Below are 57,671 nucleotides of genomic sequence, written 5' to 3'. Positions count from 1 at the left end.
TCTCCAGCGGATCGTCCGCATCGAATGGGGCCATTGCGACCCCGCCGGTATCGTTCACGCCCCCCGCTATTTCGACATCTTCGGCCAAAGCACCATGCTGCTGTTCGAGCAGGCGGGCCTGCCCAAGAAGCGCGAGATGCTGGCCACCATGCCCTTTGCCGGCTTCCCGATGGTGGATGTGTCGGCGCGCTTCTTCGTGCCGACCGCCTATGGCGACGATGTGCTGGTGGAGGCGGACGCGCCGATGTTCGGCAATAGCAGCTTCACCGTTGCGCACCGTCTGTCGCTCGATGGACGGCTATGCGTCGAATGCACCGAAAAGCGCGTATGGACCACGCCCGACGCGACCCGGCCCGGCGGTTTGCGGGCGGAGCGGGTGCCGGACGCCGTCCGCGCCCTGTTTGCGACTGGCTGATCAGGCGCGCGGCGCGAGGCCGCTGATCAATATATTGACCATCGAGTCGGCGATCTGCTCTGCGCTCAGCGGCCCGTCCGGCTCATGCCAGCGCCCCGGCCAGTTAAGCGCGCCCGCCAAGGCAAAAGCGGTCATACGCACGTCAAGCGGCGCGATCGATCCATCAGCAATGCCATCCTCTATCAGCGCGCGGATCGACAGGTCGATCGCCCGCTTGCGCGCGCGGAACAGGGCGGCCCCTTCGGCGGACAGAAATTCGTCGCCGGTGCGCACGACGCAGCGCCCGAAATCGTCCATCATCACCAGAGAATAACGACGCAACACGCTGCGCAGTCGAGCCAGGCCATTGCCGGGCTGTGCGCGCGCGGTATCGGCAGCAGCGCTGAGTAACTCCAGCCCGCGCGTCACGCACTCGATCAGCACCTGCTCCTTATTGCCCAGATAATGATAGATGGTCGGCTTGCTGATCCCCAGGCTTGCGGCGACATCGTCCAGCGAAGTCGCGTGAAAACCGCGCGCGTTGAACATCCGCACCGCCGCCCGCAGCACGGCTTCGCGCTTCTCCTCACGATCACGTTCTCGCTCCTCGCGCGATCGGAAGGGGGATGGGGCGGCGTTCGGTTGGGGGGCCATAATATCCTTGGGTCTGATCGACTGTCTGTTCCGCATCCTCCCCTACAAGGGGAGGGGGACCGTCGGCGTAGCCGATGGTGGAGGGGTGTCACCCTCACGATAGCATGACACCCCTCCGTCAGGGCTTCGCCCTGCCACCTCCCCAACCGGGGGAGGATGTGGAGTTGCAGACAGTCTTGACAAGAAACCCGCTAATAATCAATATACCCGTGAGTATAGAGGAGACGATCGGGTTTTATGTTGACCGAAATCCAGACGGCCATCCGCGATACAGTGCGCAGCTTCGCGCAGGACACGATCCGCCCGCACAGCACGCGCTTCGAGTCGGAGGGTGGCTATCCGCCTGCTCTGTTTGAGGAGATGGCGGGTCTGGGCCTGTGGGGCATGACCGCGCCGGAAAGCTATGGCGGGGCGGAGACGGACGCCGTGTCCTATGCGCTGGCGCTCATTGAGCTGGCGGCGGCGGACGGAGCACTCTCCACCATCGTGTCGATCCAGAACAGCATCCTCGTGTCCGGCCTGTTGAAGGACGGTAGCGAGGCGCAGAAGGCGCGCTTCCTGCCCGACCTGATCGGCGGGCGGACCATCGGCGCCTTTGCCCTGACTGAGGCGGACGCCGGATCGGATGCCTCGGCCGTCCGCACGCGCGCTACCAAGGTCGATGGCGGCTGGCGCATCACCGGTGCCAAGCAGTTCATCACGTCGGGCAAGATTGCGGGCGTCGTCATGGTGGTCGCAGTGACGGACCCGGACGCAGGCAAGAAAGGCCTGTCGGTGTTCATCGTGCCGACCGACCGGCCCGGCTACAGCGTCGACAAGGTCGAGCATAAAATGGGGCAGGGCGCATCCGACACCTGCGCGCTGCGCTTCGACGATATGTTTGTCGAGGATGAGTTGCTGATCGGCCAGCCGGGGCAGGGCTATCGCATCGCCCTCGCCAATCTGGAAACCGGCCGCATTGGCATCGCCGCGCAATGCGTCGGCATGGCGCAGGCTGCGCTCGACATTGCGGTCGCCTATGCCAAGGATCGCAAGAGCTTTGGCAAAGCCATCATGGAGCATCAGGCGGTGGGCTTCCGCCTCGCCGACCTCGCCACCCGGCTGGAAGCAGCGCGGCAATTGGTGCTGAACGCGGCGCGGGTCAAGGATGCGGGCCAGCCCTGCCTGACCGAAGCGTCGATGGCCAAGCTATTCGCATCGGAAGCCGCCGAACAGATCGTATCGGGCGCGCTCCAGACGCTGGGTGGCTATGGCTATCTGGAAGAATATGGCGTCGCCAAAATCTATCGCGATGTGCGGGTGTGCCAGATTTACGAAGGCACGTCCGACATCCAGCGCATGGTCATTGCGCGCAGTCTCTGAAAGGAATCCTTATGCAGAACGATCCGGTAGTCATCGCCAGCTATGCCCGCACGCCGATGGGCGGGTTTCAGGGTGCCTTGTCCGCGCTCAAGGCCACGGAGCTGGGCGCTGCGGCGGTCAAGGCGGCGGTCGAGCGGGCAGGCGTTTCGGTCGATGCGGTCGATCGCATCTATATGGGCTGCGTCCTGCCTGCAGGTCTGGGTCAGGCACCTGCCCGTCAGGCGGCGCTGGGCGCTGGCCTTGGCCTCAACACCGAAGCGACCACCGTCAACAAAATGTGTGGCTCCGGTATGCAGGCGGCGATCATGGCGCATGAGGCGCTGGCGTCCGGGGCTGTCGATGTCGTGATTGCAGGTGGCATGGAAAGCATGACCAATGCCCCCTACGCCCTGCCCAAGCATCGCAGCGGCGCGCGGATCGGCCATGACCGGATCATCGACACGATGATGATGGACGGGCTGGAAGATGCCTATGAACCCGGCAAGGCGATGGGCGTGTTCGCCGAGGAAGCGGTGCGCGATTATCAGTTCACCCGCGCCGATCAGGATGATTATGCCATCCGCTCGCTCGAACGCGCCAATGCCGCGATTGGCAGCGGGGCGTTTGTTCGCGAAATTACGCCGGTGACGGTCAAGGGCCGGGGCGGCGACACGATCGTCGACACCGACGAACAGCCGGGTAAGGCACGGCCGGACAAGATCCCTGGTCTCAAGCCCGCCTTCGTCAAGGATGGCACGATTACCGCCGCCAATGCCTCGTCCATTTCCGACGGCGCAGCTGCGCTGGTGATGACGCGGCAGAGCGTCGCTGACAAGCAGGGGATGAAGGTCGTTGCCCGCGTGGTCGCGACTGCGGGACATGCCCATGAGCCGTCGAAATTCACTACGGCCCCGGTCCCGGCGATGCGCAAGCTGCTGGAAAAGGCAGGCTGGTCGGTGGACGATGTCGATCTATTCGAGGTCAATGAAGCCTTTGCCGTCGTTGCGATGATTGCGGCGAAGGAACTGGGCATCCCGGCGGAAAAGCTGAACGTCAATGGCGGCGCGACCGCGCTGGGCCACCCGATCGGCGCATCGGGCGCGCGCATCGTCGCGACGCTGATCGGCGCGCTGGAAACGCGCGGGCTGAAGCGCGGCGTCGCCAGCCTGTGCATCGGCGGTGGCGAAGCGACAGCGATGGCGATCGAACTGGTCTGATCGAATAGGGGCAAGTATTTATGGATATCAAGGGTTTGGCTGCCATTGTTACGGGCGGCGCTTCGGGTCTGGGCAAGGCGACGGCAACAATGTTGGCGGCGCAGGGTGCCAAGGTTGCGATCTTCGACCTGAATGAGGACGCGGGCAAGGCTGTCGCCGCCGAACTGGGCGGCCTCTATGTCGGGGTCAATGTCGCCGACGATGCCAGCGTGGCCGCGGGACTGGACGCGGCCGAGGCGGCGCATGGCGTTGCACGCATCCTGGTCAACTGCGCGGGGATCGCGCCGGCGATCAAGACGGTGGGCAAGGAGAATGTGGCCCATCCGCTCGACACGTTTGCCAAGACCGTGACCGTCAACCTGATTGGCACGTTCAACGTCATTTCCAAATTTTCCGCCCGGCTGGCTGCGGCGGAGGTAATCGACGGGGAGCGTGGCGTCATCGTCAACACTGCATCGGTCGCAGCCTATGACGGGCAGATCGGGCAGGCGGCCTATAGCGCGTCGAAAGGCGGCGTCGTTGGCATGACCCTGCCGATCGCGCGCGACCTGGCGCAGCATAAGATTCGCGTCATGACGATCGCGCCGGGCATTTTCCTTACCCCCATGCTGGAAGCCTTTCCGCAAAATGTGCAGGACGCGCTGGGCGCGCAGGTGCCGCATCCTAGCCGCCTCGGCAAGCCTGCCGAATATGCGCAACTCGTGGAATCCATCATCCGCAACCCGATGCTGAATGGCGATGTCATCCGTCTGGACGGCGCGATCCGCATGGCGCCACGCTGATATGAGCGACGCCCCCGTCCTGTTCACGGTTGCTGACGGCATCGCCCGCGTCACGCTCAATCGGCCTGATGCAGGCAATGCGGTAGACTTGGCCATGGCGCGCGCCTTGGTCGATGTCGCGATCCGCTGTCAGACCGACAGCGCGATTCGCTGCGTCGTGCTGACCGGGGCGGGGCGGCTGTTCTGCGCTGGTGGCGATGTCAGCCTGTTCCAGTCGGCGGGCGACCATGTCGATGCGCTGCTGAGCGAATTGGCGGGCACGCTGCACATGGCGCTGGCGCGTTTTGCGCGCATGGCAAAGCCGTTGCTGGTGCTGGTCAACGGCCCGGCGGCGGGGGCGGGGCTTAGCCTGGCGATCAGCGGCGACGTGGTGCTGTGCGCGCGGTCGGCCCATTTCACGGCTGCTTATGGCGGACTGGGCCTGACCCCCGACGGGGGCATGAGCTGGCTGTTACCGCGTCTCGTTGGCCTCCGCAAAGCGCAGGAGATCATCCTGACCAATCGCCGGATCAAGGCACCAGAGGCCGAAGCGATCGGCATGGTGACGAGGCTGGTGGAGGATGGTCAGCTGGCATCGGAGGGCGATGCTGTGGCCGCGACGCTGGCCAATGCGGCGACCGGGGCGATCGGCGCGGCCCGCGCCTTGCTGCGCCAGAGTTTCGAGAGCGGGTTTGAAACCCAGCTCGACAATGAAGTGCAGGCGATTTCCAACGCCGGGGCGAGTGCTGAATGTCGCGAGGGGCTGGCCGCCTATTTCGGCAAAAGACCAGCCAATTTCAGGCATTAAGATTTCAGGGGAGTTTGATAGCATGGCAGAAGCCTATATTGTTGAAGCCGTCCGCACCGCCGGGGGCCGCGCGCGCAAGGGCGGGCTGATCGACGTGCATCCCGCTGATCTGGGCGCGACCGTCCTCAATGCACTGGTCGATCGCACCGGGGTCGATCCCGCCGCGATCGAGGATGTGATCGTGGGCTGCGTCAGCCAGGCGGGCGAACAAAGCTTTGCCTTTGGTCGCAATCTGGTGCTGGCGTCGAAACTGCCCGACAGTGTGCCTGCGGTGACGATCGACCGCCAGTGCGGGTCGTCGCAACAGGCGCTGCATTTCGCGGCGCAGGCGATCATGTCCGGCACGCAGGATCTGGTGATCGCGGCGGGTGCGGAAAGCATGACGCGGGTGCCGATGGGATCCAACTATCAGCTGCATGCCGCCGCAGGCCTGGGCGTCGGGCCATGGCCCAAGAGCATCCAGAATCGCTATGGCGTCGCTGAATTCAGCCAGTTCCACGGGGCGCAGGCGATCGCCAATAAATATGGTTTCACCCGCGAAGATATGGACGCCTTTGCGCTCGCCAGCCATGCCAAAGCGGCAGCGGCAATCGACAGCGGCGCATTCAAGAACGAGATCGTCGGTGTGGAAACGCCCGAAGGCCTGTTCGACACCGACGATGGCGTCCGGCGTGGCGGGACGATGGAAGCGATGGCCAGCGTCAAGACGCTGGAAGAAGGCGGCACCATCACTGCGGCCAATGCCAGCCAGATGACCGACGGCGCATCGGGTGTGCTGGTGGCCAGCGAAGCCGCGATCAAGCGCTTCAACCTGAAACCCATTGCCCGCATCGTCAATCTGACGGTGACGGCGGGCGACCCGGTCATCATGCTGGAAGAGCCGATCCCGGCGACCCGGCGCGCGTTCGAGCGGTCGGGCCTCAGCCTCAACGACATCGACCTGTTCGAGGTGAACGAGGCTTTCGCTGCGATCCCGATGGCGTGGCTGAAAGCAATCGGCGCGGACCCGGCCAAGCTCAACGTCAATGGCGGCGCGATTGCGCTGGGCCATCCGCTGGGCGCCAGCGGCACCAAGCTGATGTCTACGCTGATTCACGCGCTTAAGGCGCGCGGCAAGCGCTACGGCTTGCAGACGATGTGCGAAGGCGGCGGCGTCGCCAATGTGACGATCGTGGAAGCGCTGTAATGGGGATCAGGACGCGCTTTACCGATCTGTGCGGGATCGAACATCCGATCGTGCAGGGCGGGATGATGTGGGTTGGCCGGGCGGAATTGGCCGCCGCTGTCTCCAACGCAGGTGGCCTTGGCATATTGACCGCGCTGACCCAGCCGACGCCCGACGACCTGCGCCGGGAAATCGAGCGGTGCCGCACGATGACTGACAAGCCGTTCGGGGTGAATCTCACCATCCTGCCATCGGTCAATCCGCCACCCTATGCCGAGTATCGCAAGGCGATCATCGACAGCGGCGTGAAGATCGTCGAGACCGCCGGGCACAAGCCACAGGAGCATGTCGACGATTTCAAGGCGCATGGCGTCATCGTCGTCCATAAATGCACGGCGGTGCGCCACGCTTTGTCCGCACAGCGTATGGGCGTGGATGCGATCTCGATCGACGGGTTCGAGTGCGCCGGGCATCCGGGCGAGGATGATATTCCCGGCCTCATCCTGATCCCTGCTGCCGCCGACAAGCTGACCATCCCGATGATCGCCAGCGGTGGTTTCGGCGACGGGCGCGGTCTTGCCGCCGCTTTGGCACTGGGGGCGGACGGCATCAACATGGGCACCCGCTTCTGCGCGACCGTCGAAGCGCCGATCCATGACAATGTGAAGCAGTTTCTGGTCGATAATGACGAGCGGGGGACGAACCTCATCTTCCGCAAATTCCACAATACAGGGCGCGTCGCCAAGAATAGCGTGTCGGATCAGGTGGTCGAAATTTCGCTGCGCGAGGGCGCGGTGTTTCAGGATATCCAGCCGCTGGTGTCGGGCGCAAAGGGTCGGGTCGCGCTGGAGACGGGTGATCTGGACGCAGGCCTGGTCTGGGCCGGGCAGGTGCAGGGGTTGATCCACGACATCCCGACCTGCGAGGCGCTGATCAAGCGGATCGTCGGCGATGCCGAAGCGATCATACGCGGTCGGTTGAGCGACATGCTGAGCGGGGAATTGGTCGCGGCCTGAGCCTCATTGCTCGATCAACAGGGCAGCATATGGCTGCAGGTCGCCCGGCGCTGCCCCATTGACGGCGCTCAGGATGCGGCCCGACCCGTCAACGCCTGCGGGCCACGCTATCGCCGCGCGCGACAGGTTGAAAATACAGAGCAAAGACTGGTCGCCGCTGGTCCGCCGGAACGCAAGGCAGGCGGCATCGGCAACGATAATGTCCAGCGCGCCATGACGCAGCGCCGGGTTTGCCTTCCGTAGCGCCAGCATCGCGCGGCTGAAGTGGAGCAGCGATTCGGGATCACGCTCCTGCGCGTCCACGGCCAGCGCGAGATGATCCTCGCCATGGGGCAGCCAGGGTTCGACGCCGGAAAATCCTGCCTGCTTGGCGTCGGCGGACCAGGGCAGCGGCGTGCGGGCGCCGTCACGCGATAGGGTCAGCGGCCAGTTGGCGATAGCTTCGGGGTCCTGCAACCGCTCGAACGGAATATCGACCTGGGTGATCCCCAATTCCTCCCCCTGATAGAGGATGGCGTTGCCGCGCAGCGCCATCAGCAGCGCCATCTTCATCCGGGCAAAGGCGGGGCGATCTTCGGGCGCGCACCAACGCGACAGGGCGCGGGGGGCGTCATGATTCTCGAACGCCCAGCTTGGCCAGCCCATGCCCGGTTCGTCGGGCCAGCGATCGACCGTTTCCGCGACCAGCGCGGGGGTCAAGGCAGGCGCGTAGAGGAAGGTGAAGCCATAGGCGCTGTTGAGGCGCTTGTCCCCGGCAGTATAGGCTTTCATCTCCTCCTCGGCGAGCGCCCCGCCGACTTCGGCAACGGTGAAGATCGCGCCATATGCGTCGCACAGCGCCCGGATACGCTCGACAAAGGGGACGACGCCGGGGTGCGACTGGCTGTAGCGCTTGATCTGATAGTCGAACGGGCGAGTGCGGGGACTGCCATCGTCGGGGGCAGGGGGATTGTCGCGGAAATCGGGGTCGTGCATCGCATGGTTCAAGGCGTCGAGGCGAAACCCGTCCACGCCGCGATCGAGCCAGAACCGCATGACGTCCAGCAGAGCATCCTGCACTTGCGGGTTGTGGACGTTGAGTTGCGGCTGGCTGGTCAGGAACTGGTGCATATAATATTGGCCGCGCCGCGCGTCCCAGGTCCAGGCCGGGCCACCAAATACCGATTGCCAGTTGTTGGGCGGCGTACCGTCCGCCTTCGGATCGGCCCAGACATACCAGTCCGCCTTCTCGCCGCTGCGGCTCGCCCGGCTTTGTGCGAACCAGTCATGCTGGTCGGAACTATGGGCATAAACCTGGTCGATCGTGACCTTGAGGCCCAAAGCATGGGCGCGGGCGACCAGTGCATCGAAATCGGCGAGTGTGCCAAAGATCGGATCGACATCGCAATAATCGGCAATGTCGTAACCGAAGTCCCGCATGGGCGAAGTGAAGAAGGGCGAAATCCAGATCGCATCCGCCCCCAACCGGGCGATATGATCCAGCCTTTGCGTGATGCCGTTCAGATCGCCAATGCCGTCATCGTTGCTGTCCTGAAAGCTGCGCGGATAGATTTGATAGATGACCGCGCCCTTCCACCAGAGCTGGTCAGCTTTGTCGGCGGCATGGGGCATCGCTGGTTCGCTCCTATCGGACAGGCGGCGACATTGTGCAGCCGCAACCGGGACAATCTACACATCGCAAGCGGCAGGTGAAGTCCTCGATCGCGCGATTCGGCATCGTGCCGATTCGCCTGCTGATCACAAATTCACCCGACCGGGCGCGTCGTCGCTTGCGGATGCAGTCCCACCTTCCGTTACGGAAAGCAGTGCTATCGAGACAGGTGCATATTTTGCAATCGCGAACAAGGATTTCGCACTTGCAGCAAAGTCCAATTCGCGGGAAGCAGGAGGTGCCTTTCAGGCATCCTCTCCTAAACTTTCAAGGGCTGGTCTTCGGATCGGCCCTTTTTTTGTCCACTTCGACGATAGCCTCGCAAAAGCTCTGGCAGTTCGACGTGATATAAAGACCATTGTCGACAACATGGTGGGCGCAGGTGATTGTCACGCTGTCATCTGTTCGTCATAAGGCGCCATGACATTGCCATCCGGCCCATCCTCGCCACCGATTGATCGCATCCAGCAAAATGTGCTGGCTGCCTCAGAACGCCGCCTTTTGAACTGGCTCTGCGCCCGGATGCCGCGCTGGGTCACACCCGACCTGCTGACAGCGCTTGGTATGGTCGGGGCCTTCGCCATCTTTGCCGGCTATGCCGCCAGTAGCCTGCATGTCGGCTGGCTGTGGCTGGCGATCGGTGGCTATGTGCTGCAATGGTTCGGCGATTCCATGGACGGCAGCCTGGCGCGGTTCCGGCGGATCGAGCGGCCATCCTATGGCTATTTTATCGACCATAGTTGCGATGGCCTGGCAACGTTGTTGATCCTGGCCGGAATGGGGGCCAGCCCCTATATTCGCATGGATGTCGCGCTGGTGGCGCTGGCCGGTTATCTTCTGCTGTCGATCCATGCCTATCTGGCGGCGCGGGTGATGGGGGAGTTCAAACTTTCATACCTGTCCGCCGGTCCAACCGAGTTGCGGCTGATGCTGATCGGCCTGACGCTGGCTATGATGGCGCTGGGCTATGCGCCCGGCCTGTTCGGCGCGATTTCCGGGTTTGACCTGTTTGTCGGCGTCGTCTCGGTGATCCTGATCCTGCTGTTTGTCATCCAGACGCTCACGACCGCGAAGCGTCTGGCGATCAGCGACGCTAAGGATGCAGGCCGCTAACCGGCTTTACTGGCCGGCCCTCAATATCTCGACAGGGCTTAGCGACGCGGAAGCGATTGTGCGGTTGCGTCATGCGTCGCGGTCGATCGCTGGGTCGCACCCAGGATCAACTCGTTCAGACGCATTTCATCCTGAACGCCCGATGCAAAAGCAAGGCAAAGCCAGTCCAGACACCGTGCCAGCAGCAGCATGGTTCCTCTCCATTATTCTATATAACGCCGATCATAGCATGAATGCGCGGCGGGAGAAGAGAGATATTGAAACGCTATTGGCTCAGGCGACGACCGGATCGGCCTCCGCCACCAGCCGGGCCAGACGCGTTGCACTGACATCGTCCAATGGCGCGAACAGCAACAGCCTTTGCCCCGGCGCTTCCTCGATCGCATAGCTGGTATGGCGGAACATGATTTCGCCCACGCCCGGCATATCGGCGATGTTGGTATCCTCAAAATGCGCCATGATTTCCGACTCCTGCCAATATTGGCGGAAAAATTCGGATTGCTCCATCATGTCGGCAATAATACCTTCAAACACGTCCGGCTGGCTGGTGCGGCTATAGTCCCATTTGAAGCGGGCGATCAGGCGGCGACACATGTCCTGAAACTTGTCCGGGTCGGCGCGATAGCGGGGATTGAGCATCAGGATGCGGAACAGGTTGCGCTGTTCATGCGGCATCTGGCTGTAATCGCGAAAGGCGCGGGCGACCAGCCGGTTCCAGCCGATGACCGTCCAATCCTCTATGATGACCAGCGCCGGAATGGACAGCGCATCCATCAGATGCTGGGTGCCGGCATGGATCGTCTCGTCCGGCCGCATGGCCAGCGGCGGCGGGCGGTGCTGGGCCAGGGCGAACAGAAATTCGCGTTCGTTGGGGCTAAGGCGCAGGGTGCGGCTCAACCGTTCCAGCATCGGAGCGGACAATTGCACCTCACGCCCTTGCTCGAACCATGTGTACCAGGTCACGCTCATCCCCGCGAGCGTTGCCACCTCCTCGCGCCGCAGGCCGCGTGTCCTGCGACGCTCGCCTGCGGGCAGGCCGACATCGGACGGCGCCAGCTTGGCGCGGGCGGCTTTCAGGAAACGCGACAATTCTTCCCGCTGTGCCATGCCTTATCCAGTTACTCTCTATAATGGAACATCCACCGGCCTTCTTGCGGGCCGCTTGTTCTGCAAGACCCCTGCTGACGGGTCGGCAACATAGTCGACACAAGACAGGAGAGTGCGGTTGGCTGGCAAGCTATTTCTGACCTGCGCGGTGACGGGAAGTTCGCCGATGCCCGATCATCCCAATTTCCCGTTCCGGCCCGATCATGTCGCGGCCGAAGCCCTGGCAGCCGCTGAAGCGGGTGCCTCGATCATCCACCTGCATGTCCGCGACCGGGAAACGGGCGACCCCTCGCAGGCGCTCGACGATTATCGCGAGGTGGTGGGCCTCATTCGCGCCAAGAATGACGAGCTGATCCTGAACGTCACCACCGGGCCGGGTTGCACCTGGATGCAGAGCGACGATGATCCCGCGGTCTGCGGGCCGGGCACGCTGATGTTCACAGCGCAGCGGCGGCTGGAGCATATTCTCGACCTCAAGCCTGACATGTGCACGCTCGACATTTGTACGATGCAGTTGTGGGGTGGGGTGGCGATCAATCTTGATCCGATGATCACCACCATGGGTCATATGATTCAGGAGGCGGGCGTCCTGCCGGAGATTGAATGTTTCGAGGCAGGCGATTTCGTCTTTGCCGATGATCTGATGGCCAAGGGTGCGATCCCCAAAAACGCGCCCTTCACCTTCGTGCTGGGAACCAAATATGGCCTGCCGGCGACGACCGAAGCGATGCTCTACGCCAGGAACCAGATACCGCGCGGCACGCCCTTCACCGGCTTTGGCGTCAGCCGCCACAGCTTCCCGATGGCGGCGCAGTCGGTGCTGCTGGGCGGCAATGTCCGGGTGGGTTTTGAGGACACCATCTATTTGCGGCGCGGGCGCATGGCCGTCGACAATGCCGATTTGGTCCGCTGGGGCGTCGAGATGATCGAGCGGATGGGCGGCGACATCGCCAGCGCCGGGGAAGCGCGCGCGATGCTGGGCCTGAAACAGTAAGGGAGAGAGATATGACGCAGGCAATCACAGCGCCCATGGCCGATGTGCGGGGGCGGACGGCCTTCATTACCGGCGGCGCGAACGGCATCGGCCTTGGCATCGCGCGGGCGCTGGTGCGGGCCGGGGCCAATGTGGTGATCGCCGACATCCGGCAGGACGCGCTGGCAGCAGCAAAGGCTGATCTGGCCGCCGATGCCCAGGTGGAGACGGTGCAACTGGACGTCACGGACCGCGTCGCTTTCGCCCGTGCGGCGGATGCAGCGGAGGCACGGTTCGGGAAAATCCATATGCTGATCGGCAATGCCGGGGTCGGCGTCATGGGTCCGGTGCTGGACGCGCGGTTCGATGACTGGGACTGGGGCATGGGGGTCAATCTGGGCGGAGTCATCAACGGCCTCGTCACCATCCTTCCCCGGATCAAGGCCCATGGGGAGGGCGGGCAGATCGTCACCACATCGTCCCAGTCGGCGCTGATCCCGATCAGCTACTCGGCCATCTATACCGCGGCCAAGGCGGCGGTGCTGGGGATTTCCGAAGCGATAAGGGGGGAACTGGCGGCGGAAAATATCGGCGTCTCAGCCTTCATGCCGGGACCGGTGCAGAGCAATATCGCCCATAGCGGCGAATTGCGGCCCGCCGAATATCGCGAAGATAGCGGCTATCGCGCGCGCGAGGAGGCGTTGGAAAAGCGCCCTGTCTCGCCGCTGTGGATGAGCGCCGACGAAGTGGGTGAGCGGGTGCTGGCGGGGATATGCGCCAACGACCTTTATATATTGACCCACCCCGAATTTGCCGCCGGGATGCGGACTCGTTTCGACGCGATTCTGGCGTCGATGCCGCACGAAACGGTCAATCAGGAGCGGGCCAAGGAGATTGGCTTCCTGCTGTCCAACCCGGTGTTCGACGCCCAGCTGGCGCAGCGCAGCGTCAGGGAAACAGTCGACAGCTGACTTTGTAAATCCCTCTGGCCGGGCGAAAAGGGGTTAGCCCGGCCAGCTTTTTTGGGAACGTCAAAATCCTACAGGCTTGCGCTTAACTTCGCATATTTCCCGGCAAATGCGACATTTTATATCCAGTTTGCGACACTATATGTCTTTTCCTGGCCGCGATTCCGACAGGCTTTTTAGCATGGTCGGCGGATGTAGGACAGCGCCCGCCAAGCAGGCGATGAGCCATTAATAATTCCACTGAACCTGCGTGCGGATGAGGTTGCCTTCTGCGCGGCCGGTGCGGCGTTCGTCGGCTTCGGCGCGCTTCATCCGGGCATAGGCGAAGGTGAATTCCAGCGCCTTCCATGGCTGCCATTCGACGCCCAGTTCAAATTCGTCGGTTTCCAGACGCGGGGCGTTGGTCCCCGCCTTCCAGCCGCCGCGATAATGCTGCCAGCGGCCGTAGGGCATCATCGATCCGAGATTTTCGGTCGGCAGGCGCATCATCGCCTGGACATAGCCGCCCTGCAGATTCTTGGTCTGGATCGACTGGGTGGCGACATCAAATTCCGGTCCCTTGCCCCAGTTCCATTCGGCCTGGATGCCGAACGGCTTGGGGTAGAGCATGGCGTGCAGGCCGACGCGATTATCCTTATAGGCGACCGGGCTGACGCCGCCGCTGCGCAGTTCGGGCTGGACGTCGTTCATCATCGCCGATCCGCCAAATTCGACCACCTGATCGCCAATCTCGAACGGCCATGTCGCCAGCGCCACCTTCATCAGGCCGCGATTCTGCTCGGTCTTGTTGATGCCCTGACCATTGAACACGCCGACGCCGAAGGCACCGTAATTGCCGAACAATTTTTGTCCGTCGCGGGTCAGTTCATCCCAGATTTTCTGGACCGAGGGCGGGGTGTAATAGGCAACGATGCCAAGGTCCCGCTCGCTCGGCACCGCGCTGTTGATCGCGTCGCTGCGGTCGAGCGTCAGCCGGTTGGACGAGGACTGCATATTTTCCCAGCCATAAGGGACTTTGGATTGACCAAAGCGGACGCGAACGCTCTTGGCCTTGTCCAGGAACACGTCGGCATAGGCGTCGCGCAACTGGACGAAGCCTTCGCGCCGCTCGCTGCCCGCCTGATTATTCACGGCTGTCGCAAAATCGGGCTGGAGATAGAGGGAGACGCGATCGGAAATATCGCCCTGCACGATCAGGCGAACGCGGCGGAGCGAGAAGCTGCCCCGGTCCGAAATGCTGCTGTCATGGACGGAGCGCAGGCGCGATACGCCCGTTGGCGCCGTGTCGTCGCCCGACAGGAAAGCATTGTAGCGCATCTGGGTATAGCCGCGCAGGGTCAGCCGGTCATACCAGGCCTTGGACTTGGCCGATGCAGTGGTGGGGGCTGGCGCGGGAGCCGATGCCAGCACGGTGGGCGCTGCGGCCGATGTCGTGGCAGGCGTCGTCGACTGTGGCGGCACCTGCGCGACGACGGGCGCGGTCTGGCTCTTGCTGGCAGCGAGCGCCGAGACGAGCGACTGGACCTGTGCTTTCAGCTCGTCAATCTGCGCTTGCAGCTGCTCTACCGTCTGCGCCTGCGCGGCCTGCGGCATCAGCGCCAGCAGGCTGACGGCCAGTCCCGCCTGAATATGTTTCGATCGGATCATATGCTCGCCCCTCATTGTCGGGGCGCGTTTATGGCGATTCGATGACAGCTATATGACAGCAATAGACTTGATTCTGTAACAATCCAGCCATCGGGGATTTGCAGTTCAGCCCAGCCCCAGCAGCCTGACCGCATTATCCTTCATGATCAGCGGCAGCACCTCTTCCCGAAAACCCGCTTCACGCGCGGCGTCGATCCATTTTTCCGGGCGAATGAGCGGCCAGTCCGACCCGAACAGCATCTTATGTTTGAGTTGCGTATTTGCGTATTGGATCACCTGCTTAGGAAAATATTTGGGCGACCAGCCCGAAAGGTCCATGAATATATTGTCCTTGTGCAGCGCCATCGACAGGCTTTCGTCGGTCCATGGCCAGCTGGGATGGGCCAGGATGATTTTCATGTCGGGGAAATCGACCGCAACATCATCCACCAATATGGGCTGGCCATATTTCAGGCGCACGCCGCCGCCGCCCTTCATCCCCGTTCCCATGCCCGAATGGCCGGTGTGGAAGATGGCGGGTAATTTATATTCCGCGATGACTTCATAGATGGGATAGGCGACCCGGTCAGCCGGGTGGCAATCCTGCATGATGCCATGGAATTTGAAGCCCCTGACCCCATGATTTTCGACCAGATCGCGCGCCTCCCGCGCGCCGAACTTGCCCTTGCGCGGGTCGATAGAGGCGAAGGGGATGACGATGTCGTCATGTTCCGCCGCAATGTCTGCCACTTCATAATTGCTGATCCGCTTGGCCCCGATGCCGCTCTCACAATCGACGGTGAACAGGCAGAAAGCGATATTCTGCGCGCGATAATAAGCGATGGTTTCAGGGATGGTCGGGCGCTTGCGATCCGCCTTGAAATAGGCCGACGCCGCGTCGAAAAATTTGGCCATCACCGGGTCTTCCGGGTCATGGCAGGACACTTCGGCATGAACATGCACGTCGATGGCCAGGATTTTGGACGGATCAATCGGCATGGGCGTTTTCCAATACTTTATCTTCGTTGGCGCGGTGGATGACATAGGCGCGAATGTCGTCAATTTCTGCCGCGGTAAAGATCGACGCGAAGCTGACCATGCCATTATCCTTGAGCGCGCCGTCATGGACGACCTGCTTCCACATGTCGGCGTCGTTCAGCGTGCCGCTATGGCGCAGGTCGGGGACAAGGCTCCCGCCCACCGCCGCGTCGCCATGGCAGGTGCTGCAATAGCGGCCAAAGCGCGCGCCGCCTGCCGCGATCGTGGCTGCGCTGGCGGTAGAGGGCGGGGGATCGAGCGGCATTGTCGCCAGTGGCGGGGCGGGGGGCAGGGCCGCCTTGCCATCCAGCCGGAACACCAGCAGGCGGGAGATATTGCGGCTCGGCCCGCTCTTGTCAGACAGGATGCCGGGTGCCAGCGCCCAGACCCCGCCCCAGCCGGCCATCACCGCAACATATTGCTGCCCATCCAGTTCATAGCTGATGGGAGCCGCGACGATGCCGGTCTGCGCCGGGAAGGACCAGAGCTTGCGCCCGTCCTTCGTCGCATAGGCGTTGAAGTCCCCGGAGGCCGTCCCCTGAAACACCAGATCGCCGCCGGTCGCGAGCAGCCCGCCATTCCATGGTCCTGTATAGGACACGCGCCAGCGTTCCTTCTGCGCAATCGGGTCCCAGGCGATGAGTGCGCCGGTGGTCGCCTTCATCGCCGCGTCGCGCACCGCCTTGTCGGCTGGCATGGCGGCGGCAGCGATATCGACGCCGACGTTGAAGCCCAGCCTGTTCGCCTTCCACCCCTTTTCGGGAATATAAGGGAAGGCGGCGAGATTGGCCGGGATGAACACCAGCGAGGTTTTGGGATCGAACGCCATTGGGTGCCAGCTATGCGCGCCGGTCGCGCCGGGGGAGCCGATGAAGGGCTTGCCGGTCTTGTAATAGCGCGCCTCAGGGTTTTCGATCGGCCGCCCGGTCGTCATGTCGATGCCGCTGGCCCAATTGACCGGCACGAAATTTTTGGCCGACAACAGCTTTCCGTTGGTCCGGTCGAGCATGTAGAAAAAGCCGTTCTTGGGTGCCTGCATCAGCACCTTGCGCCTGGCACCGCCCATGTCGAGATCGGCCAGCATGATATGCTGGGTGGCGGTAAAGTCCCAGCTGTCGCCGGGCGTCGTCTGATAATGCCAGGCATAGGCACCGGTTTTCGCATGGACCGCGACGATGGACGACAGATAGAGATTGTCGCCCTTGCCCTCCGACCGATAGGCCTGATTCCAGGGCGATCCGTTGCCGACGCCGATATAGAGCAGGTCCAGTTCTGGGTCATAGGCCATCGCATCCCACACCGTGCCGCCGCCGCCCTGCTTCCACCATTCGCCATGCCAGGTGGCGGCGGCCTTCTTCAGATAGTCCGGTTCTTGCTCGGTGCCGGGTTGCGCCGGGACAGTGTAGAAACGCCAGCGCTCCTTGCCCGTGTCCGCATCATAGGCGGCGACATAGCCGCGCGCGCCGAACTCCGCGCCGCCATTGCCGATGATGACCATGCCGTTCACGACCCGTGGCGCGCCGGTGATGGTGTAATTCTTGCTCTGGTCGAGGGTGACGACGCTCCACGTCGCCTTGCCCGTCTTGCGGTCGATGGCGATCAGCCGCCCGTCGAGCGTGCCGACGAAGACCTTGTCGCCCCATGCCGCCACGCCGCGATTGACTGCGTCGCAGCAGGCCTTGACCAATGTTTCGCGCGGCACTGCCGGGTCGAACGACCAGAGCAGCTTGCCGGTGCGTGCGTCATAGGCCTTCACCATGCTCCACGCGGTCGAGACATAGAGGATGCCGTCGATGAACAAAGGCGTCGCCTCCTGCCCGCGATTGGTGTCGAGATCCGCGAACCAGTCGAGGCCGAGCCTGCCGATCGTATCCTGATTGATCGCAGTCAGCGGGCTGAAACGCTGCTCGTCATAGGTGCGCCCTGTCGAGAGCCATTGCGCCGGTGCGGCGGCAATGATCCGCGCTGCATCGACGCCACCGACGCCCGTTGCGCCATTGCCCTGGCTACAGGCGGCCAGCGCCAAACTGCCCATCGTCATTGCCCAGAGTGCAACCCGCATCCTCATCCCGTCCTTTGTTCTCGCGGATGTTGTCATCCGTCGCTTAGTTGACCATCCGTTCGCCCGACCAATGGGCCGCGCGCAGGGCTTTCTTGTCCATCTTGCCCGCCGCCGTTCGGGGGATGGCGGGGACGAAGGCGATGCTTTTGGGCGCTTTCACCCCGCCCAGCCGGGCCTTGGCATGGGCGATGATGGCAGCTTCATCGATTTCGTCGGCCACGACAATGGCATGGACCGCCTCGCCCCATTTGGCGTCGGGAATGCCGATGACGGCACATTCGCGTACCGCCGCCAGTTCGGTGATCGCGGCCTCCACCTCGGCGGTGAACACATTGAATCCGCCAGACACGACCATGTCCTTCTTGCGATCGACGATGTAGAGAAAGCCATCGGCGTCACGACGGGCAATGTCGCCGGTGTGGTGCCAGCCGAAGGTGCGGATGTCCGCCGTTTCCTGCGGCAGCGCATGATATTCGCGCGATACCAGCGCGCCGCGCACCACCAGTTCGCCTGCCTCGCCATCGGGCAGCAAATGGCCATCATCGTCCATGATGCCGACCATGACCGATCGGGTCGGCAGGCCGCAGCTGGCGAGCCGTTCGGGGCGGTCGCCTGCCGCCGCCGCCGCCACGACTTCGGGCGAAAGCCAGGTGACGATCATCGGCGCTTCGACCTGCCCATAGGCCTGGCAGAGGCACGGGCCGAACAGTTCCACTGCGCGGCGCAGTTTTTCCGGGGAAACAGGGGAGCCGACGAGCAGGAAGATTTCGAGCGATGAGGTGTCCGCCGCCGCCAGTTGCGGCGCATCAAGCAGGCCGTAAAGCGCTGTGGGCGGCATATAGACATGGGTGACACGGTGCGTGGCGATTGCATCCAGCACGGCGGCAGCGTCGAAGCCGGGCAGAATGATCTGGGTCGCGCCCAGCGACAGCGTCGCCAGCGCGACTGGCCCGGCGGCATGGGTGATCGGCGCGACCACCAGCGACACGGGCGCGTCGGTGCGGCCATCGACCGCCTGCGCCACCGTCTCGATCATCGTACCCCAACCGCTATTGGTGACGACCACCCCCTTGGACGGGCCGGTGGTGCCGCCGGTGGGGAAGAGGCCCACGACATCGTCGGGCCGACCGAACGGGTCGGACAGGTCGGGCAGGGCTTCACCATCGGCCCCGGCGATGAACTGGTCAAGCGAGGGGTCGCCATCCTGCGCCCGATCGAGGCAGATGAACCGCGTCAGGGCGGGAACGCGCGCTTTGAGTTGCATCACGTCGGCCGACTGGCTGCTATGATAGAAGAGCCAGCTACAGCCGACATAGTCGAGATAGGCGGCGTTCGCGTCGATCGCGTTGCGGGTGTTGACCGGCACCCACTGGCCATTGGCGCGCCATATGGCGAGCAGGGCAACCATCATCGCGGCGCTGTTGGGACCGTAGAGCGCGACCGGTTCCTGATTGCGAAAACCCGCGGCATAGAGCGCAACGGCGATCCGCCGGGTCAGCTTGCTGACCTCCGCAAAGCTCAACCTTTCGCCGCTGGCCGCGTCGATCAGGCAGATATGGTCGAGGGCGATGCCATGGCCCCGGTCGAAATAGTCGATCGCACGCATTATCTCAGCCCCAGCGGTTAATCTCCGGGCCGGGCGCCCAGATCGCTTCGGGATGCGCTACGGTGGCAAGGCCGAGCGCCCGCGCCACCGCCGGGCGGGCGCGCAAACGGGCTTCCCAGGCGTCGGTCAACGGCGAGGCGGCAAAGGCACTCGGCACGATGCCCCGCATCCCCGCCAGCCAGGCGTAGCTTTCCAGATCGGCGATCGAAAAATTCCCCATCAGCCAGTCCCGCCCGTCCGCCAGTTGCGTTTCGATCTTCTCGACCGCCTGCCCGATCTTCGCGCGGCTGTCGGTCAATTGCGCGTCGTCTGCGCGACCCGCCACTGCGTCACGCCAGCGTCCCTCCAGGTCCGCGCTCACTATTCCGGCGGGGACGGCAGCGGGAGGTGCGGAGGCCACGCCCAGGCAGGCAACGGCAGGGGCAACACGCTCGATCACATAACGGCACCAGGCCATCATCTGCCAGCGGGCATAGGGATCGGCAGGGCGCAGTGCCGGGCCGCTGCCCACTTCATCGAGATAGCAGGCCAGAAACACGCTGTCGGTCATGGCGACGCCATCGACCACCAGCACCGGTCCTTCGCCCTCGATCGACTGGTCGACTTCAAGCGGGTGGGGCAGGGCGGTCGAATGACGTTCGCCCGCGACCAGATCAATCGCGCGCAAGTCCAGATCGACATCCTTCTCGAATGCCGCGGCCAGCACGGTGAAGGACGGGCCATTGGGCTGGCCATGGTAAAGAATGGTCGTCATGCCGGTTCGCCTTCGAGCAGGGAGATGCGGCGGGCGAGGTCGGTGCGGCCCAGCGCCCAGCAGGCGCGGGTCGCGGGGCGCGCATAAATGGCGCGCAGCCAGCGCATGATGTTGGGGGTCAGGCTGTCATTGCACAGCTGCGGCTGCGACAGCGGCATGGCATAGGCGAGGTTGAAGCCGTTTATGTCGGCAAGTCCATAGCTGTCCGCCGCCAGCCATTCACGCTGGCCCAGTGCCTGCTCCAGATAGGTAATGCCAAGCGCCACGCGACGCTGGGATTCCGCCATCTCCTCCGCCGAAAAAGCGCCGTTGATCGCCTTGCGCCAGGCAACGCGCCGTTCGGGCATCGGGATGCGGTCGATCGCCGCTTCCAGTTCAACGGGGTCTTTCTGCCGCACCGAAGGGCCGACGAACACGCTCCATCCTATCATCGAGAAGCTGGGGGCGAGCCACTGATCAAGGAACTTCATCCACCAGCGCGTGCGCCATTGGTCCACCGGGTCGGCGGGCATCAGGCGCGGGCCGTCGAACGCCTCATCGACATATTCCATGATCGCGGTGGATTCGGTCAGCACATACTGCCCATGGGTCATGGCGGGAATGGTGCCGAGCGGGTTGACCGCGAGATAATCGGGCTTGTGCTGGTCGAAATTCAACAGGTCGAGATAATGGCTGTCGAACGCCACGCCCTTCTCAAACAGCGCCAGCATCGGCTTGCCCGAATTGGCGTTGGGTTCCCAATGATAGAGGGTAACGTCGGTCATGCCGATACTGTCTCCGTGGTCCAGAGGACCGGGCGGCGCGAGGCCGCCCGGCCAGGCGGGGATTAGAATTTCTTTTTGACCGAGATCGCCCATTCGCGCGGGTTGCCAGGGCGCCCCTTGCGCACGCCCGCCCCTGCGCCACGCAGGTCGAACACCGACAGGAAATAATATTTGTCGAACAGGTTGGTGACTTCGAGCGATATATCGAGGTCGTTGTCGGCATTCGCCCAGGTCAGTCGCGCATTGGCGAGCGTATAGGCGGGCACGAAGTTCAGGATACGCTCGGTTCCTACCACCGATGGCCCGGCATATTTCCTGTCCTCATAGGTGACGTCGAAACGAGGGGTCAGGCTGCCTGCGCTGTCGAGATCGATCTTATACTGCGCGCCAAGGCTGAACTTCCAGGGGGGCGAGACTGGCGGATCGTCGGCCGACACGCCGCCCGGATTGGTGGGATAGGCCGCCGCCGGGCTGAGGCTGCCCGCCTTATATTTGAAGTCCAGATAGCTGACCGATGCGTCGATCGCCAGGCCATCGACCGGATAGGCGGTCAGTTCCGCCTCGAACCCCTTGACCTGCGCGTCGCCTGCATTGAAGCGGGCGGCGCAGGGCGCATCGGGACAGGTCAGCACCGGGATCTGGATGTCGGTATAATCGTTGATGAAGGCAGCGGCGTTGAAGCGCAGGCGGCGATTGAGCAGGTCGCTCTTTAAGCCAATCTCATAGGCCTGGAGCTTTTCCGGTTTGAACGGGATCACCTGATTGGAATTGAACGGGCGCGGGTTGCTGCCGCCACCCTTGAAGCCGGTCGAAACGGACGCATAGACCAGCAGCGAGTCTGACAGGCGATAATCCACCGCGATGCGGTAATCGAGCCGCTTGGCGCGATATTTGGCGGTCAGACCCGACAGGGCGGTGACGGTTTCAGTGGTGTTGCCGTTGAAATTATAATCGAGCGTGTCCGGCCCGGCATAGCCGATCCCATAAATGGTGCCGACCGGATCGAGAAAGCGGTTAACGGTGCCGTCGAAGTTCAACCGATAATAGGTCTGATCCTTCGATTCATCAGTATAGCGCAGGCCACCGCTCAGTGTCATGCGCTCCATCGGTTTCCATGACAGATGCGCGAACACCGCCTTGGCGTCGGCCCTGGTCGGATCGGGCTGGCGGAATTGCAGCGGGAATACCGGGACGTAGCGAATGTCCTGCAGCGAGTCATAGGTCGACTTCTGCTTGAAATAATAGCCGCCGATCGTCGCGTTGATCGTATCACCCAGCGACGCATTGAGCCGGACTTCCTGGCTGAAGCTCCAATTTTCCAGATAGTTGCGTCCAAATCCGAGATTGGCTGGCGACAAATCTTCGTCGGAATCGAACAATGTTTCAAAGGCGCGATAGCCGGTGATCGAGGATAGCGCGACATTGTCGTTGAGCTTGTAGTTGATCTGGCCCGATACGCCCCAGCCCTTGTACAGGCTGCGGTCGTTGCCGGCGGTCGATGCCAGCGGCGTACCGGCTGCACCCAGCGGATCGACGGGGATCGGCGGCACCCACACGCCCGCGGGCTGGCCTGTGCCGCTATAGTTGCAATAGCGCCCGCAGATGAAGCGATTGTCATAGGGTACGCCTGGTGCGGGATTGGTATTGGGGGAATTGACCGTGCTGGTCTCCAATATCACTTCGCCCGCCATCGTATGTTCGTCGCGCGTATAGTCGCCGATCACGGTAACATCCAGCTTGTCGCTCGGCTCCCAAAAGACAATGCCACGGATCGCCTGATAGCCCACGCCGCCCAGCTTGCTGATGGTGCATTTGCCCGCAGGCTGGGTTGCTGCGATGCCGCTGCCCGGATTGGCGCAGCCATAGTCGACACGATCGACAAAGCCGTCCTGTTGCCGAGCGACACCAGAAATGCGCGCAGAGAGCGTATCGGCAATCTTGAAGTCGGCGGCGGCGCGGATGCCAATGCGGTCGCGAATACCGTAGCTCAGCTCGACAAAGCCGCCGCCGTCGCCCGATGGCCGCTTGGAATAGAGCTTGATCGCGCCGCCTTCAGCATTGCGCCCCGCCAGCGTCCCCTGCGGGCCGCGCAAAATCTCGACCCGGTCGAGATCGAGCAGCTCAAACACTGCGCCTGTCAGTTGGGGATAATAGACGTCGTCAATATAGATGCCGACCCCCGGTTCATAGGCGGGGTTAAAATCATTCTGGCCAACGCCACGGATGCTGGCGGAAATGGACGGGCCAAAGGACGCGCCCATGGGCTTGAGAGAGACGTTGGGGGCCGCGTCGGCGACCTGGGCCAGATTGACCTGGCTCTTGGCTTCCAGCTCCGCCGCGCTGACCGCGGTAATGGAAATGGGCGTGTCCTGTAACCGCTGTTCGCGGAACTGGGCGGTGACGACGATGTCAGCGACCATGCCCGGCGACAGCGTTTCCTGCTCGGCGGCCTGTGGTGCCGTCTGCGGTGGTGCAGATGACTGCGCCGATGCTGGCGTGGTGATTGCGAGGATGGACGCCGACGCCAACAGGGCGTGCGTCATCGTGGTACGAAGCGCGTACTGCATGGGAAATCCCCTCTCCTAAACCGGCTTGAGATCCGTCCTGCCCGGACGTGACCCGCCAATGACGCTGCCGTGCGTCGATTGTTAGTAAGGCATACAATTTTCTGCGTTGCAAGAGCCTCCGTGACCCCGCAACGACTATCTGACGCAATATTTGGCAATATTACGAGAGAGCAAATAATGCTGTTATTTATATTGGTGGTATTGACAGTAACAGGTTCAAAACAGGCCCATCGACAACTGTTTGAAAAGCCGTGCTTCTGCCTTTTTACCGGTCAGACATAGACGCGGCGCAGCAGTTCCACCAACATCGCGGTTTCGGCCGGACTGAACCGGGCCTTGAGCCAATTTTCATGCTCGGCAATGCAAGTGCGCGCCGCCGCCAGCGACTCGCGCCCCGCGTCGGTCAGGCTGAGCGTCTGGCGCCGGCGATCCTGCGTGGATTCGCCGCGTTTCAGGAAACCGCGATCCTGCATCCGGTTGACGATCGCCATCACGCTGGCCCGGTCCATCTTCAGCCGACGGCCGATGTCGGCCTGTGCGATAGCGGGCTGATCCTCGATCAGCCACAGCACCGCGACCTGCTTCTGGGTCAGGCCAAGGTCGCTGAATGTCTCGGTAAAATGCTGATAGACCGCCGCACTTGCCAGCCGAATGTGGAAACCGACCAGCCCGTCAATGCCGCTGAGGCGCGGATCGGGAAACAGGGTGAGCGGATCGAGATCATTGTCCATGGTATTCATAGTAACAGTGTGGAGACTAAAGGGCTGAGCGTCAATCCTGCGGCTTGAAAATATGTGTGGGTTACATACAATATGGCCAACAATCATAAGCAGAGGATCAACCGTGGCGCATTTCCCCGAAACGCCCTCCTTCACCGGATTCAACACGCCGTCACGGATCGAGGCGGACATTGCCGATCTGGACATTGTCGGCGCGGTGCCGCCCGAACTGGACGGCGCCTTCTACCGGGTACAGCCCGACCCGCAATTTCCGCCACGGCTGGGCGACGACATCGCTTTCAACGGCGATGGCATGATCACCATGTTCCGCTTCCATGACGGCCGGGTCGATTTCCGCCAGCGCTGGGCGAAAACCGACAAATGGAAGCTGGAGCATGAGGCGGGGCGCGGGCTGTTCGGCGCCTATCGCAACCCGCTGACCGACGACGAGTCCGTCAAGGGCCAGATCCGTGGCACCGCCAACACCACCGCCTTCATCCATGGCGGCAAACTCTATGCGCTGAAGGAGGACAGTCCTGCGCTGGCGATGAACCCGGCGACGCTGGAGACGGACGGCTATACCCGTTTTGGTGGCGCGATGACGGGCCAGACCTTTACCGCCCACCCCAAGATCGACCCGGCGACAGGGGATATGATCGCCTTCGGCTATGCGGCCAGGGGGGTGCTGACGCGCGACATGACCTATTATGTCGTGTCAGCCGACGGGACGCTGAAACAGGAGCTTTGGTTCGAGCTGCCCTATTATGCGATGATGCATGATTTCGCGATCACGCCCGATTATGCGCTGTTCCATGTCGTTCCCAGCACGTCCAGTTGGGAACGGCTGGAGCAGGGCTTGCCGCATTTCGGTTTCGACACGACGCTGCCCGTTTACCTGGGCGTCCTGCCGCGCCGGGCCGATGCGACCGCTGCCGACATACGCTGGTTCAAGCGCGACAATTGCTTTGCCAGCCATGTCATGAACGCCTTTCAGGAGGGGACGAAAATCCATTTCGACACGCCTGAAGCCAAGAATAATATGTTCCCCTTCTTCCCCGACATCCATGGCGCGCCGTTCAACCCGCAGGAGGCGGCGAGTTTCCTGACCCGATGGACGGTCGACATGGCCTCCAATGGCGATGATTTTGCAGGCACCCGGCGGCTGACCGGCATGATGGGTGAATTTCCGCGCATCGATGATCGCTTCACCGGGCTGCCCTATCGCTATGGCTGGATGCTGGTAATCGATCCCACCCAGCCGGTTGAGCTGAAGGGCGGTAGCGCGGGCGGCATGATCATGAACACGCTGGGCATGGTCGATCATGCGACGGGCCAGGAGCAAAAATGGTGGTGCGGGCCGGTCTCGTCCCTCCAGGAACCCTGCTTCATTCCGCGATCGGCCGACGCGCCGGAGGGGGACGGCTGGATCGTCATGGTCTGCAACCGGCTGGCCGACCATCGGTCCGACCTGTTGCTGTTCGATGCGACCGACATCGCCAAGGGACCGATAGCGCAGGTCCGCGTGCCGATCCGCCTGCGCTTTGGCCTGCATGGCAATTGGGCAAACGCCGACCAGATCGGACTGGCGGCTTAGGGGCTTTCTCGAAATGCGCGAAAGAGCGCATTTCGGTTACCGCACCGGCCCTCACCCCCACCCGACCTCCCACAGAGTGTATCCTGATTGGGAGGTCGGGTGGGGGTGAGGGCCGGTGCGGGTCTTAGACCTTCAGACCGGCTCCCCCGCCGCACGGGCGCGGGGGAGCAGGCTGGCATGGTCGCGCTCGACCCGGAACAGGATGATCAGCAGCAAGATGACGATCACCGGCGCGACCCAGTTGATCGCCAGGATCGCCCCGCCCAGATCGCCCCCGCGCGCATCGCTGATCATGCCCACGACATAGGGACCTGTCCCCAGGCCGAAGATGGTCGAGACGACGACATAGAGGCTGACGGTCAGTCCCCGCATCCGCGGCAACACCTGTTCGAACATCAACGCATAGATGGGCGGCATCCACATCGTCAGGATCAGGCTGTACAGGGTGAAGCGCAGGTAGAAATCGGCTGCATCCGGGGCGCGATAGACCCAAAGCGCGACGAATGGCGACACCCCCATGGCGAACAGTGCCACCCACACCCGGCGCGACAGGCGATGCGCGCCGATGCGGTCGGACAGGGGACCGGCGATCATCGGGCCGATGATGCCCAGACCCGCCGAGAGCAGACCGAACTGCATCCCCGTCACCGCTGGCGACAGGCCATAGGCCTTCATCAGGAAGGATGGGGTAAAGCCCATCACGCCGTAATTGATTACACATTGCAGCGCGCCCGCGGCGATGCAGAGCAGCAGCGAGGGCTTGCCGGTGATGACGGCGAAGGCCACCGGATCGCGCCGTTTGAGATTTTGCAGCAGGTTGGCGATGACGAAAGCGCCAAAGCCGATGACGCTCCACTGGACGACATGCGGGCTGACCGAAAATCCGCCGAGCAGCAAGGGCGGGCGCGGCGACACTATCTGCGCCCCATGCATCGCGCCAAGTGAAGCGAGTATGATCAGCGCCAGCAAGCCGACATTCAGCGTCCATTCCCTGCCGCTGGCGCGCGCCTGCCGTAGGCTCAGCCAATGGACGCCCGGCGTGACCGCCGCCAACACCGCGAAGCTGGCGCGGAAGGGGTAGGGATCGGGCGGGGTGGCGATGCCGTCGATCGCGCCGCGCTGCGGCTCCTTGAGCCGCGCCATCAGCATGGCGATGATGAAACCGGGCGCAGCAGCGACGGCGAAGGCGAATTGCCAGCCCGCCAGTCCCAGCGGTGCGTTCCCCCCAGCATAGCGCGCACTCCACCATTGCGCTGCAACCCCGCCGATGATCAGCGATCCGCCAAGACCCATGGCGATGGCCGCCGCAATGACCGCCATGACGAGGCCGCGCCGCTGCTGCGGGAAATAATCATAGGCCAGGCTCGTACCCGCCGGCTGGGCTGCTGCCTCCCCAATGCCCACGCACAGGCGCGAAAGCATCAGGGTGAAGAAGCCCCCGGCAAAGGCGGCCCCGGCGGTCGCGATCGACCAGAAACTGATGCTGGTCGCCAGCAACCGCGTGCGGATCCAGCCATCGGCCAGCCGCCCCAGAGGCAGCGAGAAAAGCGCGTAAAAAAGCGCGAACACCGTGCCGTAGAGCAGCCCCATCTCCGCGTCGCCGATATGCAGGTCCGCCTTGATCGCGGGGGCCAGGATGGCGAGGATATTGCGATCGAGCAGGCTGACCATATTGGTCGCCGCCACCAGCGCCAGCGCATAATAGGCCGTCCTGCGTGGTGGCACGATGATGCTCACAGGGCGAACAGGCGCTGGGCGTTGGTCTGCATCAGCTTGCGCTTGGCCGTGTCGGATATGTCGAGCAGGTCATGGGCGCGCACCTCGTCCGGCACATATTGATAGGGATAGTCCATCGCGTACAGCACCCGATCCTCCCCCAGCACTTTTTGCGCAAACTGGATCGCGGGTTCCCACGCCATGCCACTGGTCGTGACGCTGACATTGCTGCGCATATAGTCGTGGATCGTCTTGTTGAGCGGTTTCATCCGTTCATAGCGCTGCGACCGCACGCCGGCCTGATGCATATAATCCAGCCGATAGAGCCAGTAGGGCAGCGCCTCCCCCATATGGCCGACGACGATCTGGAGGTCGGGATAGCGGTCGAAAATGCCGATGGTGATGAGGCGCAGCAGGTGCATCCCCGTCTCCACGCCAAAGCCGAAGATCGCGCCGTCCAGCCCCGCGTCGAGCATCGGCCCGATCATTGCGTCGGGCGGGGTCGAGGGGTGGATGTAGAGCGGCTGGCCGGTGTCGGCCAGAGCGCGGAAAATCGGATCGAATTTGGGATCGTCGAGATATTCGCCCTGGGTATGGCTGTTCACCATCACGCCCTTGAAGCCGAGATCGCGCGCCCCGCGCCGGATTTCGGCGGCGGACCAGTCGGGGTCTTGCGGGGCGATGGAGGTCATGCCGACGAAGCGCGTCGGGTGGGCGGCGCAGCGGTCGGCGAGATGATCATTGGCGCGCGCCACCATCGCCTTGGCCTCGGCCATGTCCAGCAGTGGCTGCACGCCGGGCGAGGTCAGCGAGAGGATGGCGACGTCGATGCCGGTCGCGTCCATATCCGCCAGCCGCCGCTCACCAAGGTCCAGCAACCGGTCGATAATCTGCGTCGCGCGGGGCGATGGCGACTGGCCGTAAAAGCCCCAGAGCGACACCATCCCTCGATCCGCACTGCCATCACGCACCATGCGCAGATAGGCGTCGATCTGCTCTCGCGTGGCAAAGGCTTCCTCGGTCGCGATGCGGAGGTAGCCTCGGTCTCCGCCAATGTTCAATGCGTGCGTCATGGCTTATCCTTCGTGGATGGCTTTGGTGACGAGGCAGGCATCAATGCCTTCCGGCCCGTCCTCCGCGCCATGGCCCGACCATTTGACCCCGCCAAAGGGCGAGTCCGACCCGCCGATCATCGCGGTGTTGATCCCCACCATCCCCGCCTCGATCGCGCGCGCGACCCGGCGCTGGCGCGCGGCGTCGCTGGTCCAGGCATAGGCGGCCAGCCCATAAGGCAGGCGATTGGCCTCAGTAATCATCGCAGCTTCGTCAGCGAAGCTGTTGATCAGCGCTACCGGTCCGAACGGCTCTTCATTCATGATCGCTGCGGTCAGCGGGGTGCCGGACAGTACAGTGGGCGCGTAGAAATAGCCCGCATTGCCGATCCGCGCGCCGCCGATTTCGAGACGGGCGCCTTTCTCCACCGCGTCACCGATCAACCGGTCCATCGCGTCGAGCCGCCGGGCATTGGCCATTGGCCCCATGACGCTGCCATCGACCAGACCATCACCGACGACAATATTCTCCACCCGCTCGACAAAGCCTGTCAGGAAGCGGTCATAAACGCCCGATTCCACGATGAACCGGGTCGGCGACACGCAGACTTGCCCGGCATTGCGATATTTGCCCGCCACCACCGTATCGAGCGCGCGGTTGAGATCGGCATCGTTGAAGATCAGCACCGGGCCATGGCCGCCCAGCTCCATCGTCGTGCGCTTGCAATCCTCCGCCGCCAGCTTGGCCAGATGCTTGCCCACGCTGGTGGAACCGGTGAAGCTCATCTTGCGGATGATGGGGGAGGAGAGGAGATGCCGCGACACTTCGTCCGGCACGCCGAATATCGCCTGCGCCACATCGCCCGGCAGGCCCGCGTCGATCAGGCATTGCAAGATGCCGAGTGCGGACGCCGGGGTTTCTTCCGCCGCCTTCAGGATCACCGAGCATCCCGCCGCGATCGGCGCGCCCAGCTTGCGTCCCGGATTGCCCAGCGGAAAATTCCATGGCGCAAAGGCGGCGACCGGGCCGACCGGCTCCTTCGTCACCGTCGATCGCTGGCCCGCCGGACGCACCAGCGCGCGGCCATAGAGGCGGAACGTCTCGCCCGCATAGAAATTGAACAGGCCGACATTCATCATCACTTCTATGCGCGCTTCGGCCAGCGTCTTGCCCTGTTCCAGCGTGGCGATGCGGGCAAGTTGCTCCTGCCGCTCGACCATCAGCCGGGCCGCGCCCTGCAACACCGCCGCGCGCTCCTGCGGTGTGGACTCGCGCCAACGCAGGAAGCCGCGTTGCGCCGCCGCCAGTGCAGCGTCCAGATCCGCCGCGTCGGCCAGCGGCAATTCGGCCAACGTCTCGCCCGTGGCGGGGTTGACGACGCTGTGGGTGCGCCGCCCTCCCCCCGCGACGCGCTGGCCATCGATCATCAGATAGAGGTCTGGATAGGTCATGAGGGTCAGACGCTCACAGCTTCGCGGGCAGCGCGTTCACGGTCGATATCGCCCTGCCAGCGTTCCGCAACGATCTCTTCGCCAGTCACCGGATGCTTCATATGGAAGGGCACGACCTTGTGCGTCGGCCACAACCAGGCATCCTCGATCAGCGCGTCGGGACCGGTCGGGTCGGCGGGATAGACTTGCTTGGGGAAGGGGACATATTCCGGCCTGGTATTGGCCCAGCCGGTGTCGAAATCGGCGTGCCATTGCGGCAGATAGTTCAGGATCGCGATGCGCCAGATGCCATCCACCTTCCTGTAGGTGTTTTCATAGATGCCGCCTTCCCACCATTGGCGCGGCCCCAGCATCGGGTTGGACGGGTCGCAATGATCCTTGTGCCGCCCCGCCTGCATCATCGACCGGGCGCGGGCATGGGCGGTGACGCCATCGTCGGCAATATCGACAATATCCTGCAACTGCGGATGATCGAGGAGGAAGCCGTCGATCGGCCCGTTGGTGCCATGGGTAAAGCGCTTCTGGAACCGATCGACATAGAGGCGACGTATCCCCTCCTTGCCGCGCCAGATGCCGCCGAAGAAGCGTACTTCGCCATCGTCGGTGAACAGATCGACCGTTTCCTTATAGAGGCATTTGTCGATCAGATAGCCGTAGAGATATTGCAGCTTGCGCACGTCCAGCTCATCCTCGCGCCGTTGCAGGCGGCTGGACAGGCTGGCGACGCTCTGTTCGAGTTTGGCGATACGATCCGTGTCAGACATTCCACTCTCCCTATTGTATAGGATACTTACATAAATTCTACCTGTCAGGCAGCCTGGGCAGCGATCCGTTCCACCTCTTCGCGATAGGGACGGATGGCGCGGACCATGCAGAGCGTGGCGATGGGCAGCAGCACGCTGGCGGTCATCACCAGCGCCTTCCACAACTGGGTCGGGTCACCGACCAGATAGTCCTGCACCAGCCCGACCAGGAAACTGCCCATCGCGCCGAAGAAGGTGAACATGAACAGGTAGATCGCTGTCACCTGACCGCGCATGGCGTTGGGGGCGACGCGCTGGATGGCGGCATTTTGCGGCACGGCACCGGCCATGCCGAACATCGCGCCGACGCTCGACACCGCCAGCGAGGCGTAGCCATTGGGCATCAGCGGCGCGAGGATGGCGCAGATGGTGACACAGCCAAAGAAGATCGCGGCAGCCCGCACATTGGCGTCGGCATGGCGCTTGGCCAGCCATTCGACGAACACCCCGCCCAGCAGCAGGCCGAGCAGCGAGGCGACCAATGTCATCGATCCCATGACCGCGCCGATTTCCGCTTCGTTCCAGCCATAGGTGCGGATCATGAACGGCACGCGCCAGAATTGCAGGCCGAATACCTCGATCGCGCTCAATGCCAGTCCCGCGAACAAAGGATAATAGACCCGCCGCTTGGCGTGGATCGCCTTGGCCGCGTCCAGCCCGGTGAACGTCAGGATGCGGCGACCCAGCGGCGCGCGGTCGGGCGGCGTGATGCTATCGGGCGACACGGCCTGACGCGGCGGTTCCTTGACGGTCAGGAACAGCAAAGCGACCAGCAGCGCGGGCAGGCTCAGCCAGATCATCAGCCATTGCCAGCCCAATATTGTAAGCCCGCCATGGACGGTCGGCGCCCATCCCGCCGCCACGCCAATCAGCATACCGCCGATGACAGGCCCCAGCGTGGTGCCGCCGATGAATCCGAATTGCAGCAAAGCAAAGGCGCGGGTCAGGATGCGCGGTGGGAATGCGTCGGCCAGCAGCGAATAGGATGCAGGCGCATGGGCCGATCCGCCTGCCGCCAGGAACACCCGCGTGCCGACAAATTGTGTGAAGCTCTGCGCAATGCCGCCCAGCGCGGTGATGACGCCGATCGCCGCGACCCCGCCCGCCAGCACGAATTTGCGCGGAAAAATATCGGCCAGCCGCGCCAGCGGGATGCCCACGAACAGATAGCAGATGATGCTGGCCGGTCCCGCCAGAAAGCCAAGCTGCGAATCGGACAGGCCGAAATCCGCCTTGATCCGTTCCGCCAGCATCGCGAACACGACCTGTTCGAAAAAGGTCACAAAGGTCGCCAGGATGATGACGAACAAGGCCCAATAGGCCGCTGTCATGGAGTAGGAGGGGGCAGCAACATCCGTGGCCGGGCGCACTTGGTCCACCCACCGACTCTCGGTCGCGATCGGCGCTGGTGCCAGGGCCACAAGCCTTCTCCTCTTCCTCGCCTGCCCCTGTTGCCGGGGCGATATTTCGGCTTGGCGAATTTGTAAGTGAACTATACGAATATGGCGAGAGTAAAAATTCACGACCGTTAGAAATATGGATGAGGGAGAGAGCGATGCTGAACTTTGACGGGCGAACCGCCTTTGTAACCGGGGGTGCCAATGGCATCGGCCTGGGGCTGACCCGCGCCCTGCTGGCGCGGGGCGCGAAAGTCGCGATCGCCGATATTCGCGAGGATGCGATCGAAGCGGCGCTCAGGACGCTCGACAACCAGCATGTGATCGGCATCCCGCTCGACGTCGCGTCGCGCGGTGGCTTTGCCGATGCGGCGGAGGAGGCGGAGCGGGCGCTCGGCCCGGTCAGCCTGTTGTTCAACAATGCCGGGATCAACCTGTTCCAGACGATCGATGAGTCCAGCTATGACGATTGGGACTGGGTGATGGGGGTCAACCTCCATGGCGTCATCAACGGCGTCATGACCTTTGCCCCCCGCATCAAGGCGACGGGGCTGGGCGGCTATATCGTCAACACCGCATCAATGGCCAGCTTCCTGTGCGGCGGCGCACCGGGCATCTACAACACCACCAAATTCGCGGTCCGGGGCATGAGCGAATCGCTGCGCTACAGCCTGGCCCCGCACAATATCGGCGTGTCCGTGCTATGCCCCGGTCTGGTCAAAAGCCACATCTACGCCAGCGACGAAGTGCGCCCGGCGACGCTGAGCGATAACGCAAAGCCGGTGGACAGCACTGCCGTGGCGCGACTGGCGCAGATCCACGAATTTGGCATGGAGCCGGACGTGATCGCCGCGCGCACATTGGACGCGATGCAGGAAAACCGCTTCCACATCTTCCCGCACCCCGAATTTGAGGATGAGTTGCGGACCGTGTTTGACGAGATTCTCGCCGACTTCCGCCCTTATCCGGCCGATGCAGGTCACGACCAGCGCGTCGGGTTCGAGAAGATGCGGCGGGCGAGTTACGCCAAGGCGCGACAGGCCGCGCGCGAGCGGGCGTAGCTTACGCGGCGAACAAATCACCCTGTCGCGGCCGGGCTGGCGGCGTCGCAGTCTGGCGCGGCGCGCCGACCAGCACGCGCGCCCGTCCGGTCAGTGTATAGACCGCCTGCCGCTGCGCCCCGCGATTGAGATGATCGACGCGATAGCCCTGATAATGGCGCTTGAGCAGTCCGGCCTTCACCAGCTCGGACGCTGCCCGGCTGAGGTTCGTTTTGCCCGACGCCCGCACCCGCGTCCGCACCTCATCCTGCACCAGCGCCTCATCCGCCGCCGCGTCCCCGGTCAGCCGCTCCTCCTTGCGCAACTCCTCGCGCACCCGCTCCACCAGTGCCATGCGCCGGGGATCGCGATGCCCCATCGGCGTCAGCGCGTCGCACAGCCAGTCGCGCAACGGAACCAGCGCCTTGCCCACCCGCACCATCGGTCCCGCGCTGCCGTCAGGCCTGGCGACGTCGGCGATCAGCGTCAGCAGCATGAAGGCGTAGCGGGGGCGGGAGCAGCAATGCGACAATTGGTCGAGCAGCAACGACAAATCGCTGCCGCCGGGAATGCGGGAAGAAACGGGCGCATGAAACATAAGGTGAATCAAGCATAGTCGGCCCGCCTTGTGAATCCCTTATTTCCGCCGAGTCGCACTTTGTCGCCCGTGACACTTTGCCCTCCGGTAAAGTGTCACGGGGGAGCCTTTACCGGAGGGCGCCGCGGTGTATCAGCGCTTCAACTTCAGATGCTGCGAGAAGAATCGCGTCATGACGTCAAAGGCTTCCCGCGATTCTGGCAAGGCAGGATTGTAGAAAAGCGTTATTATACTTGGCGTATCCACGCAAAACTGCGACATAGGCTCGATCAGGAGCAAAATACTATCTCGTCCGCCCTTGCCGCCACGCACTTCGATAACGAAGAAGCGGCCTACGCTTACGTTGAGGCGCTGGTACGCTATTTAATAATCCGGATATTTACAAATTATCTCGAACGCTCTTTAGTTCTGGATGATTCAGTAGGTTTATAATATCACAAGCAGGAATTATGCATGTCATCCCACTAAGGCCTCTTACATAAGCACCCTCTGTAACCAAAGCGTGCTCTTGCGATGCTGTAGCAGACAAACCCATCTTAATCTCCCAAAGTTCAGGGAATTGACCCCAGTGAATTCCTAGCAGTCTGACTACCACATTATTGCCTACGCCCCACTTGCGGCGTGTTACTTTTGCGACATCTATTTTTCCTATATCTATAGATGGGTTTGGAATCGAAAACGGCAGCACCCTTGTCGTCCCCGGACGATAAACATAAACAGGGCTTCCAGAAAACCCAGTTCTACTATGCATGTCAGCAACTATAGAATTCCCTCGATACCCAGTTTGTTGCGTAATAGGAGCATCCATTAAACTGATAGTTCCAAAGCGGGTTGCTGGCTTATTGGTCTCGATACCATCGAAATCAACAAAACGACCGACCATAAAAACGTCATCACCAACATGCGCATCTGACGTTTCACCATCAACAAATTGAGATGTAGAAACCCACGCAGGAGACATATCTTTTGGGAGTTGGAGGGGGATTGCGGCTAAGTCCTGTTGCCCTGGAAGGAATGTCCATTCTGACGGATCTGTGTCCACAATATGAATTCTACCGTCAGGTAAGCTAAGTCGGATAACAGATGCTCCATCCTTGCAAACCACATGCCAATTGCTAACAGCATACCGAAGGGCAAGATCGGGACGAGAATTTAGCGGAGCGCCAATAATGACGCCAGAGCCTCCGTACTTGGTCCCTTTTATCGCATCTTCTCTACAGTGGTAGAGGAAGAATGTTGCTCCAAGCAATTCAAGTGACGCGCTAATATCAGGCATGCAGTGACCTCGGAAATCTGATCGGCACCAAACTTCCGGGAAACTCCAACAATGACTCGGAAGTGCTACTCACCTAATATCCCCAAGCGCGCTTGGGTACGCCAAATATAACAACGCCAAAATCTCCGGTTCAGGCGTCAGGCTCTACCCATGTGGTGGTCAGCGCGCGGGGCGAGAGATATTTGGTGGTGGTCCAGCCGCCATCGACCACGATCGTCTGCCCGTTGATGAACCCCGCGCCTGGCGAACAGAGGAAGGCGATCGTGCTGGCAATATCCTCTACCTCGCCCAGCCGGGGAAAGGGAGTCGTCTCGACATTCACCCGCTTGAACATCTCATCCTCAAACCGGTGCCGCACCATGTCGGTCATGGTCACGCCGGGCGCGACGCAATTGGCGCGGATACCGCGCGGGCCATAGTCGCAGGCGATATGCTGGGTCAGTGCGCCAAGCCCGCCCTTGGCCGCCGAATAGGCGCCGCCACGCCGCCCGCCGATCATCGCATAGGTGGAACTCACATTCACGATGCCGCAGCCTTCGCCCATATGGCCGATGACTTCACGGCACAGCCGGAACGGCGCGCGCAGCATCAGCCCCAGAAAATAGTCGAGCGTCTCATCGTCCGTCTCGTGCAGCGGCTTGGGACTGCCCGCGCCCGCATTGTTGACCAGAAAGTCGATGCGGCCGAAACGCTCAAGCGCCAGCGCGACGATCTGCGCCGGGGCGTCGTCGGCAGTGATATCGACCGACAGTGTCGCAATCTTCGCAGGATCGCCGATCACTTGTTCCAGCGTCGCCAGCTTGTCCGCGTCCCGGCCCACGCCGACGATAGCCATGCCCGCCTCGGCCAGCATCTTGGCGGTCGCCAGACCAATGCCGCTGCCTGCCCCGGTGATGATCGCAACCTGCATCGTTCTTTCCCTTTATCCTGTCTTGTCGCTTTCATATCCGCCTTCCGCGCCCGCCGCGAACCGCTGGAGCGATGCCTTGCCGGGTCGGCTTGAACCGGCGCGGGTGACGGTTCACCCACGGGGTCATATCAAGGAGCATCGCCATGGCAGACTATCGTTTTGACGATCGCGTTGCGGTCATCACCGGCGCGGGCCGGGGGCTGGGCCGCGCCTATGCGCTGCTGCTGGCGGCGCGCGGCGCGAAGGTGATCGTCAACGATCCGGGCGGTGCGATCCGGGGCGAGGGCGGGGACGATGGCCCGGCGGCGGACGTGGTCGCGGAGATCAAGGCACTGGGCGGCGAAGCGGTCGCCTGCACCGAATCGGTCGCCACACCTGAAGGCGGCCGTACCATCATCGAGAGCGCGCTCGACCATTATGGCCGCATCGACACGCTGATCCATAATGCGGGCAATGTCCGTTACGGATCGATGAAGGAATTGAGCCAGGAGGATTTCGACGCCGTCCTCGACGTCCATCTGCGCGGCGCATTCCACGTCACCCGGCCTGCCTTTCCGATCATGTGCAAGGCTGGCTATGGCCGGATCGTGCTGACCTCTTCGATCGGCGGGATTTACGGCAACGAAAATTGCGTCAATTACGGCATGTCCAAATCAGGCATGATCGGCCTCAACACTATATTGGCGCTGGAGGGGGAGGCCGAGGGCGTCCGCTCCAACATCATCGTGCCGGGCGCTGTGACCCGCATGGCCGAGGGGATTGATGTGTCGGCCTATCCGCCGATGGGACCGGAACTGGTCGCGCCAGTCGTCGGCTGGCTGGCGCATGAAAGCTGTTCGATCACCGGGCAGATGCTGGCATCCATCGCGGGGCGGGTCGCGCGGGTTTTTATCGCGGAAAGCCAGGGCGTCTATCAGCCCGACTGGTCGATCGAGGATGTCGACAACCGGATCGACGCTATCATGGACAGCGCCGATCCGGTGACGTTTGGCCTGCACGGCCATGTCGATCATATCCGCTACAGCTTCGGGCGCGCCGTCGCGGGGAAATAAGGGTCAGCTATATGGAGTTGACCCGTTCCAGCCGTGGCGACAGAAGATGGACGGCCCCCAGCGCGACGAAATAGGCGCTGCCCGCCACCGCGAAGAGCGGCGTATAGCTACCGATGCCGTCGAGGATGTAACCGGCATATTTGGCCATGACCATGCCGCCGATGGCGCCGACCGTGCCGCCGATCCCGACGACCGAACCCACCGCGCCGCGCGGGAACAGGTCCGACGGCAAGGTATAAAGGTTGGCCGAAAAGGCCTGATGCGCGGCGGTGGCGATGCCGATCACCAGCACGGCTAGCCAGAGATTGTCGATCGACTGGGCAAAGAAGATCGGCAACACCGCGCAGGCGCAAAGCAGCATCGTCAGCTTGCGCGCGGCATTGACGCTCTTGCCAGCTTTCATCAACCGGCCCGACATCCATCCGCCAAAAATGCTGCCGCCATCCGACAGCAGGTAGATCGCCACCAGCGGCGGGCCGAAGCTGATCAGGTCGAGGCCATAGCGGGTGCCGAGATAGCCCGGCAGCCAGAAAAGAAAGAACCACCAGATGGGATCAATGCAGAATTTGCCGATCGCATAGGCCCAAGTCTCCTTGACGGTGATCAGCTTGGCCCAGCCGATCGGTTCGACCGGGTCGGCGGGGTCCTGACGGATATAGGCCAGTTCTTCGGCGGTAACCTTGGGATGCTGGTCGGGGCTGCGGTAAAAGACCAGCCAGGCGATCAGCCAGAGGATGCCGAAAATACCGGTAGCGTAGAAAGCGACGCGCCAGCCATAGGCGACGGTCAGCCATGGCACCAGCAGCGGGGTGATGATCGCGCCGATATTGGCCCCGGCGTTGAACAGGCCGATGGCGAAGGCGCGTTCCTTTTGCGGGAACCATTCGGTGACCGCCTTGATGCCAGCGGGGAAATTGCCCGATTCGCCGACACCCAGGCCAAAGCGTGCCATGGCGAACTGGGTCACGCCATGCACGCCGCCATGGGCCATATGAGCGATGGTCCAGATGGTGACGGCAATCGCATAGCCAAAGCGCGCGCCGATGACATCGACCACCCGGCCAAAGCCCAGATAGCCGACCGCATAGGCCGCCTGGAACCAGAAAACGATGTTGGCATAGTCGGTTTCCGACCATTGCATTTCCGCCGACAAGGTGGGCTTCAACACGCCGATCATCTGCCGATCGACATAGTTGATCGCCGTCGCCGCGAACAGCAACGCCACCACCACCCAGCGATAGCGCCCGACCGGCGGACCCTGCACCCCTGCTTCGTTCATCATCCTGGCTCCTGTTATGGCTCGGTCGGCCGCTTGGGTTCAGCGCGGCTCTTGTGCGGCAATCGTGCAGTGCAGGACACCCAGCGGGCCGAAATCGGCGTCCACCTTCTGTCCCGGCGTCACCGGATGGACACCCGATACCGCGCCGGTCGATATCCACCAGCCTGCCTTTATCGCGATGCCTCGCGCAATCAGATTTTCGAGCAGGAACCGCACCGATCCGATCGCGCCCAGCGCGAAGGCGGCGGCAGTGCCGCTGCCGACCGGTTCGCCGTCGATGCGGGTCGTCACCGGCTGATCGGCATAAGCGCCACTGCGCCAGTCGGGCACGGCGGGGCCGATCAGTAGGCCGTTATTATTGCCAAAGTCGGAGACAGTGACAGCCGGGCCGTGGCGGTTGATCCCGGCAAAGGGCGAGCTGGCGATCTCAATGCCGATATGGACCGCATCGATATGACCGGCGGCTTCCTCCAGGGTGAAATGGGTCTTTCCGGCGGTCGGTATCGTGCCGATGCGAAAGAGAAATTCCGCTTCGACCGCGCCGAAGCCTTCGGCAAAGACCAATCCCTGCGATTGCGCATCAGCGGTCGCGACGGTCGAGGCGAAGATCGGCCCTGCCAGCCGGTCGCAACCATAGCGATCCGCCAGATCGCCCAATATCCGGCCGACTTTCCAGCCAGCGACCGCCTCTGTCATGCGCGCGAGTGCTGCGTCCTGAACGACATAGGCCTCATCCAGCGTCGCAGGGATCGGGCCGGGATAGTCGGCAAGTCCCTGTGCGGACTGTCGTGCCGCCAGAAAACGCTCTGCTGTCGCTTCGGCCGGGCTGCTGGCGCTCACTGCGAAATCCTTTCCATCCTCGTTGATCCTGTCGGTAATGGAAACCGGTGTCATTGACAAGCCGGATCACGGACAGATGCGCTGGCGGGGCGCGTAAACTGCGCTATAAGGCGCTATGGCAAAGCAGAACCAGGATGAGGGACAGGCGCCCAAGCTGACGATTAACGACATTGCCCGCATGGCGGACGTGTCGAAAAAGACGGTCAGCCGGGTTATCAATCGATCGCCGCTGCTGAACCGCGAGACGCGCGACAAGGTTGAGGCGATCATCCGGGAAACCGGCTATGTCCCCAATCCGCAGGCGCGGGCGCTGGCATTGGGGCGCAACTTCCTGATCGGGCTGGTATATGACAATCCCAATGCGCAGATGATCCTGTCGATGCAGCGCGGCATATTGGAGGCGTTGCACGGCACCGAGTTCGAGCTGGTGATTCGCCCCGTCGATCGCGGATCGAACCTGGTGATGGACGATATTCGCGGATTCGTGACGCGCCAGCGATTGTTTGGCGTGGTGCTGCTGCCGCCCATGTCGGAAAATGATGCACTGGCGCGGATGCTGGACGAGCAGGGTTGTCGCTATGTGCGGATGGGGTCGGCGGTGCTGGATGATCCTGAACATATGGTGGCGTCCAACGACAAGGAGGCGGTCGCTGACGCAGTCCGCTACCTGATCGCGCAGGGGCATCGGCGCATCGGTTTGATTGCAGGGCCACACGGTTTCCGCTCCGCGCAGGAGCGGCGCGAAGGCTTTGAGCAGGCGCTCACCGAAGCGGGGATCAGCCTGCCGCGCAGCCTGATTGCCGATGGCCAATATACGTTCGAATCGGGCCTGTCCGCGTCGGAAAGCCTGTTCGACCTGACGCCGCGCCCGACCGCGATCTTCGCCAGCAATGACGAAATGGCGGCGGGCGTGCTCTATGCCGCCCGAATGCGGGGGATTGCGGTGCCGGAGGAATTGTCGATCATCGGCTTCGACGACACACCGCTCACCACCCGCGTCTGGCCGCCGCTCAGTACGGTGCGCTGGCCGATCGTCGCTATGGGGCGCGCGGCGGCGCTCAAGCTGATCGGCACGGCGATTGGCGAGGGGTCGGAGGTCAACGAGCCGTCGATGTTCAGTTCGACATTGATCCGTCGCGCATCGGTTGCACCGCCCGCCATATCCTGATAGGCGATGCTGCATGACACCGGTGTCCAATAGGACATCTATATTGGATGAAGGACGAGGGGCCGACCATGTTCGACAAGACCTATTACGCAACCCACCCGGACATGATGGAGTGCGTCAGCAATGACGAATTGCGCGATCGCTATCTGATCGGCGGTCTGTTCCGCGATGGCGAGTGCGTGCTGAACTACACCCATGCCGAACGCTTCGTGATCGGCGGGGTCGCGGTGGCCGATGCGCCGGTGGCGCTCCCCGCGCAGACCGAACCCGCGTCCGCCGCTGGCCACCCCTTTCTGGAACGGCGCGAACTGGCGATCGTCAATGTGTCGGGCGTTACTGGCACCGTGACCGTCGATGGCGAAGCCTTTACGCTCGGCAACAAGGATTGCCTCTACGTCACCATGGGCGCGAAGGACGTGGTCTTTGCAGGCAGTGGCGCGCGCTACTATCTCGCCTCCTGCCCGGCGCACAAGGCGTTCACGACGCGCCTGATCTCGCTGGCCGACGCCACCACGCTCGAACGCGGCTCTCTGGAGGAGTCCAACGAGCGCACCATCTATCAGCTGGTCATCCCCGGCATATGCGAGAGCGCGCAGCTGGTCATGGGCCTCACCGTGCTGAAGCCCGGCAGCGTCTGGAACACCATGCCCCCGCATATTCACGAGCGGCGCAGCGAGATTTATTTCTATTTCGAACTGGATGGCCCTGCCGACCGCGTATTCCATTATATGGGCGAGGGCGACGCGATGCGGCACATCGTCATGGCGAACGAGGAAGCGGTGATCTCGCCCCCCTGGTCGATCCATATGGGCTCCGGCACCAAGGCCTATGCCTTCATCTGGGCGATGGCGGGCGAGAATCAGGATTATACCGACATGAACGTGCTGGATATCTGCCAGCTGGCGTAAACCGGACGCACAAGAGCCGTTCGTGTCGAGCGAAGTCGAGACACGCTCGCACAGCGCTCCGACAGGTTTCTCGACTTCGCTCGAAACGAACGGAATTATTGTGACCAACCCCTTCGACCTTACCGGCCAAGTCGCCATCGTCACCGGCGCGAATACCGGCATTGGGCAGGCGATCGCCCTCTCGCTGGCCGCAGCAGGCGCGGACATCGCCGCCGTTGGCCGTACCCCTGCGCTGGAGACGGTGCAGAAGGTCCGCGCGCTTGGTCGCCGGGCGGAGATCGTCTCGGCTGATCTCTCGACCATCGAGCCGGTCCAGCGCGTCGTCGACGAAACCATCGCCACGCTGGGCGGCCTCCACATCCTGGTCAACAATGCCGGGATCATCCGTAGAGCCGACAGCGTGGACTTTACCGAGGCAGACTGGGACGCGGTGATCGACACCAATTTGAAGGTGCTGTTCTTCCTGAGCCAGGCCGCCGGTCGCCACATGATCGGGCAAGGCCATGGCAAGATCATCAACATCGCCTCCCTGCTCTCCTTTCAGGGCGGCATCCGCGTGCCGAGCTACACCGCGTCCAAGAGCGGCGTCGCGGGCCTGACCAAGCTGCTGGCCAATGAATGGGCGGCCAAGGGCGTCAACGTCAACGCCATTGCCCCCGGCTATATCGCGACCAACAACACCGCCGCGCTGCAAGCCGACGAAACCCGCAACCGCCAGATCCAGGAGCGCATTCCCGCAGGCCACTGGGGCGACGCATCCGACATTGGCGGAGCCGCCGTGTTCCTCGCGTCCAGCGCCGCGGGCTACATCCACGGCCACACCCTCGCCGTCGATGGCGGATGGCTGGCGCGGTAAGATGGTCGGCGTCGATCGCCGCCATTTTGTTGCAGGCGCGATTGGCCTGAGCGCTGCGCCCGTTTTCGCTGCGCGGCCTGATCCGATCGTCGCGACGACCATCGGGCGGATCAGGGGCAGGCGGGAGGCGGGGCTGCATGTGTTTCGCGGCGTCCGCTATGGGCAGGACACGGCGCAGCGCCGCTTCCAGCCGCCGCTGCCGCCCGAACCCTGGGGCGGGATCGTTGACGCCACGGCCTTTGCGCCATCCTGCCCGCAGCGGGCGATGCAGGCGGGGACCAGCGAGGATTGCCTGTTCCTCAATATCTGGACGCCGGGGACGGAGGCTGCTGCCAAGCGTCCGGTGATGCTCTATATCCATGGCGGCGCTTATGCCAATGGCAGCGTGGTCGATCCGCTGAATGACGGGCGACATCTGGCGGCGGCGGGCGATGTCGTCGTGGTGACGGTCAATCATCGGCTCAATGCGCTGGGCTATCTCTATCTCGCACGGCTCGATCCGCGCTTTGCCGATAGCGGCAATGTCGGGCAGCTGGACCTGATCCTGGCGCTGCGCTGGGTGCGGGACAATATTGCCGCGTTCGGGGGTGATCCGGCCAATGTGACCGTGTTCGGCCAGTCGGGCGGCGGGGCGAAGATCGCGACGATGATGGCGATGCCCGCCGCCAAAGACCTGTTCCACCGCGCGATCACGATGAGCGGGCAGCAGGTGACGGCCAGCGGGCCGATCAATGCGTCACGGCGGACGGCGGCCTATCTCGATCGGCTGGGGGTGAAGCCCGATGCGCTGGCACCATTGCTGACGATGCCGGTGGCGCGGCTGATCGAGGGGCTGGAGGCGATCGATCCGATCCTGGGCGGAGGCGTCTATATGGGGCCGGTGCTGGATATGCGGTCGCTGGCGCGCCATCCTTTCTGGCCCGACGCCGCGTCGCAGGGCAATGCCATCCCGATGATACTGGGCAATACGCTGGACGAGACGCGGGCCTTTATCGACCCCGACGGGCCGCTGCTGCGGGGGCTGGACTGGGGCAATCTGGCCGCGCGGATGGCGGGGGAGTTGCGGATCGACCTGTCGCCCGAATGGATCGTCGATCAGTATCGCGGGCGCTTTCCCGACTGGACGGCGGAGCGGATATTCTATGCCGCGACGACGGCGGGGCGGAGCTGGCCGGGGCAGGTGATCGAGGCGGAAGCGCGGGCGCGGGCCGATGCGCCGACCTGGGTCTATCAGGTCGATTTCCAGTCGCCGACCCAACCGAAGCGGGGCGCGCCGCATACGATGGACATTGCGCTGGCGTTCGGGACGCTGGATGCGCCGGGGTCTTTCACCGGGACAGGCGCAGGTGCGCGGGCGGCATCGGCGGCGATGATGACGCGATTTGTCCAATTTGCGCGGGAAGGGCGGGCGGATTGGCCGCAATATCGGCTCGATCGGCGGGCAACGATGATCTTTGACGTCCAAAGCCGGGTGGAAGATGATCCGCGTGGCTGGGAGCGGGCACTGTTTGCGCGGGCGCCCTATATTCAGCCGGGGAGTTGAAAAACAAGGGCTTGGGTTCACGCGGAGGCGCGGGGACGCGGAGGGGCAGGGCGTGGAACTTCGCTAACTTCGCCCATGTCATCTATGGAGATTTGGGACGAAGTTTTGGGTCGGTTCGCGCACGGGAGTGCGTGGCCGGGTGAGGGGTGTGGACGATGGGAAGGAGCCGGGTTGCGGTATAGCAGGGCGTTGGGGGTGTAGGACAGCAGGATAGGCAAGGGTGGGATGGCGGTGGTGAGCGCTTGTCGCCAAACGACCACAAGCGGCCATTTGCTTTGCCCTCATGTGCCCCAGATGTGAAGCCATGTTTCAAGCTCACATTGACATCACCTGTCCTCTCAGTGTGATGTTCCTACTTAAGGGGGATTGGTATGCCGAATAAGCATTGGGTGGGAGAGCTAAAGGGTGCGCGATATGGCCCGCTTTATTGGACAGAGGATGGTGAGGGCGCTGGTGAATTTTCTGCTACCACTTCAGACGGTAAAGCTCTCGCATTTTCAACCGCTTCAGATAGTTCCACGCCGAATCGAATTCGGTTGTTTACGAAAGATTCCGGTAGCGGAAATGCCGTCCTAGTCGGTGGAATGTCCTTTGAGATTCGCGCCGCAAAGCAATGCAGTGGAACATGGGACCTGCTGGACGGATCGAAGGGCATATTCGACCTAGCACTTGCCGAACGGCCATCCGAATCGCCTAGTTTATCTGCTCAATCACCTGCTCCCCAGCTTTGGAATAAGGAGGCGCTATTGGGAGCGGTCACACTTTATCGAGCAGACTTAGAACGGCTCATCGCCGAGCTCGAAACTTTCGTTCCGGCACCTGCCACGACCTATATCCGTGCGACGGAAGGCGGCCAAGTTATTGTTCATCAAGCCGACGCATATTTGGCCCGAAGAGATCGACCGGATATAATAAAAGACATGTCCATAGTGCGAGAGGAAATAGTTTCAACAGGATTCAAAAAAATAGCTACAGTAAATTTGAATGACAGTGGAGAAAACAACATATCTGTCTCATCTCCAGACGAGCTTTGGACATCAGCTGTATCGCAGCGACTTGAATCATTTATGGGTCAATTTACAAGCGTTTTCACTGGAATTTTACGTAAACATGGATTGAATATTAATTCATTAATATTGCTATGCGTATTAATTGTAATTCCTGATTATAAAATCAACACTCGAATTTTTATAGCAATAGGAGCGATCTTAATAATTCTTGCGATTGCTGGATCACACAAATTTATCCGATTTGCACGAGTTTATTTGGATCCAGATCGACCCAAAAATCCGTATTCTAAAGAAGTTCCTAGCGCAATTATGGCTTTAATCGCAACAGTCATTGCTACTGGTTTCAGCACACTGCCTCAGATACTCGATATGTTACGAAAGGCGGCTGAGGCGGTACTGTCGTTTTGGACATCTTAGGTAGCGTATGTGCCAAGACGCCAACAATCGCATCGGTCGCATAGGGCATCGCTTCGGAAATGCGGTAATTTTACTGGGTTTCGCTGGCAGCTTTTGCCTCTAGGATCGGCGTAAGTGGAATTTTCGCTACCCACCCATTCCGTCATGCCGGGCTTGACCCGGCATCCATTGGCGCAAGGGTTGGGGGTCGTTCAGGCGTTGCGCCTATGGACCCCGGATCAAGCCTGTCCTGAGCCTGTCGACGGGTCCGGGGTGACGGTGGTGGTGGGGCTGGTTGGGCGGCGATGCTTATGCGCGCACTGTCGCAAGGCGTGTGGCGAGAGATGGGTTTCCGCCCGCGCGGGAACGACGGGGGTTGGGGGATTTGGCTGGGATCTTCTTTCCCGCACATATGGGTCGTGTCCCGCATATGTGCCGCAATAGCCGGTGTGGCTGCGCGGGGGTGGGCGATCGCGTCGGCTACTTTGCCTTTTCGCCAGTGTGATGCTTCACCGGATAGCTGATGATCAGCGCCAGCGGTTCCTGGCCGGTCTGGCGGATGCCGACGACTGCGCCGTCGTAGAGATAGGCGGCCATGCCGGGGGTGAGGCTTTGGGTTTTGCCGTCGGAGGTGACGTCGCCCGTGCCGGAGAGGACATAATAGACTTCGTCATGGGCGATGGGGTGGAGGCCGATGGCCGAACCGACATGGAGGATGCGTTTGCGGAACTCCATCGTGCGGGGCTGGGGGGCTGCGTCGCTGATGCGGAAGGCGGTGCTGAGGCCGATCCTGCCATGGGGGGTGGGTTCCTCGCGGCGGACGCTCTGTTCGTCGATGACGGCCATCGGTGGAGCGGGGGGCGGCGCGGCGGGCGATGCTGCGGGAGCGGAGGCGAGGAGGAAGGCGGCGAGGATCATTTCGTTTCTCCCGATTTTTCACCCTGGCGCATCATCTTGTCACGATCGGACAGATGTTCGGCAATCTCCGCCGTCTGGCCGGGATAGCGGCCCGATTTCGGCTCCATCGTATCGAGATTCCAGTCGGCCGCGACGAAGGGCGCGCGGGTCTGGGCCATTTTGGGATAGCCGCCGACTTGCCGTTCATCGTCGATGATTTCGCCGCGTCCTTCGGCCACGAAGAAGAGGACGCGTAGATCGTCGGCGTCGCGGTCCCATGGGCGGGCGCCGGCATGGGCGAGAACGTGGGTTTCAACGTCACGGACGGGCAGGACCTGGGTGCCGGGCCACCAGATCGGTGGGGTCGCGACCTGATTGATTTTGGCACGGGTTTCGCCGTAGCGGCCGAACATCGGCAGGGCGACGCCGAAACGGTCGACCGCGATATTATCCTTACCGTGATAGTCCAGATCGCCATCCCCGCCGAGCGTCAGGAAGGGCAGGCCGGGCGCGGTCGATACGCCGCCGCGCAGCACATTGCCGACGGCGGACAGCTTGCCGGTCTGATAGGGATGATCGCCCCATTCGAGCGCCATGAGATTATAATGGACCGCGCGTTCGCCCGGATCATAGAGGATATTATTGACCATCTGGACCTGCGCCCCGCCTTTCAGCAGGGGGTTGCGTTCCTTGTTATGGGCATAGACGTTGCGGTAGATCAGTATCTCGCTCGCATTGTCGTGGATCAGCGTCCCCTTGCTATGTTCGCCCTTGGGATGGCTGGCGTCGGCGAGGCCTTCAGCGGCGATATTGTAGGAGAAGGTGATGGCGTGGCTGGTCCCTTTGCGCCAGTCGTCCGGGGTCTTGCCGGTGAAGCGCGGGCCGGAGGCGGACATATTCTCGTCAATCGCCCAGGTGAAGCTGCAATGGTCGATCACGACGTTGTGGGCGGCGACGGTGGAGAGGGAATCGGCTTCCCAGCCGCTCATTTTGGCTTGACCATCGACCCCGGTGCGGACGCGGATATGGCGCATCACCACATCATGGGTGGCGATGTCGATGCCGGTCTTGATCAGGGTGATGCCGGGTGAGGGCGCAGTCTGGCCCGCGATGGTGACATAGGGTTCGCTGATTTTCAGTGTCTGGCGGGCCATGTCGATGATGCCGCCGACTTCGAACACGATGATGCGCTGGCCTTTGGCCTCCAGCGCGGCCTTGAAACTGCCGGGACCATCGGGGGCGAGGGTGGTGACGCGCAGGATGCGACCGCCCCGACCGCCGGGCGTGGTCGCGGCCCAGCCGACCGCGCCGGGGAAGGCGGTTTGGGCGAGGGCGGTGCGTTGCGGCGCGGGTTGGGCGGCTATGGGCTGGACCAGCAGGCATTGGGCCATCGCGACGCCAAGCAGCATCCAGTGGGGGCGGGACCGGGGGATGGGCATGGTGACGGTGGCTCCTCTCTTTGGCTATGGGTGTGCCATTGTGTGGCATGGGCCGCAAGTCCGTTGTGAGACCGGTGTCTGATAATCGCGATATGAGGGTGCCGATGCGGGTCGAGCAAGGGGTTTTGTGTCGCAACCGGGCAGGCGGAGCATTGCCGACTGTGGCATTCGGGCCATCTGCGAACAATAATCATCACGCTATATTGACAGCCGGAAACGTGGCGCGCATTTATGGCTTCGGTTATGACACCGGTTTCCAGTGACGCCAGCGGACCAGCAACAGCTGGCGGCGGCACGGTCAGGAGAGGGCGCACGCGAGACGAATCGCCCCCGATCCTGCCGATAGACCATGCCCCGTTCGCCGATTTGGTCGGGCGGGTATCGACAACAGGGAAGGAGCGGAACGTGCAGATTCGGAAGGGCAATCATCAGACCGGGGCGCAGCGCTGGCTGGCCGGGGCGAGCGTCGCGGCGATCATGCTGGCGATGCCGGTGGCCGCGCTGGCGCAGGATGCGCCGCTGGCCCCGGTACAAAGCGCAGAGGAAGGCGACGCCGCCGATATCGTCGTCACCGGATTTCGCCAGTCACTGGGCGCGGCGATCAATCTGAAACGCCAGTCGGTCGGGTCGGTCGATGCGATCGTGGCGGAAGATATTGCGAAATTTCCCGATCAGAATCTGGCGGAATCGTTGCAGCGTATTCCGGGCATTTCGATCCAGCGCGACGGCGGCGAAGGCCGGGCGATCACGGTGCGCGGCCTGGGCGCGCAATTCACCCGCGTGCGCGTGAACGGCATGGAGACGGTCGCGACATCGACCGACGGTGCCAGCGCTAACCGCGACCGCGCGTTCGATTTCAACGTGTTCGCGTCCGAACTGTTCAGCTCGCTGGTGGTCCACAAGACCGCCGAGGCCTCGCTCGACGAAGGGTCGCTGGGCGCGGTGGTGGATTTGAACACCGGCAATCCGCTTGCGGGCAAGGATGGCTTTACCTTCGTCGGATCGGCGACGGGTTCCTATAATGACCTCAGCAAAAAATGGGGGCCGCGCGCCGCCGGCTTGCTGTCGTGGAAGTCGCCGGACGGGCAATGGGGCGTGGCGCTGTCTGCCGCCTATTCCAAGCTCGATACGCTGCAGATGGGCAATAATACGGTGCGCTGGTCGCAGGCGCGGTTCGACAGTGTCGATGGAGCCGCCTGCTTTACCGCGCCCAATAGCGGCGGCACCTATTTGCCGAGCGCCGGTTGCGACAAGGCGGCGCTGGCCTTTCACCCGCGTATTCCGCGCTATGGCGAAATCGCGCAGGAACGCGAGCGTCTGGGCGTGACGGGGTCGATCCAATGGTCGCCTTCGGATGCGACCAAGGTTTCGATCGACGGGCTGTTTTCCCGCTTCCGCGAGACGCGCGAGGAAAAATGGGGCGAAGTGTTGCTGCGGTCGAACGAGCGGTCGATCGACGTCGTCAATCCGGTTTACGACAGCAACAACAACCTGATTTCCGCGACGCTGAACGATGCGTGGGTGCGGACGGAACATTATCTGCGCAAGTCGCAGACGAAATTCTACCAGCTGGGCGGCACCTGGGACCAGGATGTCGGCGACAATTTCCGCTTCACCCTGCTGGGCGGTTTTTCCAAGTCGGATGCGTCGATCCCGGTCGAGACCACTTTGGTGTTCGACGATCGCGATGCGCAGGGCTATAAATATGACTATAGCAATATGAGCCGCCCGGTGCTGACATTCGGCACCAGCGTCACCGATCCGGCCAATTTCCAGCTGGCCGAAATCCGCGACCGGCCTTCGTCCACCGTCAACAAGTTCCGCACGATGCAGCTGCGCACCGAATGGGATGTGACGGAGGGCTTCACGGTCAAGGCGGGCGCGGTCTATCGCCGCTTCTCTTTCGATACGGAGGGCTTTACCCGCGATACGGTGGTGTGCGGCAATGGCGGCGTCGATCGCGTGCTCGGCACGCTGGCCTGTTCGCCGACGTCTGCCTTTGGTCCGAGCGCTGTCTATGGCTTCCCGGTGACAGCGGCGCTGGCCGAGATGTTCACGCTGAAAGGGGCGGATGCGCCGGCGGGAACAACGACGCAATGGCTGGTGCCCAATCTGGCGGCGGGAACCGACTTTACCAAGCTGTACCAGCGCACCCCGGCGATCGATGCGGGCAATACGCGCGGCGTGGTGGAAAAGACGACCGGCGGTTACCTCCAGTTCGATGCCAAGGGCGATATCTTTGGGCTGGAATATGCGGCCAATGCGGGCATCCGCTACGTCAAGACCGACCAGAGTTCCACGGGCCTGAACAATGGCGCGCTGGTTGGCGTGTCACGGTCCTATGAGGACTGGTTGCCCGCGATGAATATCGCCTTCTTCCCGCACCCCGACATTGTGGTGCGTGCGTCGGCGGCGGACGTGATGACGCGGCCATCGCTGGGCAATCTGACGCCGGGTGGTTCGGTCGACGGGTTCAACTATCGGGTCAATTTCGGCAATCCCAACCTCAACCCGTTCCGCGCGACCGCCTATGATCTGGCGCTGGAATGGTATTTCGCGCCGCAGTCGATCGCGTCGGTTGCTGTGTTCAAGAAGGATGTGCAGAGCTTCCCGATCGGCCAGACCATCACCGGCACCTTTGCATCAACCGGCCTGCCGCTGTCGGTCATCCCGCCAAGCTCGCCTGCCGCGGGGCAGCCCGAACGGGCCGAAGGCTGGGCGATCAGCACGATCGTCAATGGCAGCGGCGCGAGCCTGAAGGGCATCGAATTGTCGGTGCAGGCGCCCTTTACCTTCCTGCCCGGCTTCCTGTCGCATTTCGGCGGGATCGTGAACGCGACCTTTGTCCAGTCAAGCGCCAGCTACACGGTATCGGGTCCGGCGATCGTGCCGGGCGGTGGCAATATCGCCGCGGTGCGGAGCGCAACCCTGTTCGGCCTGTCCAAGCGCGCCTTCAACGGCACGCTCTATTATGAGGATGAGAAGTTCAGCGCGCGTGTGTCGGCCAGCTATCGCAGCGGCTATATCGACCAGAATAGCGGCACGGGTAACGTGTTCGAGGGCTATAACAGCACGATCAATGTCGATGCTTCAATGCGGTACAAGCTGACCGACTGGATCGAGCTGTCGCTGGAGGGCATCAACCTGACCGACGAATATCGCGATCGCTACACCGATCTGGATGCCAATCGCAATTATGAGCAGCTGCATTACGGACGCACGTTCCAGGTGGGCGCGCGGTTCAAGATGTAAGGCTCATGGGCCGGGCCGCCTCTGCACGGGCGGCCCGGTTTTTTTCTGTTTGATAAGGAGCGCCCCATGACGATCAGCCGACGCGATGCGATGACGGGCGGTTTGGTCGGGAGTGCGCTGGCGTTGATTGGCACGGAGGCGGTTGCGGCTCCTGCGGCTACGACCGACTGGAAGCGGGGTTTCGATAATCAGCGTATCGCCGATCTGGGCGACGGGCGCTTTCTCAATCCCCTGATTTCGGGCGATCGGCCCGATCCCGCCATCCTGAAGGATGGGGCGGATTATTATATGACCTTTTCGACGTTCGACAGCTATCCGGGCGTCACCATCTGGCACAGCCGTGACCTCATCAACTGGCAACCGCGCGGGGCGGCATTACACAAGAATATCGGGTCGGTATGGGCGGTCAGCCTGGAGAAGCATGAGGGCCGCTACTTCATCTATATTCCGGTCAAGGCCAGCCCGAACAGCATCTTCGTGATCCATGCCGACAGTATCGACGGGCCGTGGAGCGACCCCATCGACCTGCAACTGCACGATCATATCGACCCGTGCCATGCGGTGGGGGAGGATGGCAGCCGCTGGCTGTTCCTGTCGGGCGGGGACCGCATCGCGCTGAGCGCGGACGGTCTGTCCACGGTTGGCGCGGTCGAGCATGTCTATGATCCCTGGCGCTATCCCGACACATGGGATGTTGAGGGCTTTTCGCCCGAAGGGCCGAAGATTCACCGCCATGGCGGCTGGTTCTATATGCTGACCGCCGTGGGCGGGACGGCGGGGCCGCCGACCGGGCATATGGTGATCGCGGCGCGGTCCCGCTCCATCCACGGGCCTTGGGAGCAGCATCCGGGCAATCCGCTGGTGCGGACGGAAAGCCTGTCGGAACGCTGGTGGTCGCGGGGCCATGCCAGTCTGGTGGAGGCACCGGACGGCAGCTGGTGGGCGGTCTATCATGGTTTTGAAAATGGGCTGTGGACGCTGGGACGGCAGACCTTGCTCGATCCGGTCGAGTGGACGGCGGATGGCTGGTTCCGCATGACCGGGGGCGATCTGTCGCAGCCGATCACCAAGCCGCGCGGGGGCAAGGCACTCCCCCATGGCATGGCGCTATCGGATGATTTTACGACGCTCAATCTGGGGGCGAAATGGAATTTCTTTCGGCCAGGCCCGGACGAGGCCAGCCGGGCGCGGGTGGAAAAGGGCGCGCTGGTCCTGAAAGGGCGCGGCACCGCGCCGGTCAATTCATCGCCGCTGCTGCTGATCGCGGGCGACCCGTCCTATGAATTTCAGTGCGATATAGAGATTGCGCCGGGCGGGACGGCGGGCTTGCTGCTCTTTTATGATGACAAGCTCTATTGCGGGCTGGGTTTTGACGAGACGCGCTTCGTCACCCACCAATATGGCATGGAGCGGGGCCGCCCGGCCAATCCCCATGGCCGCAGGCTGACGATGAAGGTGACCAATCGCCACCATATCATCGCCTATCATCTGAGCAGCGATGGCGGGCGGACATGGAGCCGGTTCGACCGGGGGATGGAAGTGTCGGGCTATCATCATAATGTGCGCGGCGGATTTCTGATGCTGCGGCCCGGCCTTTATGCGGCGGGTCCGGGCGAGGCGCGGTTTCGGAATTTCCAGTTTCGGGCGCTCTGAAGGGGTTAGAGGATCAAGTTCCCAGCGACGAAGATCAGGATGCAGGCGAGGATCGGGCGCAGCACCGATTCGCGGACATGGGAGGCGAGCAGGCTGCCGATGATGATGCCGGGGACGGAGCCAAACAGCAGCGATCCCAGCAGTGTGAAATCGACCGTGCCGAGCCACCAGTGACCGACCCCGGCGAGCAACGTCAGCGGCACCGCATGGGCGACGTCGGTGCCGACGATGCGGGCGAGGGGGATGCGCGGATAGAGGATCAGCAACGCGGTCGCGCCAATCGCGCCCGCGCCGACCGAGGTGACGGTGACCGCCGCGCCGATCGCCATGCCAAGCGCGATGGTGAGGTTACGGGTCAGCCCCGGGCTGCGGCCCTGACCATGGGCGCGCGACCAGCGAAAAATCCGGTCCTTGCCCAGCAGGACAATGCCGGTCAGCAGCAGCATGACGCCCAGCGTCACCTTGATCGGCCCGACCACGGCGGCGGTCGGCGGCCCGGCGGCCGCCAGCAACGCCAGGCTGGCGGTGGCGGCGGGCAGACTGCCCAGCGCCAGCCAGCCGACGATGCGCCAGTCGACCGATCCTTTGATCCCATGGACGAGGCTGCCGACGCCTTTGGTAACGCAGGCGTAGAGCAAGTCGGTACCAACAGCGGCGACCGGGTGGAAATTGAACAGCAGCACGAGGATGGGCGTCATCAGCGATCCACCGCCAACCCCGGTCAAGCCGACCAATATGCCGACGACGAACCCCGCCAACGAATAGAGCGGATGGAGGATCATGATGGCGCCCCTTATTGCATCGACCCAATGGCTGGCGGATCTGCAAAGCCCCCCGGCGTTGGCGCTTCCTTAGACCATCGCGAGGGGAGGTGGGAACCGCTTAATTGGGGGCGGTCAGCGTCGCGCGAATGGCGGCTTTCAACACCTTGCCCGCATCATTTTTGGGCAGGGCATCCCAGAGCTGCACGCTTTCGGGATATTTGAAGCGGGCCACGCCGTGGCGGCCCAGAAAATCGGCGATGGCGGGGACGTCCGGGGTTGCCTCGCCGCACGGCACGATGACGGCGACGGCGCGCTCACCGGTGCGCGGATCGGGGATGCCGACGATGGCGATTTCGGCGATATCGGGGTGGCCGACCAGCAGATCCTCAATCTCCTTGGGCGCAATATTTTCGCCGTTGCGGATGATGAGATCCTTGATCCGGCCAGTGACGACCAGATGGTCGCCATCGACCCAGGCGCCCTGATCGCCGCTACGGTAATAGCCGTCGGCGTCGAAGCTGCTCTCCTCATCTTCCGGGTGGAGATAGCCGACCATCATCTGTGGCCCGCGCGCGCGGATTTCGCCGTCCGGGGCAATGCGGATGGTGGCGATGCCAGCGCGGCCATCGGTATCGGCGGCATGATCGCGGTCGGCGGGGTCGATGACGCCGACGGTGGTGACCGGCAATTCGGTCGACCCATAGACGCGGCTGACGATCGTCCTGTCGAAATAGGCGGCGGCGTCGCGGATCAGGCTGGACGGGACCGATGCGCCGCCGCAGATGAAGAGTTTAAGGTCAGGCAGGCAGGTGCCGGCGGCGCGGGCCGCGGCCAGCAGATGCTGGAGGAAGGGGGTAGCGCCTGCCATATGGGTGCAGCGCTGATCGACCATGATCTGAACGGCCTCATCGGGATTCCAATGTTCCATCAAGATCGCGGTCGCGCCCAGCAGCAGCGGGGTTTCAAAGGCGTAGATCGACCCGCCTATGTGGCTGACCGGCGAGGGGACGAGAAAACGGTCGCCCGGTTCGACAAGCCAGTGACGGCCAATCTGGCGGATCAGCGCATTGATGCTGTTATGGCTGTGGAGGACGCCCTTGGGCCGTCCGGTGGTGCCGCTAGTGTACATGACCATGCGGACATCGTCGGGATCGACGGCGGGGAGCTGGGCGTCGCCGCCTTCCGCCAGCAGGTCGGCAAAGGCGATATGCGGGCCTGCCTCGCCGCGCAGGACGATGACGGCGGGCGGGTTTTCGAGCGCTGGCGTGACGCGGGCCAGCATCGCGGCATAATCATGGCCGCGAAAGCTGGCGGGGATGAAGATCATCGCGCTGTCGAGATCGGCCAGGATGAAGCGCAGGTCATGGTCGCGCAGCGAAGGCAGGATGAGATTGGCGACCATGCCCGCCAGCGTTGCGCCCATATAGATGATTGCGGCTTCGTGCCAGTTGGGCAGCATGAAGGAGATGGCGCTGCCCGGTGCGAAGCGGGCGAGCATGACCTGGGCAAGGCGGCTGGCCTGCGCGTGGAGGGCGGCAGCGGTCAGGCTCGTGTCGCCGTCGATCAGCAGGACGCGGTCGGGCGTGTCGCGCGCGGCGCGGATAAGGGCGTCAGCGGCGGTGTCTGCCTGCCACCAGCCATCCTTATAGGCTTGCGACGCAAAGGCATCGTCACGGCGGACGGACCAGCCGGTCGGCGTTGTGCGCCGGGGTGAAACAGTGTCGGACATGGCGCAGAAATGCGGGAGATGGGCGGCACGGGCAAGCCGGGCGGCAATCCAGCGCTCTGGCGATGGCGAGGGTTAGAGGAGCGCCCGGTAGCGCGCCAACAGATCGTCGATGAAGGCGATGACGGCGCGAGTGCGGGGGGATTTTTGATGTTCGGGGCGCAGCACCAGCCAGTAGCTGCGGGTGATTTCGACCTCGTCGGGCAAAATGCGGACAAGGCCGGGTTCGCTGTCGGCGGAGAAGCGGTGGAGCAGGCCGAGGCCCACCCCTGATGCCACCGCCTTTTGCTGAGCGACGATCGAGCTGGAGCGGAATACCGGGCGGGCTTCGCCGGCGACTTCGGACAAATAGCGCAGGCCGCGCATGTCGATCATCTGGTCGATATAGGCGACGAAGGGCTGGGCGGCGACATCCTGCGCGGTGCGGATCGGCGGGTGGCGGGCGAGATAGTCGGCCGAGGCGTAGAGGCCGAGCTGATAGTCGCACAGCTTGCGCACGACCAGCTTGCCGCGCGGCGGGCGATCCACGGTGATGGCGATGTCGGCTTCGCGATTGGCGAGGCTGACGGCGCGCGACTCCGGCATCAGTTCCAGCAACAGGTCGGGATAGCGGGCGTGGAAATCGGCGATGTTGGGCGCGACGATATAGGTGCCGAAGGCTTCGGGGGTGGCGAGGCGGACTTCGCCAGCGATCGCTTCGGCCCGGCCAGACAGCGCAGCGGCGGCGGCGTCGAACTCGCGTTCGGCGCGTTCGGCATGATCGAGCAACAGCGCGCCCGCCGCAGTCATTGCCACCCCGCGCGAGGTGCGATCGAACAGGCGCGCGCCCAGCGCCTCCTCCAGCGCGGTCAGGCGGCGGGCAACGGTGGTGTGGTTGACGCCGAGCGCCTGCCCCGCGCTGGTAAGGCGTCCAGCGCGCGCGACGGCGAGGAACAGGCGAAGATCATCCCAGTGAAGCATATGCACCCATGCACAACAGATACGCAGATATGATCATTTTTGCGCGTAACGCCATAGGCTAATGGCCGCGTCAGGCATTTAACGCGAGGGCATCATGCGCATCATCGACAATTTCATCGGCGGCCAACATCAGGCATCGACCTCCACCCGGCTGGGCGACGTGTTCGATCCGGCGACCGGCAAGGTGCAGGCGCAGGTTCGCCTGTCCGATCCGAGCGAACTGGATGCGGCAGTCGCCAATGCGCAGGCGGCGCAGCCTGCCTGGGCGGCGATGAACCCGCAGCGCCGGGCGCGGGTGATGTTCAATTTGAAGGCGCTGATCGAGAGCCACATGGACGAGCTGGCCGAAATGCTGTCGGCCGAACATGGCAAGGTTCATTCGGATTCCAAGGGCGACATTCAACGCGGGCTTGACGTGGTGGAATTTGCCTGCGGCATCCCGCATTTGTTGAAGGGCGAATATACCGAAGGCGCAGGGCCGGGGATCGACGTCTATTCGATGCGCCAGCCGATCGGCATCGCGGCGGGGATCACGCCGTTCAACTTCCCGGCGATGATCCCGATGTGGATGTTCGCGCCTGCGATCGCGTGCGGCAATGCGTTCATTCTCAAGCCCTCCGAAAGGAACCCGTCGGTGCCGGTGCGGCTGGCGGAGCTGGCGATGGAGGCGGGACTGCCTGCGGGCATTTTGAACGTCGTCCATGGCGACAAGCAGGTGGTGGACGCGATCCTCGACAATCCGGCGATCCGGGCGGTCAGCTTTGTCGGGTCGTCCGACATCGCCCAATATGTCTATGGCCGCGGCGCATCGAACGGCAAGCGGATGCAGTGCATGGGCGGGGCCAAGAACCATGGTATCGTCATGCCCGACGCTGATCTGGACCAGGCGGTGGCGGACATTCTTGGTGCAGCCTATGGGTCAGCGGGCGAGCGCTGCATGGCGCTGCCGGTGGTGGTGCCGGTGGGCGAAGCGACCGCGGTGGCGCTGCGCGCCAAGCTGGAGACCGGCATTGCGGGGCTGCGCGTCGGCGTGCCGAGCGACCCCGACGCCCATTATGGCCCGGTGGTCAGTTCGGCCCATAAGGCACGGATTGAAAACTATATTCAGATGGCGGTTGATGAAGGGTCTGAACTGGTTATCGACGGGCGCGGCTTTGCGTTGCAGGGCTATGAGGAGGGTTTCTTCCTGGCACCGACCTTGCTCGACCATGTGAAGCCGGACATGAAAAGCTATAATGAGGAGATTTTCGGGCCGGTGTTGCAGATGGTGCGGGCCGAGACGTTCGAGGAGGCGCTCAGCTATCCGACCAGGCATCAATATGGCAATGGCGTGGCGATCTTCACCCGGAACGGCGATTATGCGCGCAAATTCTGCGGCAATGTCGAGGTCGGCATGGTCGGCATCAACGTGCCGATCCCGGTGCCGGTCAGCTATCACAGCTTTGGCGGCTGGAAGCGGTCTGGCTTTGGCGACATGAACCAGTACGGCATGGACGGCGTGCGTTTCTATACGCGGGTCAAGACGATCACCCAGCGCTGGCCCAGCGGCGGCGCGGTGATGGACCAGAGTTTCGTTATCCCGACGATGAGCTGAACATATGTGAGCGTTTTGATATGGGGTAAGATTTAACATAATATATATTATCGAAATTTATCTATGTTGATGGTGGATTCTAGATCGAAGTGCGAAATCCTAGGATTTATAGGGGTTTGATCCCTTTTCCAGGAAGGCACATGATGAACGGCTATCAGCATCTGGGTTTGGACGAGCGGCGACAGATTTATC

At 62.7% G+C, this 57,671-nt stretch carries 48 protein-coding genes (1 of these 48 running past the window's edge); 21 read left to right on the top strand and 27 right to left on the bottom strand.

The window, feature by feature from the left end:
- Positions 1 to 415: the 3' portion of an acyl-CoA thioesterase gene (locus D0Z70_RS05740; protein WP_119744498.1), read on the top strand. The gene continues 11 nt to the left of window position 1, outside the view; 415 of the gene's 426 nt are visible here — the last part of the coding sequence; the start codon falls outside the window, past its left edge; its stop codon occupies positions 413 to 415.
- Here D0Z70_RS05740 and D0Z70_RS05735 read toward each other — a convergent pair whose 3' ends face one another.
- Entirely contained in the window at positions 416 to 1,048 is a 633-nt protein-coding gene (locus tag D0Z70_RS05735; RefSeq protein ID WP_119744497.1) for a TetR/AcrR family transcriptional regulator, read from the bottom strand.
- 237 nt (positions 1,049 to 1,285) lie between these two features.
- Here D0Z70_RS05735 and D0Z70_RS05730 point away from each other — a divergent pair, with 237 nt between their 5' ends.
- Genes D0Z70_RS05730 through D0Z70_RS05705 form a run of 6 tightly spaced genes read left to right on the top strand, consistent with a single transcriptional unit; the run spans position 1,286 to position 7,356 of the window.
- Complete coding sequence (locus D0Z70_RS05730) at positions 1,286 to 2,410, top strand: acyl-CoA dehydrogenase family protein (protein ID WP_119744496.1); 1,125 nt, start codon at positions 1,286 to 1,288, stop codon at positions 2,408 to 2,410.
- An 11-nt stretch (positions 2,411 to 2,421) separates the two neighbouring features.
- A complete protein-coding gene (locus D0Z70_RS05725) occupies positions 2,422 to 3,606 on the top strand; it encodes an acetyl-CoA C-acyltransferase (protein ID WP_119744495.1) in 1,185 nt (394 codons plus the stop codon).
- A 20-nt stretch (positions 3,607 to 3,626) separates the two neighbouring features.
- Positions 3,627 to 4,388, top strand: coding sequence for an SDR family NAD(P)-dependent oxidoreductase (locus D0Z70_RS05720; RefSeq protein ID WP_119744494.1), 762 nt, complete (start codon positions 3,627 to 3,629; stop codon positions 4,386 to 4,388).
- 1 nt (position 4,389) lies between these two features.
- On the top strand, positions 4,390 to 5,175 hold the full coding sequence (locus D0Z70_RS05715) for an enoyl-CoA hydratase/isomerase family protein (protein WP_119744493.1): 786 nt from the start codon (positions 4,390 to 4,392) through the stop codon (positions 5,173 to 5,175).
- Between the two features lie 22 nt (positions 5,176 to 5,197).
- Entirely contained in the window at positions 5,198 to 6,361 is a 1,164-nt protein-coding gene (locus D0Z70_RS05710; RefSeq protein WP_119744492.1) for an acetyl-CoA C-acetyltransferase, read from the top strand.
- Positions 6,361 to 7,356, top strand: a complete 996-nt coding sequence (locus tag D0Z70_RS05705; RefSeq protein ID WP_119744491.1) for an NAD(P)H-dependent flavin oxidoreductase — start codon at positions 6,361 to 6,363, stop codon at positions 7,354 to 7,356. Before D0Z70_RS05710 ends, D0Z70_RS05705 begins: the two co-directional genes overlap by 1 nt.
- Before the next feature lie 3 nt (positions 7,357 to 7,359).
- Here the strand turns inward: D0Z70_RS05705 and D0Z70_RS05700 are convergent, their stop codons facing one another.
- Positions 7,360 to 8,967 (bottom strand): alpha-glucosidase, encoded by a 1,608-nt coding sequence (locus tag D0Z70_RS05700; RefSeq protein WP_119744490.1) that lies wholly within the window; start codon positions 8,965 to 8,967, stop codon positions 7,360 to 7,362.
- Between the two features lie 460 nt (positions 8,968 to 9,427).
- On the opposite strand from D0Z70_RS05700, the gene D0Z70_RS05695 reads away from it, so the two are divergent.
- Positions 9,428 to 10,120 carry a CDP-alcohol phosphatidyltransferase family protein gene (locus D0Z70_RS05695; protein ID WP_119744489.1) on the top strand — a complete coding sequence of 231 codons (693 nt, stop codon included), beginning with the start codon at positions 9,428 to 9,430 and terminating at the stop codon, positions 10,118 to 10,120.
- Positions 10,121 to 10,158: 38 nt separating this feature from the next.
- Here the strand turns inward: D0Z70_RS05695 and D0Z70_RS24845 are convergent, their stop codons facing one another.
- Complete coding sequence (locus tag D0Z70_RS24845; RefSeq protein ID WP_182913856.1) at positions 10,159 to 10,311, bottom strand: hypothetical protein; 153 nt, start codon at positions 10,309 to 10,311, stop codon at positions 10,159 to 10,161.
- 82 nt (positions 10,312 to 10,393) lie between these two features.
- Entirely contained in the window at positions 10,394 to 11,227 is an 834-nt protein-coding gene (locus D0Z70_RS05690; RefSeq protein WP_119744488.1) for a helix-turn-helix transcriptional regulator, read from the bottom strand.
- Between the two features lie 118 nt (positions 11,228 to 11,345).
- Between D0Z70_RS05690 and D0Z70_RS05685 the strand changes: the two genes are divergently transcribed.
- Together D0Z70_RS05685 and D0Z70_RS05680 are read left to right on the top strand one after the other, a co-directional pair.
- Entirely contained in the window at positions 11,346 to 12,221 is an 876-nt protein-coding gene (locus D0Z70_RS05685; RefSeq protein ID WP_119744487.1) for a beta-keto acid cleavage family enzyme, read from the top strand.
- Between the two features lie 11 nt (positions 12,222 to 12,232).
- The gene (locus D0Z70_RS05680) at positions 12,233 to 13,171 is read left to right on the top strand and encodes an SDR family NAD(P)-dependent oxidoreductase (RefSeq protein WP_119744486.1); all 939 of its coding nucleotides are present in this window, start codon (positions 12,233 to 12,235) and stop codon (positions 13,169 to 13,171) included.
- A 225-nt stretch (positions 13,172 to 13,396) separates the two neighbouring features.
- On the opposite strand, the gene D0Z70_RS05675 is transcribed toward D0Z70_RS05680, so the two are convergent.
- From D0Z70_RS05675 to D0Z70_RS05640, 8 genes are all read right to left on the bottom strand, one after another.
- Complete coding sequence (locus D0Z70_RS05675; protein ID WP_119744485.1) at positions 13,397 to 14,815, bottom strand: porin; 1,419 nt, start codon at positions 14,813 to 14,815, stop codon at positions 13,397 to 13,399.
- Positions 14,816 to 14,920: 105 nt separating this feature from the next.
- Positions 14,921 to 15,793 (bottom strand): amidohydrolase family protein, encoded by an 873-nt coding sequence (locus D0Z70_RS05670; RefSeq protein WP_119744484.1) that lies wholly within the window; start codon positions 15,791 to 15,793, stop codon positions 14,921 to 14,923.
- Complete coding sequence (locus D0Z70_RS05665; RefSeq protein ID WP_420820369.1) at positions 15,783 to 17,873, bottom strand: PQQ-dependent dehydrogenase, methanol/ethanol family; 2,091 nt, start codon at positions 17,871 to 17,873, stop codon at positions 15,783 to 15,785. Before D0Z70_RS05665 ends, D0Z70_RS05670 begins: the two co-directional genes overlap by 11 nt.
- A gap of 64 nt (positions 17,874 to 17,937) precedes the next feature.
- Positions 17,938 to 19,500, bottom strand: coding sequence for an AMP-binding protein (locus D0Z70_RS05660; RefSeq protein WP_119744482.1), 1,563 nt, complete (start codon positions 19,498 to 19,500; stop codon positions 17,938 to 17,940).
- Between the two features lie 4 nt (positions 19,501 to 19,504).
- The gene (locus tag D0Z70_RS05655; protein ID WP_119744481.1) at positions 19,505 to 20,254 is read right to left on the bottom strand and encodes a glutathione S-transferase family protein; all 750 of its coding nucleotides are present in this window, start codon (positions 20,252 to 20,254) and stop codon (positions 19,505 to 19,507) included.
- Entirely contained in the window at positions 20,251 to 21,018 is a 768-nt protein-coding gene (locus D0Z70_RS05650; protein ID WP_119744480.1) for a glutathione S-transferase family protein, read from the bottom strand. The genes D0Z70_RS05655 and D0Z70_RS05650 overlap by 4 nt, the downstream gene beginning before the upstream one ends.
- 62 nt (positions 21,019 to 21,080) lie before the next feature.
- Positions 21,081 to 23,585, bottom strand: a complete 2,505-nt coding sequence (locus tag D0Z70_RS05645) for a TonB-dependent receptor (protein WP_239018819.1) — start codon at positions 23,583 to 23,585, stop codon at positions 21,081 to 21,083.
- 272 nt (positions 23,586 to 23,857) lie between these two features.
- The gene (locus D0Z70_RS05640; RefSeq protein WP_119744478.1) at positions 23,858 to 24,325 is read right to left on the bottom strand and encodes a Saro_0803 family transcriptional regulator; all 468 of its coding nucleotides are present in this window, start codon (positions 24,323 to 24,325) and stop codon (positions 23,858 to 23,860) included.
- 103 nt (positions 24,326 to 24,428) lie between these two features.
- Between D0Z70_RS05640 and D0Z70_RS05635 the strand changes: the two genes are divergently transcribed.
- Complete coding sequence (locus D0Z70_RS05635; protein ID WP_119744477.1) at positions 24,429 to 25,898, top strand: lignostilbene-alpha,beta-dioxygenase; 1,470 nt, start codon at positions 24,429 to 24,431, stop codon at positions 25,896 to 25,898.
- 132 nt (positions 25,899 to 26,030) lie between these two features.
- Here D0Z70_RS05635 and D0Z70_RS05630 read toward each other — a convergent pair whose 3' ends face one another.
- From D0Z70_RS05630 to D0Z70_RS05610, 5 genes are read right to left on the bottom strand one after another with little or no spacing between them, the layout of a single operon-like run.
- Positions 26,031 to 27,635 carry an MFS transporter gene (locus tag D0Z70_RS05630; protein WP_119744476.1) on the bottom strand — a complete coding sequence of 535 codons (1,605 nt, stop codon included), beginning with the start codon at positions 27,633 to 27,635 and terminating at the stop codon, positions 26,031 to 26,033.
- Positions 27,632 to 28,687: an amidohydrolase family protein gene (locus tag D0Z70_RS05625; RefSeq protein ID WP_119744475.1), complete on the bottom strand. Its 1,056-nt coding sequence runs from the start codon at positions 28,685 to 28,687 to the stop codon at positions 27,632 to 27,634. The genes D0Z70_RS05630 and D0Z70_RS05625 overlap by 4 nt, the downstream gene beginning before the upstream one ends.
- A 3-nt stretch (positions 28,688 to 28,690) precedes the next feature.
- Positions 28,691 to 30,118: an NAD-dependent succinate-semialdehyde dehydrogenase gene (locus D0Z70_RS05620; protein ID WP_119744474.1), complete on the bottom strand. Its 1,428-nt coding sequence runs from the start codon at positions 30,116 to 30,118 to the stop codon at positions 28,691 to 28,693.
- Positions 30,119 to 30,123: 5 nt separating this feature from the next.
- Positions 30,124 to 30,882, bottom strand: coding sequence for a nuclear transport factor 2 family protein (locus tag D0Z70_RS05615; protein ID WP_119744473.1), 759 nt, complete (start codon positions 30,880 to 30,882; stop codon positions 30,124 to 30,126).
- Positions 30,883 to 30,926: 44 nt separating this feature from the next.
- Positions 30,927 to 32,342, bottom strand: coding sequence for an MFS transporter (locus D0Z70_RS05610; protein WP_119744472.1), 1,416 nt, complete (start codon positions 32,340 to 32,342; stop codon positions 30,927 to 30,929).
- 134 nt (positions 32,343 to 32,476) lie between these two features.
- On the opposite strand from D0Z70_RS05610, the gene D0Z70_RS05605 reads away from it, so the two are divergent.
- Positions 32,477 to 33,379, top strand: coding sequence for an SDR family NAD(P)-dependent oxidoreductase (locus tag D0Z70_RS05605; protein ID WP_119744471.1), 903 nt, complete (start codon positions 32,477 to 32,479; stop codon positions 33,377 to 33,379).
- 1 nt (position 33,380) lies between these two features.
- Here the strand turns inward: D0Z70_RS05605 and D0Z70_RS05600 are convergent, their stop codons facing one another.
- The 3 genes from D0Z70_RS05600 to D0Z70_RS05590 form a co-directional block, all read right to left on the bottom strand.
- Positions 33,381 to 33,956 (bottom strand): hypothetical protein, encoded by a 576-nt coding sequence (locus tag D0Z70_RS05600; RefSeq protein ID WP_119744470.1) that lies wholly within the window; start codon positions 33,954 to 33,956, stop codon positions 33,381 to 33,383.
- A gap of 379 nt (positions 33,957 to 34,335) precedes the next feature.
- A complete protein-coding gene (locus D0Z70_RS05595) occupies positions 34,336 to 35,232 on the bottom strand; it encodes a S1 family peptidase (RefSeq protein ID WP_119744469.1) in 897 nt (298 codons plus the stop codon).
- A 130-nt stretch (positions 35,233 to 35,362) separates the two neighbouring features.
- On the bottom strand, positions 35,363 to 36,142 hold the full coding sequence (locus D0Z70_RS05590) for an SDR family NAD(P)-dependent oxidoreductase (protein ID WP_119744468.1): 780 nt from the start codon (positions 36,140 to 36,142) through the stop codon (positions 35,363 to 35,365).
- 143 nt (positions 36,143 to 36,285) lie between these two features.
- Between D0Z70_RS05590 and D0Z70_RS05585 the strand changes: the two genes are divergently transcribed.
- Complete coding sequence (locus D0Z70_RS05585) at positions 36,286 to 37,194, top strand: SDR family NAD(P)-dependent oxidoreductase (RefSeq protein ID WP_119744467.1); 909 nt, start codon at positions 36,286 to 36,288, stop codon at positions 37,192 to 37,194.
- Between the two features lie 7 nt (positions 37,195 to 37,201).
- On the opposite strand, the gene D0Z70_RS05580 is transcribed toward D0Z70_RS05585, so the two are convergent.
- Together D0Z70_RS05580 and D0Z70_RS05575 are read right to left on the bottom strand one after the other, a co-directional pair.
- Entirely contained in the window at positions 37,202 to 38,473 is a 1,272-nt protein-coding gene (locus D0Z70_RS05580) for an MFS transporter (RefSeq protein ID WP_119744653.1), read from the bottom strand.
- Between the two features lie 39 nt (positions 38,474 to 38,512).
- Positions 38,513 to 39,313 (bottom strand): 2-keto-4-pentenoate hydratase, encoded by an 801-nt coding sequence (locus D0Z70_RS05575; protein WP_119744652.1) that lies wholly within the window; start codon positions 39,311 to 39,313, stop codon positions 38,513 to 38,515.
- Between the two features lie 115 nt (positions 39,314 to 39,428).
- On the opposite strand from D0Z70_RS05575, the gene D0Z70_RS05570 reads away from it, so the two are divergent.
- The 5 genes from D0Z70_RS05570 (at position 39,429) to D0Z70_RS24570 (ending at position 45,215) form a co-directional block, all read left to right on the top strand.
- Complete coding sequence (locus D0Z70_RS05570) at positions 39,429 to 40,481, top strand: LacI family DNA-binding transcriptional regulator (RefSeq protein WP_119744466.1); 1,053 nt, start codon at positions 39,429 to 39,431, stop codon at positions 40,479 to 40,481.
- A 68-nt stretch (positions 40,482 to 40,549) separates the two neighbouring features.
- Positions 40,550 to 41,389, top strand: a complete 840-nt coding sequence (gene kduI / locus D0Z70_RS05565) for a 5-dehydro-4-deoxy-D-glucuronate isomerase (protein WP_119744651.1) — start codon at positions 40,550 to 40,552, stop codon at positions 41,387 to 41,389.
- Positions 41,390 to 41,489: 100 nt separating this feature from the next.
- Positions 41,490 to 42,245 carry a 2-dehydro-3-deoxy-D-gluconate 5-dehydrogenase KduD gene (kduD, locus tag D0Z70_RS05560; RefSeq protein WP_119744465.1) on the top strand — a complete coding sequence of 252 codons (756 nt, stop codon included), beginning with the start codon at positions 41,490 to 41,492 and terminating at the stop codon, positions 42,243 to 42,245.
- A gap of 1 nt (position 42,246) precedes the next feature.
- Positions 42,247 to 43,788, top strand: a complete 1,542-nt coding sequence (locus tag D0Z70_RS05555) for a carboxylesterase/lipase family protein (RefSeq protein ID WP_119744650.1) — start codon at positions 42,247 to 42,249, stop codon at positions 43,786 to 43,788.
- A gap of 371 nt (positions 43,789 to 44,159) precedes the next feature.
- The gene (locus tag D0Z70_RS24570; RefSeq protein ID WP_147418742.1) at positions 44,160 to 45,215 is read left to right on the top strand and encodes a hypothetical protein; all 1,056 of its coding nucleotides are present in this window, start codon (positions 44,160 to 44,162) and stop codon (positions 45,213 to 45,215) included.
- A 459-nt stretch (positions 45,216 to 45,674) separates the two neighbouring features.
- Here D0Z70_RS24570 and D0Z70_RS05550 read toward each other — a convergent pair whose 3' ends face one another.
- Positions 45,675 to 46,112 carry a cupin domain-containing protein gene (locus D0Z70_RS05550; RefSeq protein ID WP_119744464.1) on the bottom strand — a complete coding sequence of 146 codons (438 nt, stop codon included), beginning with the start codon at positions 46,110 to 46,112 and terminating at the stop codon, positions 45,675 to 45,677.
- Entirely contained in the window at positions 46,109 to 47,482 is a 1,374-nt protein-coding gene (locus tag D0Z70_RS05545) for a pectate lyase family protein (RefSeq protein ID WP_119744649.1), read from the bottom strand. Before D0Z70_RS05545 ends, D0Z70_RS05550 begins: the two co-directional genes overlap by 4 nt.
- 534 nt (positions 47,483 to 48,016) lie before the next feature.
- Between D0Z70_RS05545 and D0Z70_RS05540 the strand changes: the two genes are divergently transcribed.
- Together D0Z70_RS05540 and D0Z70_RS05535 are read left to right on the top strand one after the other, a co-directional pair.
- Entirely contained in the window at positions 48,017 to 50,782 is a 2,766-nt protein-coding gene (locus D0Z70_RS05540; protein ID WP_420820372.1) for a TonB-dependent receptor, read from the top strand.
- A 66-nt stretch (positions 50,783 to 50,848) separates the two neighbouring features.
- On the top strand, positions 50,849 to 52,435 hold the full coding sequence (locus tag D0Z70_RS05535) for a family 43 glycosylhydrolase (protein ID WP_119744462.1): 1,587 nt from the start codon (positions 50,849 to 50,851) through the stop codon (positions 52,433 to 52,435).
- A gap of 5 nt (positions 52,436 to 52,440) precedes the next feature.
- Here D0Z70_RS05535 and D0Z70_RS05530 read toward each other — a convergent pair whose 3' ends face one another.
- The 3 genes from D0Z70_RS05530 to D0Z70_RS05520 form a co-directional block, all read right to left on the bottom strand.
- Positions 52,441 to 53,217 carry a sulfite exporter TauE/SafE family protein gene (locus D0Z70_RS05530; RefSeq protein ID WP_119744461.1) on the bottom strand — a complete coding sequence of 259 codons (777 nt, stop codon included), beginning with the start codon at positions 53,215 to 53,217 and terminating at the stop codon, positions 52,441 to 52,443.
- Between the two features lie 100 nt (positions 53,218 to 53,317).
- On the bottom strand, positions 53,318 to 54,928 hold the full coding sequence (locus D0Z70_RS05525; protein ID WP_119744460.1) for an AMP-binding protein: 1,611 nt from the start codon (positions 54,926 to 54,928) through the stop codon (positions 53,318 to 53,320).
- A gap of 72 nt (positions 54,929 to 55,000) precedes the next feature.
- Complete coding sequence (locus D0Z70_RS05520) at positions 55,001 to 55,885, bottom strand: LysR family transcriptional regulator (RefSeq protein ID WP_119744459.1); 885 nt, start codon at positions 55,883 to 55,885, stop codon at positions 55,001 to 55,003.
- 94 nt (positions 55,886 to 55,979) lie between these two features.
- On the opposite strand from D0Z70_RS05520, the gene D0Z70_RS05515 reads away from it, so the two are divergent.
- On the top strand, positions 55,980 to 57,479 hold the full coding sequence (locus D0Z70_RS05515; protein WP_119744458.1) for a CoA-acylating methylmalonate-semialdehyde dehydrogenase: 1,500 nt from the start codon (positions 55,980 to 55,982) through the stop codon (positions 57,477 to 57,479).
- Positions 57,480 to 57,671 lie beyond the last annotated feature (192 nt).

The organism is Sphingobium terrigena (genome assembly GCF_003591655.1).
Classification (GTDB): domain Bacteria; phylum Pseudomonadota; class Alphaproteobacteria; order Sphingomonadales; family Sphingomonadaceae; genus Sphingobium; species Sphingobium terrigena.
The sequence above is the reverse complement of the archived record's forward strand: the minus strand, read 5'-3'. Positions and strand labels throughout refer to the sequence as shown.

Bases quoted from the DNA above. Each gene is read 5' to 3' on its own strand.
- D0Z70_RS05585 (WP_119744467.1), top strand. From the start codon at position 36,286: ATGGCAGACTATCGTTTTGACGATCGCGTTGCGGTCATCACCGGCGCG.
- D0Z70_RS05640 (WP_119744478.1), bottom strand. From the start codon at position 24,325: ATGAATACCATGGACAATGATCTCGATCCGCTCACCCTGTTTCCCGAT.
- D0Z70_RS05710 (WP_119744492.1), top strand. From the start codon at position 5,198: ATGGCAGAAGCCTATATTGTTGAAGCCGTCCGCACCGCCGGGGGCCGC.
- D0Z70_RS05605 (WP_119744471.1), top strand. From the start codon at position 32,477: ATGCTGAACTTTGACGGGCGAACCGCCTTTGTAACCGGGGGTGCCAAT.
- D0Z70_RS05620 (WP_119744474.1), bottom strand. From the start codon at position 30,118: ATGACCTATCCAGACCTCTATCTGATGATCGATGGCCAGCGCGTCGCG.
- D0Z70_RS05555 (WP_119744650.1), top strand. From the start codon at position 42,247: ATGGTCGGCGTCGATCGCCGCCATTTTGTTGCAGGCGCGATTGGCCTG.
- D0Z70_RS05595 (WP_119744469.1), bottom strand. From the start codon at position 35,232: ATGCCTGATATTAGCGCGTCACTTGAATTGCTTGGAGCAACATTCTTC.
- D0Z70_RS05535 (WP_119744462.1), top strand. From the start codon at position 50,849: ATGACGATCAGCCGACGCGATGCGATGACGGGCGGTTTGGTCGGGAGT.
- kduI (WP_119744651.1), top strand. From the start codon at position 40,550: ATGTTCGACAAGACCTATTACGCAACCCACCCGGACATGATGGAGTGC.
- D0Z70_RS05670 (WP_119744484.1), bottom strand. From the start codon at position 15,793: ATGCCGATTGATCCGTCCAAAATCCTGGCCATCGACGTGCATGTTCAT.
- D0Z70_RS05520 (WP_119744459.1), bottom strand. From the start codon at position 55,885: ATGCTTCACTGGGATGATCTTCGCCTGTTCCTCGCCGTCGCGCGCGCT.
- D0Z70_RS05730 (WP_119744496.1), top strand. From the start codon at position 1,286: ATGTTGACCGAAATCCAGACGGCCATCCGCGATACAGTGCGCAGCTTC.
- D0Z70_RS05675 (WP_119744485.1), bottom strand. From the start codon at position 14,815: ATGATCCGATCGAAACATATTCAGGCGGGACTGGCCGTCAGCCTGCTG.
- D0Z70_RS05705 (WP_119744491.1), top strand. From the start codon at position 6,361: ATGGGGATCAGGACGCGCTTTACCGATCTGTGCGGGATCGAACATCCG.
- D0Z70_RS05715 (WP_119744493.1), top strand. From the start codon at position 4,390: ATGAGCGACGCCCCCGTCCTGTTCACGGTTGCTGACGGCATCGCCCGC.
- D0Z70_RS05720 (WP_119744494.1), top strand. From the start codon at position 3,627: ATGGATATCAAGGGTTTGGCTGCCATTGTTACGGGCGGCGCTTCGGGT.
- D0Z70_RS05665 (WP_420820369.1), bottom strand. From the start codon at position 17,873: ATGACGATGGGCAGTTTGGCGCTGGCCGCCTGTAGCCAGGGCAATGGC.
- D0Z70_RS05695 (WP_119744489.1), top strand. From the start codon at position 9,428: ATGACATTGCCATCCGGCCCATCCTCGCCACCGATTGATCGCATCCAG.
- D0Z70_RS05645 (WP_239018819.1), bottom strand. From the start codon at position 23,585: ATGCAGTACGCGCTTCGTACCACGATGACGCACGCCCTGTTGGCGTCG.
- D0Z70_RS24570 (WP_147418742.1), top strand. From the start codon at position 44,160: ATGCCGAATAAGCATTGGGTGGGAGAGCTAAAGGGTGCGCGATATGGC.
- D0Z70_RS05525 (WP_119744460.1), bottom strand. From the start codon at position 54,928: ATGTCCGACACTGTTTCACCCCGGCGCACAACGCCGACCGGCTGGTCC.
- D0Z70_RS05725 (WP_119744495.1), top strand. From the start codon at position 2,422: ATGCAGAACGATCCGGTAGTCATCGCCAGCTATGCCCGCACGCCGATG.
- D0Z70_RS05655 (WP_119744481.1), bottom strand. From the start codon at position 20,254: ATGACGACCATTCTTTACCATGGCCAGCCCAATGGCCCGTCCTTCACC.
- D0Z70_RS05515 (WP_119744458.1), top strand. From the start codon at position 55,980: ATGCGCATCATCGACAATTTCATCGGCGGCCAACATCAGGCATCGACC.
- D0Z70_RS05600 (WP_119744470.1), bottom strand. From the start codon at position 33,956: ATGTTTCATGCGCCCGTTTCTTCCCGCATTCCCGGCGGCAGCGATTTG.
- D0Z70_RS05530 (WP_119744461.1), bottom strand. From the start codon at position 53,217: ATGATCCTCCATCCGCTCTATTCGTTGGCGGGGTTCGTCGTCGGCATA.
- D0Z70_RS05550 (WP_119744464.1), bottom strand. From the start codon at position 46,112: ATGATCCTCGCCGCCTTCCTCCTCGCCTCCGCTCCCGCAGCATCGCCC.
- D0Z70_RS05690 (WP_119744488.1), bottom strand. From the start codon at position 11,227: ATGGCACAGCGGGAAGAATTGTCGCGTTTCCTGAAAGCCGCCCGCGCC.
- D0Z70_RS05680 (WP_119744486.1), top strand. From the start codon at position 12,233: ATGACGCAGGCAATCACAGCGCCCATGGCCGATGTGCGGGGGCGGACG.
- D0Z70_RS24845 (WP_182913856.1), bottom strand. From the start codon at position 10,311: ATGCTGCTGCTGGCACGGTGTCTGGACTGGCTTTGCCTTGCTTTTGCA.
- D0Z70_RS05625 (WP_119744475.1), bottom strand. From the start codon at position 28,687: ATGACGCACGCATTGAACATTGGCGGAGACCGAGGCTACCTCCGCATC.
- D0Z70_RS05700 (WP_119744490.1), bottom strand. From the start codon at position 8,967: ATGCCCCATGCCGCCGACAAAGCTGACCAGCTCTGGTGGAAGGGCGCG.
- D0Z70_RS05660 (WP_119744482.1), bottom strand. From the start codon at position 19,500: ATGCGTGCGATCGACTATTTCGACCGGGGCCATGGCATCGCCCTCGAC.
- D0Z70_RS05615 (WP_119744473.1), bottom strand. From the start codon at position 30,882: ATGTCTGACACGGATCGTATCGCCAAACTCGAACAGAGCGTCGCCAGC.
- D0Z70_RS05570 (WP_119744466.1), top strand. From the start codon at position 39,429: ATGGCAAAGCAGAACCAGGATGAGGGACAGGCGCCCAAGCTGACGATT.
- D0Z70_RS05545 (WP_119744649.1), bottom strand. From the start codon at position 47,482: ATGGCCCAATGCCTGCTGGTCCAGCCCATAGCCGCCCAACCCGCGCCG.
- D0Z70_RS05650 (WP_119744480.1), bottom strand. From the start codon at position 21,018: ATGACCGACGTTACCCTCTATCATTGGGAACCCAACGCCAATTCGGGC.
- D0Z70_RS05580 (WP_119744653.1), bottom strand. From the start codon at position 38,473: ATGAACGAAGCAGGGGTGCAGGGTCCGCCGGTCGGGCGCTATCGCTGG.
- D0Z70_RS05735 (WP_119744497.1), bottom strand. From the start codon at position 1,048: ATGGCCCCCCAACCGAACGCCGCCCCATCCCCCTTCCGATCGCGCGAG.
- D0Z70_RS05590 (WP_119744468.1), bottom strand. From the start codon at position 36,142: ATGCAGGTTGCGATCATCACCGGGGCAGGCAGCGGCATTGGTCTGGCG.
- D0Z70_RS05540 (WP_420820372.1), top strand. From the start codon at position 48,017: ATGCCGGTGGCCGCGCTGGCGCAGGATGCGCCGCTGGCCCCGGTACAA.